Annotated in this window: 56 protein-coding genes, 1 tRNA gene, 2 pseudogenes and 1 riboswitch (1 of these 60 running past the window's edge); of the genes and pseudogenes, 39 read left to right on the forward strand and 20 right to left on the reverse strand. The window is 40.7% G+C overall.

Translation table 11 applies throughout. The annotated features are described in order from the left end of the window. The 3 genes and pseudogenes from ODU39_RS05445 to ODU39_RS05455 all read right to left on the reverse strand — a co-directional run. Window positions 1–147 (reverse strand): annotated as a pseudogene (locus ODU39_RS05445) (IS4 family transposase); the annotation flags it as partial. A gap of 65 nt (window positions 148–212) precedes the next feature. Beyond that, entirely contained in the window at window positions 213–1244 is a 1032-nt protein-coding gene (locus ODU39_RS05450) for an IS110 family transposase (RefSeq protein ID WP_398579800.1), read from the reverse strand. Between the two features lie 662 nt (window positions 1245–1906). Continuing rightward, entirely contained in the window at window positions 1907–2230 is a 324-nt protein-coding gene (locus ODU39_RS05455; RefSeq protein ID WP_136671789.1) for a hypothetical protein, read from the reverse strand. A 91-nt stretch (window positions 2231–2321) separates the two neighbouring features. Between ODU39_RS05455 and ODU39_RS05460 the strand changes: the two genes are divergently transcribed. Then, window positions 2322–2537: a YdbC family protein gene (locus ODU39_RS05460; RefSeq protein WP_004194749.1), complete on the forward strand. Its 216-nt coding sequence runs from the start codon at window positions 2322–2324 to the stop codon at window positions 2535–2537. Window positions 2538–2548: 11 nt separating this feature from the next. Here the strand turns inward: ODU39_RS05460 and ODU39_RS05465 are convergent, their stop codons facing one another. Continuing rightward, on the reverse strand, window positions 2549–3088 hold the full coding sequence (locus ODU39_RS05465; protein ID WP_398579801.1) for a biotin transporter BioY: 540 nt from the start codon (window positions 3086–3088) through the stop codon (window positions 2549–2551). Window positions 3089–3256: 168 nt separating this feature from the next. On the opposite strand from ODU39_RS05465, the gene ODU39_RS05470 reads away from it, so the two are divergent. Next, window positions 3257–3994 (forward strand): cyclase family protein, encoded by a 738-nt coding sequence (locus ODU39_RS05470; protein WP_398579802.1) that lies wholly within the window; start codon window positions 3257–3259, stop codon window positions 3992–3994. Window positions 3995–4044: 50 nt separating this feature from the next. Here the strand turns inward: ODU39_RS05470 and gorA are convergent, their stop codons facing one another. Next, window positions 4045–5394, reverse strand: a complete 1350-nt coding sequence (gene gorA / locus ODU39_RS05475; protein WP_398579803.1) for a glutathione-disulfide reductase — start codon at window positions 5392–5394, stop codon at window positions 4045–4047. 213 nt (window positions 5395–5607) lie between these two features. Here gorA and ODU39_RS05480 point away from each other — a divergent pair, with 213 nt between their 5' ends. The 4 genes from ODU39_RS05480 (at window position 5608) to ODU39_RS05495 (ending at window position 9933) form a co-directional block, all read left to right on the forward strand. Next, window positions 5608–6765 carry an efflux RND transporter periplasmic adaptor subunit gene (locus tag ODU39_RS05480; RefSeq protein WP_105256676.1) on the forward strand — a complete coding sequence of 386 codons (1158 nt, stop codon included), beginning with the start codon at window positions 5608–5610 and terminating at the stop codon, window positions 6763–6765. Continuing rightward, entirely contained in the window at window positions 6746–7441 is a 696-nt protein-coding gene (locus ODU39_RS05485) for an ABC transporter ATP-binding protein (RefSeq protein ID WP_044679028.1), read from the forward strand. The genes ODU39_RS05480 and ODU39_RS05485 overlap by 20 nt, the downstream gene beginning before the upstream one ends. Then, the gene (locus ODU39_RS05490; RefSeq protein WP_398579804.1) at window positions 7442–8689 is read left to right on the forward strand and encodes an ABC transporter permease; all 1248 of its coding nucleotides are present in this window, start codon (window positions 7442–7444) and stop codon (window positions 8687–8689) included. A 125-nt stretch (window positions 8690–8814) separates the two neighbouring features. Beyond that, window positions 8815–9933 (forward strand): LLM class flavin-dependent oxidoreductase, encoded by a 1119-nt coding sequence (locus ODU39_RS05495; protein ID WP_105256677.1) that lies wholly within the window; start codon window positions 8815–8817, stop codon window positions 9931–9933. A gap of 156 nt (window positions 9934–10089) precedes the next feature. Here the strand turns inward: ODU39_RS05495 and lysS are convergent, their stop codons facing one another. The 6 genes from lysS to ODU39_RS05525 form a co-directional block, all read right to left on the reverse strand. Then, a complete protein-coding gene (gene lysS / locus ODU39_RS05500; protein ID WP_105120806.1) occupies window positions 10090–11580 on the reverse strand; it encodes a lysine--tRNA ligase in 1491 nt (496 codons plus the stop codon). 102 nt (window positions 11581–11682) lie between these two features. Then, window positions 11683–12309, reverse strand: a complete 627-nt coding sequence (locus ODU39_RS05505; protein WP_398579805.1) for a histidine phosphatase family protein — start codon at window positions 12307–12309, stop codon at window positions 11683–11685. A gap of 2 nt (window positions 12310–12311) precedes the next feature. Next, complete coding sequence (locus ODU39_RS05510; protein WP_029180347.1) at window positions 12312–12794, reverse strand: aminoacyl-tRNA deacylase; 483 nt, start codon at window positions 12792–12794, stop codon at window positions 12312–12314. Further along, complete coding sequence (locus tag ODU39_RS05515) at window positions 12794–13636, reverse strand: DUF368 domain-containing protein (RefSeq protein WP_024410120.1); 843 nt, start codon at window positions 13634–13636, stop codon at window positions 12794–12796. Before ODU39_RS05515 ends, ODU39_RS05510 begins: the two co-directional genes overlap by 1 nt. 102 nt (window positions 13637–13738) lie before the next feature. Continuing rightward, entirely contained in the window at window positions 13739–14287 is a 549-nt protein-coding gene (thiT, locus tag ODU39_RS05520; protein ID WP_398579806.1) for an energy-coupled thiamine transporter ThiT, read from the reverse strand. 58 nt (window positions 14288–14345) lie between these two features. Then, window positions 14346–14441: riboswitch (TPP riboswitch) on the reverse strand. Window positions 14442–14464: 23 nt separating this feature from the next. Then, complete coding sequence (locus ODU39_RS05525) at window positions 14465–15319, reverse strand: glycoside hydrolase family 25 protein (RefSeq protein WP_024384638.1); 855 nt, start codon at window positions 15317–15319, stop codon at window positions 14465–14467. Window positions 15320–15488: 169 nt separating this feature from the next. Here ODU39_RS05525 and ODU39_RS05530 point away from each other — a divergent pair, with 169 nt between their 5' ends. The 8 genes from ODU39_RS05530 (at window position 15489) to tpiA (ending at window position 24405) form a co-directional block, all read left to right on the forward strand. Then, complete coding sequence (locus ODU39_RS05530) at window positions 15489–15935, forward strand: hypothetical protein (RefSeq protein WP_238140255.1); 447 nt, start codon at window positions 15489–15491, stop codon at window positions 15933–15935. Further along, window positions 15932–16297 (forward strand): DUF4430 domain-containing protein, encoded by a 366-nt coding sequence (locus ODU39_RS05535; RefSeq protein ID WP_398579807.1) that lies wholly within the window; start codon window positions 15932–15934, stop codon window positions 16295–16297. Before ODU39_RS05530 ends, ODU39_RS05535 begins: the two co-directional genes overlap by 4 nt. Window positions 16298–16433: 136 nt before the next feature. Beyond that, window positions 16434–17648 carry a cell division peptidoglycan polymerase FtsW gene (gene ftsW, locus ODU39_RS05540; protein ID WP_011922075.1) on the forward strand — a complete coding sequence of 405 codons (1215 nt, stop codon included), beginning with the start codon at window positions 16434–16436 and terminating at the stop codon, window positions 17646–17648. Window positions 17649–17668: 20 nt separating this feature from the next. Next, window positions 17669–20365, forward strand: a complete 2697-nt coding sequence (gene ppc / locus ODU39_RS05545) for a phosphoenolpyruvate carboxylase (protein WP_398579808.1) — start codon at window positions 17669–17671, stop codon at window positions 20363–20365. Between the two features lie 105 nt (window positions 20366–20470). After that, window positions 20471–20974, forward strand: a complete 504-nt coding sequence (locus tag ODU39_RS05550) for an RNA polymerase sigma factor (protein ID WP_105121858.1) — start codon at window positions 20471–20473, stop codon at window positions 20972–20974. Next, window positions 20955–21926 (forward strand): anti-sigma factor, encoded by a 972-nt coding sequence (locus ODU39_RS05555; protein WP_161941042.1) that lies wholly within the window; start codon window positions 20955–20957, stop codon window positions 21924–21926. The genes ODU39_RS05550 and ODU39_RS05555 overlap by 20 nt, the downstream gene beginning before the upstream one ends. A gap of 355 nt (window positions 21927–22281) precedes the next feature. After that, entirely contained in the window at window positions 22282–23478 is a 1197-nt protein-coding gene (gene tuf, locus ODU39_RS05560) for an elongation factor Tu (RefSeq protein WP_012775011.1), read from the forward strand. A 174-nt stretch (window positions 23479–23652) separates the two neighbouring features. After that, window positions 23653–24405: a triose-phosphate isomerase gene (tpiA, locus tag ODU39_RS05565; protein ID WP_004298713.1), complete on the forward strand. Its 753-nt coding sequence runs from the start codon at window positions 23653–23655 to the stop codon at window positions 24403–24405. 53 nt (window positions 24406–24458) lie between these two features. Here the strand turns inward: tpiA and yidA are convergent, their stop codons facing one another. Together yidA and ODU39_RS05575 are read right to left on the reverse strand one after the other, a co-directional pair. Further along, on the reverse strand, window positions 24459–25268 hold the full coding sequence (yidA, locus tag ODU39_RS05570) for a sugar-phosphatase (RefSeq protein ID WP_024377408.1): 810 nt from the start codon (window positions 25266–25268) through the stop codon (window positions 24459–24461). Beyond that, the gene (locus ODU39_RS05575) at window positions 25258–26571 is read right to left on the reverse strand and encodes an HD domain-containing protein (protein ID WP_002936179.1); all 1314 of its coding nucleotides are present in this window, start codon (window positions 26569–26571) and stop codon (window positions 25258–25260) included. The genes yidA and ODU39_RS05575 overlap by 11 nt, the downstream gene beginning before the upstream one ends. A 98-nt stretch (window positions 26572–26669) precedes the next feature. Between ODU39_RS05575 and ODU39_RS05580 the strand changes: the two genes are divergently transcribed. The 3 genes from ODU39_RS05580 to ODU39_RS05590 all read left to right on the forward strand — a co-directional run bounded on the left by ODU39_RS05580 (window position 26670) and on the right by ODU39_RS05590 (window position 30849). Further along, entirely contained in the window at window positions 26670–27557 is an 888-nt protein-coding gene (locus tag ODU39_RS05580; protein ID WP_172027479.1) for a TSUP family transporter, read from the forward strand. Between the two features lie 11 nt (window positions 27558–27568). Further along, a complete protein-coding gene (locus ODU39_RS05585) occupies window positions 27569–27955 on the forward strand; it encodes a DUF1934 domain-containing protein (RefSeq protein ID WP_398579809.1) in 387 nt (128 codons plus the stop codon). Between the two features lie 209 nt (window positions 27956–28164). Then, window positions 28165–30849 carry a cation-translocating P-type ATPase gene (locus ODU39_RS05590; RefSeq protein ID WP_398579810.1) on the forward strand — a complete coding sequence of 895 codons (2685 nt, stop codon included), beginning with the start codon at window positions 28165–28167 and terminating at the stop codon, window positions 30847–30849. Between the two features lie 32 nt (window positions 30850–30881). Here ODU39_RS05590 and ODU39_RS05595 read toward each other — a convergent pair whose 3' ends face one another. Next, the gene (locus ODU39_RS05595; RefSeq protein WP_398579811.1) at window positions 30882–31271 is read right to left on the reverse strand and encodes a hypothetical protein; all 390 of its coding nucleotides are present in this window, start codon (window positions 31269–31271) and stop codon (window positions 30882–30884) included. Window positions 31272–31404: 133 nt separating this feature from the next. Here ODU39_RS05595 and ODU39_RS05600 point away from each other — a divergent pair, with 133 nt between their 5' ends. The 6 genes from ODU39_RS05600 to ftsX all read left to right on the forward strand — a co-directional run bounded on the left by ODU39_RS05600 (window position 31405) and on the right by ftsX (window position 36535). After that, window positions 31405–31821, forward strand: a complete 417-nt coding sequence (locus ODU39_RS05600; protein WP_024411787.1) for a TM2 domain-containing protein — start codon at window positions 31405–31407, stop codon at window positions 31819–31821. Window positions 31822–31991: 170 nt separating this feature from the next. Further along, window positions 31992–32480, forward strand: coding sequence for a VanZ family protein (locus ODU39_RS05605; protein WP_398579812.1), 489 nt, complete (start codon window positions 31992–31994; stop codon window positions 32478–32480). Window positions 32481–32520: 40 nt separating this feature from the next. Beyond that, a complete protein-coding gene (gene queG, locus ODU39_RS05610; protein WP_398579813.1) occupies window positions 32521–33648 on the forward strand; it encodes a tRNA epoxyqueuosine(34) reductase QueG in 1128 nt (375 codons plus the stop codon). 34 nt (window positions 33649–33682) lie between these two features. After that, window positions 33683–34778 (forward strand): peptide chain release factor 2 gene (gene prfB, locus ODU39_RS05615; protein ID WP_105135597.1). Its coding sequence is split into 2 segments (ribosomal slippage): window positions 33683–33754 and window positions 33756–34778, totalling 1095 coding nucleotides; the frame shifts between segments, so codons are not numbered across the junction. A 142-nt stretch (window positions 34779–34920) separates the two neighbouring features. Next, on the forward strand, window positions 34921–35613 hold the full coding sequence (ftsE, locus tag ODU39_RS05620) for a cell division ATP-binding protein FtsE (RefSeq protein ID WP_002936190.1): 693 nt from the start codon (window positions 34921–34923) through the stop codon (window positions 35611–35613). Further along, complete coding sequence (gene ftsX / locus ODU39_RS05625) at window positions 35606–36535, forward strand: permease-like cell division protein FtsX (RefSeq protein WP_161940660.1); 930 nt, start codon at window positions 35606–35608, stop codon at window positions 36533–36535. The genes ftsE and ftsX overlap by 8 nt, the downstream gene beginning before the upstream one ends. A gap of 52 nt (window positions 36536–36587) precedes the next feature. On the opposite strand, the gene ODU39_RS05630 is transcribed toward ftsX, so the two are convergent. From ODU39_RS05630 to ODU39_RS05640, 3 genes are read right to left on the reverse strand one after another with little or no spacing between them, the layout of a single operon-like run. Next, a complete protein-coding gene (locus tag ODU39_RS05630) occupies window positions 36588–36740 on the reverse strand; it encodes a FeoB-associated Cys-rich membrane protein (protein WP_085461704.1) in 153 nt (50 codons plus the stop codon). Then, a complete protein-coding gene (gene feoB / locus ODU39_RS05635) occupies window positions 36740–38884 on the reverse strand; it encodes a ferrous iron transport protein B (RefSeq protein ID WP_398579814.1) in 2145 nt (714 codons plus the stop codon). Before feoB ends, ODU39_RS05630 begins: the two co-directional genes overlap by 1 nt. Then, the gene (locus tag ODU39_RS05640; protein ID WP_014735592.1) at window positions 38881–39351 is read right to left on the reverse strand and encodes a ferrous iron transport protein A; all 471 of its coding nucleotides are present in this window, start codon (window positions 39349–39351) and stop codon (window positions 38881–38883) included. Before ODU39_RS05640 ends, feoB begins: the two co-directional genes overlap by 4 nt. A gap of 947 nt (window positions 39352–40298) precedes the next feature. Between ODU39_RS05640 and ODU39_RS05645 the strand changes: the two genes are divergently transcribed. Continuing rightward, entirely contained in the window at window positions 40299–40622 is a 324-nt protein-coding gene (locus tag ODU39_RS05645; protein WP_261292161.1) for a tyrosine-type recombinase/integrase, read from the forward strand. After that, on the forward strand, window positions 40609–40821 hold the full coding sequence (locus ODU39_RS05650; RefSeq protein WP_172080339.1) for a tyrosine-type recombinase/integrase: 213 nt from the start codon (window positions 40609–40611) through the stop codon (window positions 40819–40821). Before ODU39_RS05645 ends, ODU39_RS05650 begins: the two co-directional genes overlap by 14 nt. A gap of 69 nt (window positions 40822–40890) precedes the next feature. On the opposite strand, the gene ODU39_RS05655 is transcribed toward ODU39_RS05650, so the two are convergent. After that, window positions 40891–40963 (reverse strand) — tRNA-Thr (locus ODU39_RS05655). A 176-nt stretch (window positions 40964–41139) separates the two neighbouring features. On the opposite strand from ODU39_RS05655, the pseudogene ODU39_RS05660 reads away from it, so the two are divergent. Further along, window positions 41140–41325, forward strand: a pseudogene (locus tag ODU39_RS05660) (transposase); the annotation flags it as partial. Window positions 41326–41416: 91 nt separating this feature from the next. Here ODU39_RS05660 and ODU39_RS05665 read toward each other — a convergent pair. Further along, entirely contained in the window at window positions 41417–42184 is a 768-nt protein-coding gene (locus ODU39_RS05665; RefSeq protein ID WP_105148304.1) for a DNA/RNA non-specific endonuclease, read from the reverse strand. An 851-nt stretch (window positions 42185–43035) separates the two neighbouring features. On the opposite strand from ODU39_RS05665, the gene ODU39_RS05670 reads away from it, so the two are divergent. The 6 genes from ODU39_RS05670 to ODU39_RS05695 all read left to right on the forward strand — a co-directional run bounded on the left by ODU39_RS05670 (window position 43036) and on the right by ODU39_RS05695 (window position 51799). Beyond that, a complete protein-coding gene (locus ODU39_RS05670) occupies window positions 43036–44763 on the forward strand; it encodes an ABC transporter ATP-binding protein (RefSeq protein ID WP_398579815.1) in 1728 nt (575 codons plus the stop codon). Beyond that, window positions 44763–46502, forward strand: coding sequence for an ABC transporter ATP-binding protein (locus ODU39_RS05675; RefSeq protein WP_014637634.1), 1740 nt, complete (start codon window positions 44763–44765; stop codon window positions 46500–46502). The genes ODU39_RS05670 and ODU39_RS05675 overlap by 1 nt, the downstream gene beginning before the upstream one ends. 53 nt (window positions 46503–46555) lie before the next feature. Next, a complete protein-coding gene (locus ODU39_RS05680; protein ID WP_172030235.1) occupies window positions 46556–47266 on the forward strand; it encodes an HAD-IA family hydrolase in 711 nt (236 codons plus the stop codon). Window positions 47267–47757: 491 nt separating this feature from the next. Then, a complete protein-coding gene (sly, locus tag ODU39_RS05685; RefSeq protein ID WP_079397084.1) occupies window positions 47758–49251 on the forward strand; it encodes a cholesterol-dependent cytolysin suilysin in 1494 nt (497 codons plus the stop codon). Between the two features lie 310 nt (window positions 49252–49561). Then, on the forward strand, window positions 49562–50263 hold the full coding sequence (locus ODU39_RS05690; RefSeq protein ID WP_044763506.1) for an N-acetylmannosamine-6-phosphate 2-epimerase: 702 nt from the start codon (window positions 49562–49564) through the stop codon (window positions 50261–50263). Window positions 50264–50290: 27 nt separating this feature from the next. Continuing rightward, window positions 50291–51799 carry a PTS transporter subunit EIIC gene (locus ODU39_RS05695; protein WP_398579816.1) on the forward strand — a complete coding sequence of 503 codons (1509 nt, stop codon included), beginning with the start codon at window positions 50291–50293 and terminating at the stop codon, window positions 51797–51799. A 103-nt stretch (window positions 51800–51902) separates the two neighbouring features. Here ODU39_RS05695 and ODU39_RS05700 read toward each other — a convergent pair whose 3' ends face one another. Further along, window positions 51903–52715: a MurR/RpiR family transcriptional regulator gene (locus ODU39_RS05700; protein ID WP_105150935.1), complete on the reverse strand. Its 813-nt coding sequence runs from the start codon at window positions 52713–52715 to the stop codon at window positions 51903–51905. A 99-nt stretch (window positions 52716–52814) separates the two neighbouring features. Between ODU39_RS05700 and ybeY the strand changes: the two genes are divergently transcribed. The 7 genes from ybeY to rpmG all read left to right on the forward strand — a co-directional run. After that, window positions 52815–53312, forward strand: a complete 498-nt coding sequence (gene ybeY / locus ODU39_RS05705) for an rRNA maturation RNase YbeY (protein ID WP_024393174.1) — start codon at window positions 52815–52817, stop codon at window positions 53310–53312. Beyond that, entirely contained in the window at window positions 53293–53694 is a 402-nt protein-coding gene (locus ODU39_RS05710; protein WP_274718194.1) for a diacylglycerol kinase family protein, read from the forward strand. The genes ybeY and ODU39_RS05710 overlap by 20 nt, the downstream gene beginning before the upstream one ends. A 16-nt stretch (window positions 53695–53710) precedes the next feature. Next, window positions 53711–54610 (forward strand): GTPase Era, encoded by a 900-nt coding sequence (gene era, locus ODU39_RS05715; protein WP_002935752.1) that lies wholly within the window; start codon window positions 53711–53713, stop codon window positions 54608–54610. 401 nt (window positions 54611–55011) lie between these two features. Continuing rightward, on the forward strand, window positions 55012–55839 hold the full coding sequence (mutM, locus tag ODU39_RS05720; RefSeq protein WP_398579817.1) for a DNA-formamidopyrimidine glycosylase: 828 nt from the start codon (window positions 55012–55014) through the stop codon (window positions 55837–55839). Further along, the gene (coaE, locus tag ODU39_RS05725) at window positions 55832–56434 is read left to right on the forward strand and encodes a dephospho-CoA kinase (protein ID WP_398579818.1); all 603 of its coding nucleotides are present in this window, start codon (window positions 55832–55834) and stop codon (window positions 56432–56434) included. Before mutM ends, coaE begins: the two co-directional genes overlap by 8 nt. Continuing rightward, a complete protein-coding gene (locus ODU39_RS05730) occupies window positions 56421–57626 on the forward strand; it encodes a multidrug efflux MFS transporter (protein WP_398579819.1) in 1206 nt (401 codons plus the stop codon). Before coaE ends, ODU39_RS05730 begins: the two co-directional genes overlap by 14 nt. After that, a protein-coding gene (rpmG, locus tag ODU39_RS05735) for a 50S ribosomal protein L33 (RefSeq protein WP_012775228.1) crosses the window boundary here: on the forward strand, window positions 57626–57671 show its 5' end (the start). 104 nt of this gene lie beyond the right edge of the window; 46 of the gene's 150 nt are visible here — the first part of the coding sequence; it begins with the start codon at window positions 57626–57628; the stop codon falls past the right edge of the window. The genes ODU39_RS05730 and rpmG overlap by 1 nt, the downstream gene beginning before the upstream one ends.

Raw genomic sequence — 57671 nt, forward strand, 5'->3', positions numbered from 1 at the left:
CATGGTAAGTATAGCTTGAATCATGGTTTTCATCGTTAGCTGACTTTTCCGACTAAAATCTTTTTCAGGATGAAGCACAAACTGGTTTGCGGTGGAAACGATGTCGTTAATACTATCAAGTAAATGAACTTTAATCTGATCTAGCATGACTTTTCCCCTTTTATTTTTAGTGTAACATAAAAACTAACCCACCACAAAATGTGATAGGTTAGTTAACTTAATGACATTGGGTCTGCTAGGGGACTTCCTTTTTGTTTTTTGACAGCGAAAGCGGCTTGGCATAAACATTTCTTCAAATAAGAATTACCATGCCGAATCTTGGTACTTCGTTTCTTACCAGCACTCTCATTATTACCTGGACAGAGTCCTGCCCAAGAAGCTAAATGTCCAGCAGTGGGAAACTGACTCATGTCAACTCCAACCTCAGAAATGATAACAGAAGCTGTAATGACATCAATGCCTGGGATGGAATCCAATATTTCTACATGGTTTTCATATTGTGATAGATAGACATTGATTCGCTCTTCCAACAACTCAATCTGCTTCTGATAAAAATCATAAATCTCTAAGGACTGCTTTAACATAAAGCGATGATGATCAGAGAAATAACCGTCCAAGGCTTCCATAAGCTGTGGCACTTTCTTCTTCAGGCTGGTATAAACGGATTGATGGACAATGCGAGGTGTGATAGGCGTCCTATCAACCAGTAGCTGAAGGAGATTACGACCAGATAGCCCCATAATATCTTCAATATAGGTCGTTAGCTTAATACCACCTGACTGAAGAATTTTATGGATACGATTGGTTTCTTGATTGCGACTTTCCACATAATGTTTTCGCTGTCTGGTCAACTCCCTCAATTCTTGAATGGTTTCATCGGGAACGAAACTCCGAGGAAGCAGACCAATCCGTGTTAATTTAGCAATCCAGTGAGCATCCTTCTTGTCGGTTTTCTGACCTGGGATAGCCTTCATATGGGCTGGTTGAGCCAGTATCAACTCGAAGTCATCACATAGAGCATGCCAGACAGGTCGCCAATAGATACCTGTACTTTCCATGCCAACAGCTTCCACATGAAATTGACTGAGAAAATCGTGGCAAGCACGTAGGCCTTTAGTCGTTGTATCAAATGTAGCCATCTCACGCTTTGGACGAGTTGAGGTGAGAGGTCCATGTAGGATACAGACAACAATATTGGCTTGATGGACATCAATACCTGCACAAGATTGATAGAGAACATCCATGACAATTCCCTCCTTCTAAAAATTAGAGAGCTTATCTACCGAATTTTAGTCGTATTTTTATACTCATGCCTATCGCATATTTTGGGGTGCTCGTCAGTAGAGTGGATCAGTTTTTCCCGCGATGAATAACATCATTAACTCGTCAACCACAAAGCCCTCACTAAGATTATACACCTAGTGAGGGCTTTATGTTCGTTTTCATTATTCTGTGGGTGAGGGCGGAGCCATCATGGATGTCTTTCCCGCTCCCTATTTCCAACTTCAAACACTCCACTGGATTGTTTGAACTCGCTTTGCCGTACTCTTCAGGGGTGACTTGCTCCGCAAGTGCTATCTCCAACCTTGCACAGTCACTCGACTGTACAAGCTGTCTGCAGCTATTGAAGCGAATCGCCCTATCTCCAACCTCCAAAGGTTCCCCAAACCTTTGGAGCGAGTACTAATACTCAATAAAAATCAAAAATAGCAAGTCTAAGCTACTTATAACATGTGAAACCTTAATTTATAAGTTTGAGTTGAGGATTGTGGATTTCAAGTAGCTGTTTTCTTCTAAAAAAATAACAAAATCGAAACGCTCCATATCCACTTGGAGCGGTAGGTGGCTATTTTTGATTTTAAATGAGTATAAAAGTAAACTAAAAGACTATAAAAAGGCTGAAATTTCAGCCTTTTGTTTGTTGTTGAGAAGTCTTGATGCTATCTGGAACCAAGGTAACTTTTTTGATGTCCTCGATTTTTATAATGCTGGTAACCTGACGTTTGAAATTTTTCATGATAATCCGTTGGCGATTGGTATCATATTTCACAATGTCACCTGTGAAACTACGATCACCATAGATGACATGGACTGCAGCTTTTTTATATAAAGCCAGCTCCAAGTTATTCTTGATTTCTTCCTTGCTATCTGGCTCAATAGACTTAGGAACTTTGCCATGTTCTAAAAAGACGGTGATCTGCTCGAAAATAACTTCTAAAAACCTCTTCATGGCATAATCCTTTCAAACTTGATATAATTATATTATCTAATTTTTATAAAAATGACAAGCTTTTTCGAATAGATAAGCGAGGAGGTAACAAATGGCAGAATTTACATTTGAAATTGAAGAAAAATTATTGGTCTTATCTGAAAATGATAAAGGATGGACCAAGGAGCTTAATCGAGTATCTTTTAATGGAGCACCAGCCAAGTATGACATCCGTACCTGGAGTCCTGACCATACCAAGATGGGGAAAGGGATCACTCTTAGCAATGAGGAATTTCAAGTTCTACTCGATGCGTTTGCTAATAAATAAATGAAAGAAGCCTAAGCAAAATAGGCTTCTTTTTTGATAACAGGTTGCAATAAACGATGACAAATCATGACTAGTGTAATTTTAGCTAAATCAGGAAGAACGAAAGGCAGAACAGTCCATCCGATAGTGTCAGTCCAACTGGCACCTGAAACTAGCTTAAATACAAAACAGCCGAGAAGGAAACAGATACTTGTTCCAAGTAGGCAGGCTAGAAAAATTGTAACTGGTGAGGAGTCTGATTTAGTGAGGGCAGAAGTGATAATAGTGTAGAGTAGAAACCCCCATAGAAAGCCAGAAGTCGATCCTGTGAGTGCAGCAAAGCCACCAGAAAAACCAGCAAAAACAGGTAAACCGATAGCGCCAAGAACTAGATATAAGCTGACACTTGTAATTGCCTCCTTGGGTTTGTATAGACAAGCTACTAAGCCGATAGCCAGGGTTTGTAATGTAAATGGTACAGGTCCAATAGACAGACTGATTTGTGAAAGGGTGGAAATTAAGGCTGTTCCAATAGCGATATAAACAAGTGATTTGATAGAAGTTGTTTTCATTTGTTATCCTTTTAAAATTTTATGGTTAACAAAAATTATAGTGAGATTGGATAAGAAAGTCAATGCTCTTTCATCGGCTGTAACAACTCTATAGTAAAAAACAACAAATTATATGTAAAACAACCTATACCTATGCTAGAATAATAAAAAAAGAAAGTGAGGATTTCTATGACAGAATTACTTGATATTTACCGTACTCTTAAATCTAAAACTTGGGTAGACTTGACTCACCAAATCAATGAAAATAGCCCGCATTTCCCTGCGCTACCAGCTCTCGAAAAGAAAGCCCTATTTACTCATAAGGATGGCTTCTTTGTCGAACAATTTACGGTTGTGGGGCAGTATGGAACCCATATTGATCCTCCGATTCATTTTGTAGAGGGAGCTCGTTATCTTGATGAGATTGATTTGAAAGATTTACTCCTGCCACTCTACGTTATTGATAAATCTGCTGCTGTTATAGCAAATAATGACTATGAGATAACTAAGCAGGATATTTTAGACTTTGAGGCTGAATATGGCCCGATAGCGCCAGAATCTTTTGTTGCCTTTCGTTCGGATTGGTCAAAGCGCTGGCCTAGTCAAGATGCCATTCGTAATCTAGACGAAGATGGAGTTCAACGTACACCAGGATGGAGTCATGAAGCTCTAGAATATTTGATTGAAGAACGTCAGGTGAAAGCAGTTGGTCATGAAACATTGGATACCGATTCAGGAGTATCTGCAGCCAAACACGGAGGAAGTTTACCAGAAGAATACTATCTCCTATCAAAAGATATTTATCAGTTGGAAGTATTGGCAAACTTGGATCAGGTACCACCAACAGGCGCATTGATTTCAATCGCTTTTCCTCATTGGGAGAAGGCTTCGGGTTCACCAGTGCGAGCAATTGCTATATTACCATAAGAAAAAGTCCAGACAGTGCTGACCTTCATGTCTGGACTTTTTCAATTGAGTTAACGCATAGTAACAAATTCTTCAGAACCTGTCGGATGGATGGCGACAACGGCATCAAATTCTTCTTTTGTAGCTCCCATTTTGATAGCAACTGAGAATCCTTGAATCATTTCATCGACACTATAGCCAATGCCGTGCAGACCAACGACTTTTTCATTTTCTCCTACGGTTACTAATTTAAACTTGGCCATTTGGCGGTTGTTTTCTAGGGCAGTGTACATAGAAGTAAAGGCTGAAGTATAGACTTTTACATTGTCCTGACCGTATTGGGCAATCGCTTCGTCCTCAGTTAGACCAACTGTTCCGATAGCGGGGTGAGAAAAGACGACAGTTGGGATGGTTGTGTAATCCATTTTTGCGGTTGGTTTATTGTTAAATAAACGTTCTGCCAAAAGGCGACCTGCCTTGATTGCAACGGGTGTTAATTCTTTTTCACCAGTCACATCACCGAGGGCATAGATACCTGGTACAACTGTTTCTTGGTATTCATTGACAGAAATATGTCCTGAAGAAGTAAGTTGAACACTAGTTGCTTCTAGGTTAAGTTTGTCAATATTTGGTTTACGTCCAATTGCCCAAAGGACCTTCTGAGCAATATGGCTACTACCGTCAGCAAAGTTAATCTGGATTTGTCCATCATCAGTTTTTTCAAGACTGACAGGAGTTTTCCCGGTATGGAGTGGAAGGTTGGTACGTTGCATTTCTTCCATCAAGGCATCAACAATGTAGGTATCAAAGTTACGAAGAGGGCGATTGCCACGAACAAAGAGGTCAGTTTGGACACCGAGTCCATGTAGGAGACCGGCCATTTCCACAGCGATATAACCAGCACCAATCACAGCCACAGAAGAAGGTAATTCTTCCCATGCAAAGACATTGTCAGATACAATCCCTAGCTCACTACCAGGAATAGCAGGGACTGCCGGTTTGGCGCCAGTTGCGATGACAATGTGTTTTGCACGAATCAGCTCACCATTGACTTCAACCGTTTGATTGTCCACAAAACGTGCGAAACCCTGGATAACTTCTACTCCGTTATTGTTAAAAGTATTACCGTAGGATGCGCGTGAACGCTCAATATAGGCTTCGCGATTTTTACGCAAGGTGGCAAAATCAAAGGTCACTTCTTGGCTAGTAAATCCATATTCAGGTCCATAATGCTGGATGGCTTCTGCTACCTGAGAACCGTACCACATAATTTTTTTGGGTACACAGCCAAGGTTAACACAGGTCCCTCCTAGATAGCTTCCCTCAATAACTGCTGCCTTGGCACCGTACATAGCGGCTCGGTTCATGGTAGCGATGCCTCCGCTCCCGCCTCCGATAGCGATAATATCAAACACTTTCATAAATTTCCTCCAATAAAGGTCAATAATTATATTCATTGTAACGCTTTTTTGTATGTCAATCAAAAATCTGCTACGTTACCTTACAAAAATGTAAGTGGGAAAATCGCCAAACTTTTTATAAAATAGTTAGGAAAAAACTTGCATTTGTTCTTGTATTTGTGTATTATATAGACAACACAAATAGGTATGTTTTGTAAAGAAAAGGAGTTTGTTATGTTAAAGACAAAGAAAGCAAAAATTGCTTTGTTTGGTGGTCTTGGAGTGGTCGCAGTTGCCTTAGTAGGTGGGGCTTTAATTTTTAGCAATATGCTAACATCGCCATCATCTTCGGAAGATGTAGCCATGAGTATGACCTATACTGTTGCTAAAGAAGGCTCAATTGCTTCCTCAACGCTACTTACAGGAACGATTACAGCAGCAGACGAGCAGTATGTTTACTATGATCCTTCTAAGGGAGATTTGAGTGAGGTTTTGGTTGCTCCAGGTGCTAAGGTCGAAGTAGGTACCCCTTTGATTCGCTATGATGCTACAGAATTACAGTCTGCTTTGGATACTGCTGTTCGTGGTCGTGATAAGATTGGTCGCCAAATTGCAGACTTAAGAACCAACGGTCAGACTGTTCAAACAACTGGTGATGCAGAAACAGATGCTGCAGCAACTGCTACTGCACAACGTTCAGTAGATATGCAGTTAGCAGACTTGAATGATTCATACGCAGATGCTCAAGCTGCGGTTGATAAAGCCTATACAGCCTTAACAGAAGCGACAGTAACTAGTACCGTTGCTGGTACAGTTGTTGAGGTGAATAAGGCTGTTTCTAAGAATTCTACATCGAGCCAAACAGTTGTACACATTGTAAATCAAGGTAGTTTGCAAGTAACAGGTAGTTTGACAGAATACGATTTGGCTAACATTGCAGTGGATCAAGAGGTCAAGCTGACTAGCAAGGTATATCCCGATAAGACTTGGACAGGGAAAATTACCTATATTTCAAACTATCCATCTAGTGATCAAGCTGGTGCTGCTACAACAGGAACTAGTGGTTCAGGTGCTAAATATCCATTTAAGGCAGCTTTAACTAGTAAATTAGGTGAGTTGAAGCAAGGATTTTCTGTAAATATTGAGGTTGTCAATACAAGTAAAAACATTTTAATTCCGGTGTCCGCAGTTGTGCCAGAAGAAGATAAAAACTATGTGTGGACCTTGGTTGATGGGAAAGCTAAGAAAGTAGAAGTCACTCTGGGGAACGCAGATGCTTTGAATCAGGAAGTGACCGCTGGTATAGCAGCAGGAGATAAGGTTATTACCATTCCAACTCCGAATCTCGAAGATGGCAAAGAGGTTGAAGCCAATGAAGAACCAGCTTATTAGACTAACAAGTATCAATAAATCCTACAAAAATGGTGATCAAGAACTCCAAGTTTTAAAGAATATTGATTTAGAGGTGGAAGAGGGAGAATTTCTTGCCATTATGGGGCCCTCTGGTTCAGGGAAATCAACCTTGATGAACATTATTGGGCTTTTAGATCGTTCCAGTTCAGGAAACTATTGGTTGGAAGGTGAAGAAGTCAGTCAACTTTCTGAGAAAAAATTAGCTCAGGTTCGGAATGACCAAATCGGTTTCGTTTTTCAACAATTTTTCCTTTTATCGAAACTTAACGCCCTTCAAAATGTAGAATTACCCTTGATTTATGCTGGAGTTCCATCAAGCAAACGTAAGGAACTAGCTAAACAATATCTTGAAAAAGTTGAATTGGCAGAGCGGATGACGCATTTACCATCAGAATTGTCTGGTGGTCAAAAACAACGGGTAGCTATTGCTCGTGCACTAGTCAATACCCCAGCTATTATTTTAGCAGATGAGCCTACAGGTGCCCTAGATACCAAGACAGGTGAGCAGATTATGCAACTTCTGACGGAGTTGAATAATGAAGGAAAGACCATTATCATGGTTACGCATGAGCCTGAGATTGCTGCCTACGCAAAACGAAAAATCGTTCTACGTGATGGAGTAATTACCGAAGATAGTCGAAGGGAGGGAGTTTAGATGGAAAATTGGAAATTCGCCCTCAAATCTATTATGGCTCATAAAATGAGATCGCTCCTTACTATGTTAGGTATCATCATTGGCGTGGCTGCAGTTGTCATTATTGTTGCCATGGGAACAGGGGTGGCCAAAAGCATAGAAAAGTCTCTAGCTGGTGATCAAAATAATGTTCAGGTTTACTTTACTGCCTTCTCCAGTTCAGGCACAGCTTTCGGTCCGTTTGGCACAGCGTCGACGGAAGAACCAATCTTAGAGGAAGAGCCGGATTTGACGGATTCTACTTTAAAAGGATTGCTAGAGCTTGATGGCGTATCAAACTATTACTCCAGTATCAGCAACATAGCTGAAGTCAGATCGGGCAATAAAAAAGCAGAGAATGTCACTATTACTGGTGTTAGCCAGAATTTCTTTGCTGTGAAAGAGTATGAGATTTTAGCTGGTCGTCAGTTTACAGCTAACGACTATAGTCGTTTTTCACGTATGATTATGTTAGATACGGCATTAGCAGAGAAGTTATTTGGTTCTATAGAGAGCTCTCTCAATCAGACGATTAGTGTTAATAGCAATGCTTATCTCGTAATAGGGGTCTACAAAGATCCGAAAGCAGGGACAGCTATTTATGGAATGAATTCAGGTGGAAATGCCGTAATGACTAATACGCAGTTAGCTGCTGAAACAGGCATGAAAGAAAATTCTCAAATCTTTGTCCATGTTGAAGATGTTACACGGGCAACAGAAGTTGGTCAGGCTGCTGCAGATTACTTGACTAAAGCGACTGGATTGAAAGAAGCGAGATACGAGATTTATGATATGTCAGCCATGTTGGAGGAGTTTAAATCTCAAATGTCTGGTGTTACCTTGTTTATCGGTGCTGTTGCAGGTATCTCCTTGCTAGTTGGTGGTATCGGTGTCATGAATATCATGCTGGTATCAGTAACTGAGCGGACTCGTGAAATCGGTCTTCGAAAAGCGCTTGGAGCAACTAGAGGAAATATCTTGGTTCAATTCTTGATAGAAGCGATGGTCTTGACAACTCTTGGTGGAGCAATTGGTCTCGCAATCGCTCAGACAATAGTGTTCTTGCTCAATGTGAGCAAGGCGTTGGGCGAAAGAATAGCTGCTGAAATTTCAATTCCTGTTGTATTAGGTAGTCTGGCTTTCTCAGCAGTAGTTGGTATTGTGTTTGGTGTACTACCTGCAAACAAAGCATCTAAGCTTGATCCAATTGAAGCTTTGCGCTATGAATAATCTATTGAAACGATTAGGTTTTCCTAGTCGTTTTATTTTTTGAGCAAATCAATTGACCATATCACTAACTAGAGATAAAATAAACGCATCAATTAAGAAATAGTGATTTCAAAGGAGAACACATCATGGTAGAATTAGGTATTTCAACATTTGGCGAAACAACTCCACTAGAAAAAACAGGGGAAACTTACAGCCACGACGAGCGGATTCGCCAGCTAGTCAAAGAAATCGAATTAGCTGATGCGGTGGGGCTTGATGTTTATGGGATTGGGGAGCATCACCGAGAAGATTTTGCGGTTTCTGCACCTGAGATTGTGCTGGCAGCTGGTGCCGTCAATACCAAGCATATCAAGCTAACATCAGCAGTTTCAATCCTTTCCTCCATGGACCCTGTACGACTTTATCAGCAGTACACCACCATAGATGCTTTGTCAAATGGCAGAGCGGAAATCATGGCGGGTCGTGGTTCCTTTACGGAGTCATTCCCCTTGTTTGGCTATGATCTCCGTGACTATGAAGAACTCTTCGATGAAAAGCTAGATATGCTTCTGGAAATCGACAAGGAAACCAATCTCAAGTGGGATGGACATTTTACCCAGTCAGTCGATAATAAGCCAGTCTATCCACGTCCTGTTCAGGAAGACTTTCCGATTTGGGTCGCAACTGGGGGCAATGTAGAATCCACCATCAAAATTGCTAAGAAGGGCTTGCCAATCGTTTATGCTGTCATTGGTGCAGGGACCCATCGCTTTAAACCTTTAGTCGATGCTTATCGCAAGGTTGCCCGCAACTCAGGTCATAATCCAAAGAAAACGAAAGTTGCAGCACATTCTTGGGGTTGGATTGCAGACGACCATGACAAGGCTGTGGAAGAATACTATCATCCAACTAAAGTAATTACGGACAATATCGCTAAAGATCGCCCACATTGGAGCGAGATGACCAAGGCGCAATATTTCTATTCCTTGACAGATGAAGGGGCAACCATCGTCGGAGATCCAAAACGAGTTGCTGAAAAAATTATCAAGACTATTGGAACACTTGACTTGGACCGTTTCTTCCTCCATCTCCCAATCGGATCTATGCCACATGAAGATGTCCTCCGTGCCATCGAACTCTACGGAACAGAAGTTGCGCCAATTGTTCGAGAATATTTTGCAAAAAAGAAGAGAATCAGTCCCAAGACTGATGAGATAGTTGATAGGATGAGCTATACTATAGTCGATCCTAAATATTTTTCATAATCTCCTGAAAATCCTGACCAAGTGGTTGGGATTTTTTGCATGCAAAAACACTCTTGGAATTTCCAAGAGTGTTTTAAGTAACAGTGTTAAACAGTTTGTAGTTTTTATTTCATCATCGGGAGTGATAAGGTCTGGTAGACTTTTTCAGCTAATCTCCTATTTCATAGTCGGAAATAGGAGTACATCCCGAATAGTAGTGGTGTCTGTCAAGAGCATGCAGAGGCGGTCGATACCGATTCCGAGGCCGCCTGTTGGTGGCATACCGTATTCGAGGGCTTCGATGTAGTCGTAGTCAACGCCTGTCGCTTCGTCGTCACCGAGTTCTTTAGCCTTAGCTTGGGCTTCGAAACGTTCCAATTGGTCGATTGGGTCGTTCAATTCTGTAAAGGCGTTTCCGTATTCCTTGGTCATGATGAAGAGCTCGAAGCGGTCTGTGAAGCGTGGGTCTTCATCGTTTTTCTTAGCCAGTGGAGATACGGCTACTGGGTGACCATAGACAAAGGTTGGTTGGATAAGAGTTGCTTCAACGTATTCTTCAAAGAAGCTGTTGATGATTTGACCAACTTCTGTATGGTGTTTTTCCACAGGGACCTTGTGCTCAGCTGCAAGGGCTTTTGCTTCCTCGAAGCTCATCTCTTGCCAGAAGTCCACGCCAGTTTGTTCCTTAATAGCATCAACCATGTGGATACGCTTGAATGGCTCATGGATAGCAATTTCAGTGCCCTGATAAGTCACAGGACCATCACCGACAACAGCCTTGGCAGTGTGCTGGATAATACCTTCGGTCAAGTCCATGATGTCTTGATAGTCTGCATAAGCTTGGTAAACCTCAATGGAAGTGAACTCAGGGTTGTGGGTCGCATCCATACCTTCGTTGCGGAAGATACGGCCGATTTCATAAACGCGTTCCATACCGCCGACAATCAGGCGTTTGAGGTGGAGTTCTGTCGCGATACGAAGCACCATGTCAATGTTTTGGGCATTGTGGTGGGTAATGAATGGACGAGCTGCAGCACCACCAGCTTCGTTGTGAAGAACTGGTGTTTCCACTTCCAAGAAACCAAGTCCATCAAGGTAACGGCGGATTTCTGAGATAATTCTTGAGCGGGTCACAAAGCGATCAAAGCTCTCGCGGTTGGTAATCAAGTCCAAATAACGTTTGCGGTAGCGGGTCTCGATGTCTGTCAAACCGTGGAATTTTTCTGGCAATGGGCGGAGCGCTTTAGAAAGGTGAGTCAACTTGCGAGCATGGATAGACAACTCACCAACGTTTGTCTTGAAGACATCTCCCTCGACACCGATAAAGTCACCAAGGTCTGCTTTTTTGAAGATTTCATAATTTTCTTCGCCAACATCATCCTTACGAACGTAGATTTGAATCTGGCCTTCGCGGTCTTGAATGTGAGCAAAACCTGCCTTACCCTTACCACGCTTGGTCATAATACGACCTGCAATGATTGCTGTTTGCCCTAATTCTTCCAAGTCTTCTTTTGATTTGTCTTCGTACTGAGCCTTCAATTCAGCTGAATTTGCAGAACGCTCAAAACGTTTTCCAAATGGGTCAATGCCCTGTTCGGCAAGAGCCGTCATTTTCTCACGACGGACAATCTGTTGGTCATTTAATTCTTCAAAATGTTCAGTTGACATAAAAATTTTATTCCTCCAAAGTCTGTTATTTCTATTTTATCATAGAAGAGAGAAAAAATCAGTATAAATTGCTAATAGGATAGGAAAAAACAGCAGAAAATTCTACTGTTTTGCTTTATAGCTGGTATCATTCCAAGCTAATTCTGTAAAGTTTTCGAAATCGCTTGTTTCTAAAATAGTAACCGATGCATTATCCAAACCACCTCGGTGACGCAGTTGGGCTGGTGGAAAACCAAGCAGGCGATGGATAGAAGCGGTTAGAAAGGCACCATGACTGACGATGAGGACTGTTTCCAGGTTTTCTTCTTGAAGAGCCTGGATAAAATTGACCATTCTCTGTGTGACCTGATGGACAGATTCGGCATCAAAGACATCGTGTTTAAATCGTGCTAGATTATGTTTGAGTGCCCAGGCTTGTTTGGGGTAGATGGCACGAAAAATTGCCATCTTGCTTCCTTCTAGCGTTCCAAAATTCCATTCACGTAGTTGTGGCGTGGTTAGAACGGTTTGGCAATGGTGATTGGCTTTGGCAATTTCTACGGCAGTGCTATGTGCGCGCTGCAAATCACTAGAATAAATAGCATCAAAGGGGATTTCAGCAAGGTATTTGCCTAGTTTTTCTAAATCCTGATAAGATTCGGGCAAGAGAGCTGAATCTCCAGAATAGCCTTGAAAGCGTCCCTCTAAATTCCATTCGGTCTTACCGTGACGGACAAAGTAAATTTTCAAGTCTAGTCCCTCCCTTCAATCAAATCGGCAAAGTCAGCTTTTACAAAATCAGCTAAAACCTGGCTATCAATTTTAATCGACCGACCAATTTCACCAGCAGAGACAATCAAGTGACCGAGTTCAAGGGCAGATTGATCAATGTAGATTGGGAAATTATGCTTCTGACGAATGCCCACAGGATTGTTGGCACCGTGGACGTAGCCAGTTGTCTTTTCCAAGTCCTTTTGCGGAATCATGCTCACTTTTTTATTGCCAGAGATCTTGGCTAATTTTTTCTCAGACAGGTGTTCTGTGATTGGGACAATGCCGATAATTGGTCCAGTTTTATCTCCAGTTAATGCCAGTGTTTTGTAAATTTCGTGTTCTTCAATTCCTGGTGGAAGTTGACCTTCGAAAGCATTTAAAACAAGGCTATCATGATCGATCTTAGCCTTGTCTAATATTTGGTCCACCAAGGTTTTCTTTATTTTAACCTTTTTTGCCATTATTTATATTTTTCCTCAAGTTTACTCATCCAAAGCCCTAACCATGCACCTAGTATAAATAGGACAATAGCAGCAATCCATGTAACAAAGTTCGCTCCGGCATAGGAAATTGACTCTTTATTACTTGCTTGTGGAATCAGAATCAAAAGAGTGGATGATGAGACGATACCAATAATAAAGTGATAAACACGTGAATGGTATACTTTCAGAGCGTGGTCCATTGCTTTTGAAAAGGCCACCATTGCAAGAACGCCACCGATTGCGATTGGTAGGAAGGTACCGAATAGATCAAGTGATTTGAAACCATTTAGCATTGGCGTGTAAATGCCCAAAATCAATAGTAAGTTTGAAGGGCTGAGTCCAGGAACAAGTACCCCTAAAGCAATCAAGGCACCTGCCAAGACAAAACTTGCAAAGTTTGCTGGAAGCGTTCCTACAAGATCGCTTAAATTGTAAAGTAGGAGACCAGAAATGATGAATGTCCCAATCAACCAAGCCAAATCAATGCTATCTCGTTTGCTCTTTTGAGTTGATTCTTTAAGCAGGCTAGGAATAGTTCCCACGATTGCTCCCGCAAAGGCCCACAAAACTGGGACTTGGAAATGTTGCAATAAATATTCAACAGGGAAAGAGAAGAGTGCGATTCCCAAAATTCCACCGATTCCTACAGGAACAAAATAAAGAAAGTTTTCCTTGAAATCTTTTCGAATATTTGCTAAAAATCCAATTAGTCGCTCATAAATTCCGAGGATAGCAGCGAGTACTCCCCCAGAGACACCAGGTAAGATAAAGCCGAGTGCGATAATCATACCTTTAATAATTCTTGAAATCCAAGAAGCCATAATTTCCTCCAAAATGTATTATAACGCTCCTATTATAGCATAAAGCAAGTAAAAATAATTAAAAAGACTGCCTGTTAGATAAAATCCAGCAGGCAGTTTTGGTTAAAGATTGTAAAAACCTGGTCTTGCTCTATAGAGTAAAATGAGCAGAATAGAGGCAATTGCAGTGGAAGGAAGAATATAGCTGATATTGTAGGTAAAGGAATAGAACCAGACAGGCATACCATCTGGAGCGTAGTCTGCGTAGAAAATAATTCCTGATAAGAAGGTGGCTATCAATCGGATGCTTCCTCCTAGAAAACTAGCCAGAGTAATGATGAGAGTAGCATTTTTTAGATTTTTTTGTTTGGATAGGGTGGGGGCCACTAAACCTGCTAAACCAATTCCGGCGTAAGAAAGTGCATAGTCAAGAAAAACTTGAAAAACGTTTAGGAAGTAGCCACCGTAGAAAAGTTGAATGGTTCCGACAATACCACCAGTAAGAACCCCAACCCCTAGTCCGTGGCGTAGAGCAAGTAGTAAGATTGGAAGCATGACTAAAGACACGGATCCACCTTGGGGCATTGTAAAGAGCGGGATTTTGTCAAAGACGAGGGCAATTGCAGAAAAGATAGCGACTTCGGCTAGGATGGATAATTTTGATGCGGACATAAAAAGACTCCTTTGTAGATGGTCAACAAAGGAGTGTTTATAGCAGATTATAGTATCATTCTATAAGGCACACAATTCCTACGCTAGTTTTAACTAGATCAGGTTCGAGGATTTCGCAGTTGCGATCTCAGCCGAAGCACTCCTTTGTGTATATGTAATTAGTAAAATAGTATCATTTTATTCGGGTGTTGTAAATAGTTTCTGATAAACTTCGTTAGGATCTTTGAGTGTAGTAATGAGGTTTAAATCCAAATGGTGTTCAAATCCGTTGACATACCCACGTGATGTGTATTGGTGGAGATCGTAATCCAAATCAGTATTTGGAGCGGCATTGTAGTAGCCAGAATCATCACCATATGTAGGAATCCAGACTGCATCGAATTTATCCACATTGATGCTGTGGTCTTCCATGAAATAGGTTCCAACGTAAATTCCAATGTTTTTAGCACCGAGAGTTTCTAACTCTTTTCGAAAAGCCTCCACTCCAGCATTCATATCATCCATGGTATATTCTTCAACGTCTAACCAATAGAAGGTCGGCTTGTATTTATTGGCGGCTTTATAAAAGCTTCGAGCTTCCTCCTGCATGCTCTCAATACTATTTCCTGTGACATAGGCATAGACAGCAACAGGGATATTTCTTGCTTGGAATTCTTTAATATGGGTATCAAAGGATTTATCTAACCCGTTTTTATCAGTCGCTGTATTTTCGTTTTTAGTGTGTGATCCACTTTGAATACGAACGATTGCGCCAGAAATGTTTTTGCTAAGGGTATCGTAGTCGATTTCAGACGGTCTCTGCCAAGCAGAAACGTCGACGATAGGTTTCATTTCGAGCGCATTTGCAATGTAATAACTTGAGCTAGAATTTGTTGTTTTAGAACTTGTACTGGTGTTTGATTGTGTGACTGCGGGTTCGTTAGCTACCTCCGTCTTATTTACAGTATTTCCAGTCACCCCAGTGATGAAAATAAGAGCAAAGAAGGATAGGAAAAAACCAACAACAATCATCGGATTTAGTTTCTTTCTCATCTCCTCAATTCTACCGTAAAATCATGAAAAAATCAAAAAAATACGATTCAAGAAATAGTAAAAGATTATCTGAACTTGACATAATAAAGGGAATAAGGTAGGCTAAATTGGTATGCATGACAAAAGTGAAAAAGTAAGACGTGTTAGTCAGCTAGTTGTTCTGTCCTCTTTGACGATTGTTTTAAGGGTGGTTTTTGGTCCATTTCCCAATATAAAGCCTCTTACGGCTATTTTCCTCATTGTTCTGTCCTATTTCAGTTTGCTGGAGAGCTGGACATTGATGATACTAGCGATGGTAGGGAGTGGCTTGCTTTTTGGATTTGGAACAGTTGTTTTGTGGCAAGTTCTTAGTTTTGCTTTCATCCAATTTATATGGTGGTTGGCAATTGGTCCTTCTATCAAAAAAGAGAGCATTCCCTTGTGGCTACAGAGTCTTCTGGCGGGGATTCTTGTCTTTTTGTATGGGCTAACGATAAGTTTTTTATCTGCTACACAGTTTGGGATTTCCCCTATCGTCTTCTGGCTTAATGGTCTAGTCTTTGATAGTTTACACGCTGCTTCAACAGTTTTGTTTTATCCAATTATTGATTATATTTTTAGGAGATTTTATAAATGAAAAAAATTAGTCTTATGTTGACGGTTGTCTTCTCGCTCTTCTTGGCTGCTTGTACAAACACTACTGAGAAACAGAGCAACTCGGCTATCGAAGTCACTTTGCAGATTACAACCAAGGACAAAGAGAATCGTCAGGAAGTTACTGCGGAAGAAGGTGATAGTGTCATGGATGTGCTTAAAGAACATCATGACATTGTAGAAGACAATGGTTTGATAACAGAAATTGATGGTGTTAGCCAAGATGCGAGTACCAATACATACTGGATGTATAAAGTTAATGGCCAAATGGCTGATAAAGGGGCGAAAGACCTTACAGTTGCGAATGGGGATGAAATTGAATTTTATCTTGGAACATTTGAATAGATATGAAAGGCTTCGGCCTTTTTCTTGTTGACAAAAGTTAGTTCCGAATGTTTGCAGAGCAACTTAGAAAGTGATAAGTATTTTTATACAAAGTATGCTATAATAAGAGCTATACTCGAAGAAGGTTGGATAAGCAATGAAGATTGACAAACGCCAGTTGTTGAATTACTCCATACTGATTCCCTATCTCATCTTATCGGTGATTGGGTTGGTCATGGTCTATTCGACAACCAGTGCTACGCAAATTATTAATGGTGGAAATCCATTTAGAACAGTGATTAACCAGGCAGGATTCTGGATTGTCAGCTTGGTAGCAATCTATACGATTTATCGTATGAAATTAAGTTTTTTACGCAAGAAAGCCGTTATCTATTCGGTTATTTTGGTAGAAGTATTTCTGTTAGCTATTTCTCGGTTGTTTCCTCCGATTAACGGGGCTCATGGCTGGATTCCTCTACCGATCGCAGGAACCTTGCAACCGGCAGAATATTTGAAATTAATTATCATTTGGTATCTGGCACATGAGTTTGCAAAACAACAGGCGGATATTCGGACTTATGACTATGTATCGTTGATTAAAGGAAGTTGGATTCCGAAAGAGTTTACAGATTGGCGGGTGGTCAGTCTGCTCCTCCTTGGTCTAGTTGCGACACTGCCAGACTTGGGGAATGCGACGATTATTGTGCTGATTATGGTTGTGATGATTAGTGTGAGTGGGATTGCCTATCGCTGGTTTTCAACAGCGGTTTTGGGAATTGTGGCCGCCTCAACAGTTATTCTAGGAACGATTCGTATTTTGGGTGTAGAAACGGTGGAAAAAATTCCGCTCTTTGGTTATATTGCTCGTCGTTTTGCAGCCTATTTTGATCCATTTGGTAATGCCACCAACTCAGGTCTTCAATTGACTCATTCTTACTATGCGATGAGTAACGGTGGATGGCTTGGACGTGGCTTGGGAAATTCGATTGAGAAAAAGGGGTATCTACCAGAGGCCCACACCGACTTTGCGTTTTCGATTGTCATTGAAGAACTCGGTTTTGTCGGAGCTAGTTTAATTCTAGCCTTATTGTTCTTTTTGATTATTCGAATTATTATTGTAGGCGTCCGTGCTCGTAGTCCATTTAATGCGATGATGGCACTTGGAATGGCAGGTATGCTTCTGATTCAAACATTTGTCAATATCGGAGGAATTTCAGGAATTATTCCTGCAACGGGGGTAACTTTCCCCTTCTTGTCACAGGGGGGATCGAGTCTTTTGATTATTTCCATCGGGATAGGGTTTGTTCTGAATATTGATGCTAGTGAAAAACGTCGATTAATTGAAGAAGAAATAGAGCGTACGCTAATTTAGAGATAGGAAAGAGGTAGGAGATGGCTATTCAAAAATTAGAAAACTATAACAACAAGGAAGCAATCCGTGAAGAAGTAACGATTCTAACATCTATTTTGGAAGAAGTAGCAGCCCAAATGATGCCTGCAGAGACTTTTGCTAAAATTGTAGAATTATCTCAATTGTCTCGTCAGGATGATTATCAGGCATTGATTGCTATTATCAGTCAGTTGAATAATGATGAACTAGCAGTTATTTCTCGATACTTTGCTGTTTTGCCACTTTTGATTAATATATCAGAAGATGTTGACTTGGCCTATGAAATCAATCACCAAAACAATATTGATCAAGATTATCTTGGTAAGATTTCAACAACAATTGATATGGTTTCCAAACAAGAAAATGCAACTGAAATCCTTGAAAAGTTGAATGTTGTTCCAGTCTTGACAGCCCATCCTACTCAGGTTCAACGTCAGTCTATGCTTGATTTAACCAAGCATATTCATGAGTTGCTTCGTCGTTATCGCGATGTAAAATTGGGCTTGCTCAATAAAAACAAATGGGAAGATGAGCTCCGTTGTTACATTGAAATTATCATGCAGACGGATATGATTCGTGAGAAGAAGTTGAAAGTAACCAACGAAATCACAAACGTTATGGAGTATTACAATTCTTCCTTTATTAAGGCTGTCACTAAGTTGCAGCGGGAATACAAACGTTTGGCTGCTGAGAAAGGAATCGCCTTAAATAACCCTCGTCCAATTACAATGGGTATGTGGATTGGGGGAGACCGTGATGGAAATCCATTTGTTACTGCAGAGACCTTGAAGCTGTCAGCCTTGACTCAGTGTGAAGTCATTATGAATTATTACGATGAGCAACTCTATAAACTCTATCGGAATTTTTCGCTCTCAACTTCCATTGTGAATGTATCTACAGCGGTTAAGATGCTGGCGGATTTATCTGAAGATAGTTCTGTCTATCGTGAAAATGAGCCCTATCGTCGTGCTTTTCACTATATTCAGATGAAACTTGCAAATACAAGAGATTATCTAGTTCACAATAAGCCGTCAGATGTTCGCTATAGTAATGTAGCCGAGTTTAAAGCTGATTTATTAGCCATCAAACAATCTTTGATTGAAAATAAATCTATGGCGCTATTGAAAGGTGATTTTACAGAATTACTTGAAGCGGTTGAAGCGTTTGGTTTCTACCTAGCTAGTATCGATATGCGCCAAGACTCTTCTATTCATGAAGCAAGTGTTGCGGAACTATTGGCTTCTGCCCGTATCGTAGAAGACTACTCCAGTTTATCTGAGGAAGCTAAATGCCATGTTCTTTTGAAACAGTTGGAAACTGATCCACGCATTCTTTCTGCAACGCACATGCCAAAGTCAGAACAATTAGAAAAAGAATTGGCTATCTTTGCTGCTGCGCGTGAATTGAAAGATAAGCTAGGTGAGGAAATCATCAAGCAACACATTATTTCACACTCGGAGAGTGTTTCTGATTTGCTGGAATTAGCTGTCCTATTAAAAGAAGTTGGTCTAGTAGATGTCGATAAGGCCCGTGTTCAGATTGTTCCACTTTTTGAGACAATCGAGGACTTAGATAATGCACCTGATACCATGCGTCAATATCTGCAATTAGATTTAGCGAAACGTTGGATTGCAGGCAATAAATACTACCAAGAAATCATGCTTGGCTACTCAGATTCCAACAAGGATGGTGGCTACCTATCCTCCGGCTGGACACTCTACAAAGCACAGAATGAATTGACGCAAATTGGTCAAGACTACGGAGTAAACATCACCTTCTTCCACGGTCGTGGAGGTACTGTTGGTCGTGGTGGTGGTCCTTCCTACGATGCGATTACATCTCAGCCATTTGGTTCCATCAAGGACCGGCTTCGTTTGACAGAACAAGGCGAAGTGATAGGCAATAAATACGGTAACAAAGACGCAGCCTACTATAATTTAGAAATGCTGGTATCTGCAACGCTTGACCGTATGGTCACACAAATGATTACCGATCCAAATGAAATCGATGGCTATCGCGAAACCATGGATGAAATTGTATCAGATAGCTATCGTATTTATAGAGATCTTGTGTTCAACAATCCACATTTTTATGATTATTTCTTTGCCGCTAGTCCAATTCGTGAAGTATCAAGTCTGAACATTGGCTCACGTCCAGCGGCTCGAAAAACCATCACAGAAATCGGTGGTTTGCGTGCGATTCCATGGGTATTCTCCTGGTCACAAAACCGTGTCATGTTGCCAGGTTGGTATGGAGTTGGTTCAAGTTTCAAACGCTTTATTGATAAGCACCCTGATAATTTGTCTAAGTTACAAAAAATGTACGAATCTTGGCCATTCTTCCGCTCACTTCTATCAAACGTGGATATGGTATTGTCTAAATCCAATATGAATATCGCATTTGAATATGCTAAAATGTGTGAAAGCGAAGAGGTACGAAATATCTTCCATGTCATTTTAGATGAATGGCAGTTGACCAAAGAAATCATTTTATCAATCGAGCAAAATGATGAGCTTTTAGCAGAACTACCGTTTCTAAAAGCTAGTCTTGATTATCGCATGCCTTATTTCAATGTGCTCAACTATATTCAGATTGAATTAATTCATCGTCTTCGTCGTGGAGAATTGAGCAAAGAACAAGAGAATCTCATTCATATTACCATCAATGGTGTGGCGACAGGTTTGCGCAACTCAGGTTAATACCACTACAAAACAACTTCTTCGGAGGTTGTTTTTTTATGTATAATAATATCAGAAAGGTGTAACCAATCGTCAATTCATTCGTTTTATCAGTGAAAGGAGGAGATGAGTATCAAACTGGATCAATATGAAAAAGAAATTATTGGTATTGCTGAGGAGATTTCCTACTATCTGCAAAAATCAGGAGCCAGCCCAGCTGACAGTCAGGATATTGCCCAAGATGTTCTAGTCAAATTGCTTGAATCTGATATTGTCCTTCCTTTCGAAAAACTAAGAGCTTGGCTTTACCGTTCTGCAGTCCGGGCTTACATTGACAAATACAGGAGAGACAAGCGCTACCATGAAATTTTACAAAAGGAGTTTTTTAGACCTGAAAATTTTTTGATCTATGACCAAGAGGGGCATGATGAGCTCTATCAAGCGGTGGAAGGTTTGCCCAGTAAGTACCAGCAGGTGATTGACCTCTATTATTTCCAAGATATGAGTATCAAGGAGATTGCGCATATTTTAGGTGCTGGTCAAAGTTGGGTGAAAATCAGCCTTTACCGAGGACGCAAACAGTTAAGGAAAGCATTAGAAGAGAGAGGAGATGAATATGAAGACTTTTGAAGAGGTAACGAAAAGGAGTAAGCGGAAGAATTTATGGAAGACAATAGGGCTATCATCGCTCATCGGCTTCATCTTAATGCTTATTGGCATTCAAACAGTAAAAATCCTCGTCGGTGCACGAGAAGGGCGTGAGAATTGGAAACAAATTATTTTAATGGAAATCTCTTATCCAAATATAAAACATGACGGTATTAAAATCCAAAGCACGAGTTATGTATCTGGGAAACTTTACTGCAATTTATATAAGGATCTAGCTGGTGTTCCTATGGCTTTTGGTCAGCACGAAATTTACTATGACCTGTTTGATCGTCACTATGATTTTGCTCAGCATATACCTGGGAATACCTTCAAATATCTATATGATTTCACAACCAATACCAAGGTACCTGTTTTTTACAATAGAAAAAAGTCCGTTTGGAGTGTTCAAGACATTGCCAATGAATTGCATTATCTTAAAGACATGAGTGGGCAGCTAGTAGAAGTGGCTATTTCCTTTGATAAGAAGTACAGTTTGGCAGAAATCAAGCAAATGATTCCTAGCAATCTCAAGAAAAATTGGTATTGGATAGGGACAGAAGGGAAGCAGAGTACCCATTACTATCGTCCAGAGCAGCTTTTGGGATTAGATCCAGAGGATATTCAACTGGTCTTTTCGGATATGCCTGGAGACTATATGTCAGGTATGGACTATATGAAAGAGTTCTTAGAATCGGGAGATCAGAAACGAGCGCAGTATTTGGACATACCTGTGGATGACTTGCAAGCCTTTGTTGATAAGTTTGGTAACACCGACTTTACCAAACAAGAAGAGATTGATCAGTTGGAGTTCGCAGGCATTATCTTAACAGGGAAAGCAGAAGACTTTGCTCAATTGGAAGGCAAGGACTGGATTTATTCTTCTAGTATTGGAGCGTCCATTCCTATTCAGCCTTATTATCAACTGCATCATTAAGTGAAAATAGTCAATATATTTTCAATACTTATAGCAAGAGTCTTGCCAGGGAGTCGTAGGATGACTGAACGGAGAAAGGTCTGTTGCAGTAGTCTCGTATTTGTGGCACCTTGTAGCTATGGTAACATCAATATCCCTATGGAAGTGAGGTATTTTTAGTTGAGTAATAGGTTAAAATGGGATGATAAAAAAGGTTATGAGCGAAGCTAATAGCCCTTGCAGAAAATGGATAAAATAAAAAACGATAGAAAATGCTTGCAATTCTGCTACAATTTGATAGAATAGTAAGGTAAAGTTAGACTGTATTGCCTACTGTCTATCTATAAAATATATTTTATTGGAGGCTTTTACCAAAATGGCAAAAGAAAAATACGATCGTAGTAAACCACACGTTAACATTGGTACAATTGGACACGTTGACCACGGTAAAACTACTTTGACAGCAGCTATCACAACTGTATTGGCACGTCGCTTGCCTTCATCAGTTAACCAACCTAAAGACTATGCGTCTATCGATGCTGCTCCAGAAGAGCGCGAGCGCGGTATCACTATCAACACTGCACACGTTGAGTACGAAACTGAAAAACGTCACTATGCTCACATCGACGCTCCAGGACACGCGGACTACGTTAAAAACATGATCACTGGTGCTGCTCAGATGGACGGTGCGATCCTTGTAGTAGCTTCAACTGACGGTCCAATGCCACAAACTCGTGAGCACATCCTTCTTTCACGTCAGGTTGGTGTTAAACACCTTATCGTCTTCATGAACAAAGTTGACTTGGTTGACGATGAAGAATTGCTTGAGTTGGTTGAAATGGAAATCCGTGACCTTCTTTCAGAATACGATTTCCCAGGTGATGATCTTCCAGTTATCCAAGGTTCAGCTCTTAAAGCTCTTGAAGGTGACTCTAAGTACGAAGACATCGTTATGGAATTGATGAACACAGTTGATGAGTACATTCCAGAACCAGAACGCGACACTGACAAACCATTGTTGCTTCCAGTCGAGGACGTATTCTCAATCACTGGTCGTGGTACTGTAGCTTCAGGACGTATCGACCGTGGTACTGTTCGTGTCAACGACGAAATCGAAATCGTTGGTCTTCAAGAAGAAAAATCTAAAGCAGTTGTTACTGGTGTTGAAATGTTCCGTAAACAACTTGACGAAGGTCTTGCCGGCGATAACGTTGGTGTGCTTCTTCGTGGTGTACAACGTGATGAAATCGAACGTGGTCAAGTTATCTCTAAACCAGGTTCTATCAACCCACACACTAAATTCAAAGGTGAAGTTTACATCCTTACTAAAGAAGAAGGTGGACGTCACACTCCATTCTTCGACAACTACCGTCCACAGTTCTACTTCCGTACAACTGACGTAACTGGTTCAATCAAATTGCCAGAAGGTACTGAAATGGTAATGCCTGGTGATAACGTTACTATCGACGTTGAATTGATCCACCCAATCGCCGTTGAACAAGGTACTACTTTCTCTATCCGTGAAGGTGGACGTACTGTTGGTTCAGGTATGGTTACAGAAATCGAAGCTTAATTCGATTGAGTTCCCAGAAATAACAATTATAGTCAGACAACTTAATTGTAACTCTCTACTTTCGGGTAGAGAGTTTTTCTGTAAGTATTCATAAAATGCACAGAAATTCTTTAATCTTAGCTAAGTTTATGCTATAATGTACCTTGTACAATAAATATAGAAGAGGTAAGTGAAATGTCACGTAAACCAATCATTGCCGGTAACTGGAAAATGAACAAAAATCCTCAAGAAGCACAAGCTTTCGTTGAGGCAATTGCAGGAAAATTGCCTGCAGGCGACAAAATTGAAGCAGCTATCGCAGCTCCAGCTGTAGATTTGAACGCCCTCTTGTGGTTCGCTAAAGATTCTGAATTGAAAGTTGCTGCTCAAAACTGCTACTTTGAAGATGCTGGTGCCTTCACTGGCGAAACATCTCCAAAAGTATTGGCTGAAATGGGTGTTAACTATGTTGTTATCGGTCACTCAGAGCGTCGTGATTACTTCCACGAAACTGATGAAGATATTAATAAAAAAGCTCATGCAATCTTCCGTAACGGTTTGACTCCAATCATCTGTTGTGGTGAGTCACTTGAAACTTACGAAGCTGGTAAAGCAGTAGAATTTGTAGGTGCACAAGTTTCTGCAGCTTTGAAAGACTTGACTGCTGAACAAGTAGCATCACTTGTTATTGCTTATGAGCCAATCTGGGCAATCGGTACTGGTAAATCAGCTACTAAAGATGATGCACAAAACATGTGTAAAGCTGTTCGTGACGTTGTTGCTGCTGATTTCGGTCAAGAAGTTGCAGACAAGGTTCGCGTTCAATACGGTGGTTCTGTAAACCCATCAAACGTTGCTGAATACATGGCATGTCCAGACGTTGACGGTGCGCTTGTTGGTGGTGCATCACTTGAAGCAGAAAGCTTCTTGGCTTTGTTGAACTTCTAATAGCAAAAAGCATCGGATTTTGAATCCGATGCTTTTTTTGCTATTTTAAGAGGCTATTTCAGTACCCATTCTCTCAGAGCGTGGGCTACACCGCTCTCATCATTTGACTTCGTAATGTATTTGGCGATTTTCTTCAGTTCAGGATTTCCGTTTTCCATGACAACAGGATTACCAACAACTTCCAACATTGGACGGTCATTTTCTTGGTCACCGATGGCCATAGTTTGATCCATTGTTAGTCCAAGCTTCTCAGCCAGATGAATGATAGCTTGTCCCTTGTTAACAGTTTTAGGGGTGATTTCCAAATAAAATGGTGCTGATTTTGCTACGTTGTACTTTTCAGTCAAGCTGGTCGGTAGAAGTGGAATAGCAGCATCAAGAATTTCTGGCTCATCAACCATCATTGTTTTGATGATTTCCTTGTCAGCCATTTCTTCCGGAGTGCGATAGAAAATGGGTGCACTTACTAGTGTTGATTCGTAAATGGTGTATTTACCGATGTTACGGTTGGCAGTATAGATACCTTCCTTGGTGCTGGCATGCATTGGGAGCTTGAGTTTACGGGCAGCAGATTCGATGTCGAGATAATCCTCATAAGTCAAGGTATCTTTGACAATATCCTCACCAGTTGCTGCATCTTGGACTAAGCCACCGTTAAAAGTGATGACGTAGTCACCTGCTTCTGTAAGATTGAGTTCTTCTAAAATTGCTTGAACACCGGAAATGGGGCGACCAGTAGCAATAACAATTTTAACGCCTGCTTTTTTTGCTTCTTGGATTGCTGAATGTACTTCAGCTGTAATTTGGTGTTGACTATTTAGTAGTGTACCATCAATATCGATGGCGACAAGTTTAATGCTCATTTGATTCTCCAATTATAAAATGATCGTTATGTATATGGCTGTTAAAATCAGCTATTTGAGGTGCGAAAATCCCTGTTTCTTCTAACATTTCTTTTGGGAAATAGAAACGGCTATCGCCGTGGATTGTGCCTGATAGGGAGTGAACAATTGGTGATAGAGAGGATAGTTCTACCAAGGTTTCATCTTTGCGATAAATCTCAATTTGAGTCCGTTTCTTTTCTGCATTCGGACGGTAAATGTCATACGGCAAATCGAAGTTGTGGTGAATAGCAGTATAGTATTCTGGGTCAAAACCGACATCTGCGACCAGGCTACGCAGGCGGTCCAAAGCTTCCTCTTCTTCGGCCTTGAAAGTGATGGATTTGAGCACTTTCCTATTGATATAGCGCTGGGCTAAGTCAGATAAAATACGATCTGGTCCATCTATCCATGATTGAAAGTAAGTATTCATAACTCCATCATCCAGACTGAGGTAGTCGGTTAGACGGATACGATGCTCAAAAAAAGGTAATAGCCGAGGTGAAGTTCGTGCAAAAAACTCCTGTTCACTAGTATATAGTAGTTTGGCACGATTGAGTAAATTCTGCAATAGGACTTCCATAGAGCGGCTTGCTGGATGAAAATAGACTTGCATGTACATCTGGTAGCGGCTGAGAACGTAGTCTTCTACTGCATGCATACCAGATTCTTTAAAGGCAATTCCATTTTCTGTCGGGCGAATGACACGTAATATCCTAGTTAGGTCAAATTCACCATAGTTCGCTCCTGTGAAGTAGGAATCTCGTAATAGATAATCCATTCGGTCAACATCAATCTGGCTCGAAATGAGTTGAACGACCTGTTTATTTGGATAGGTGTGTTTGATAACACTAGCAACCTTGTCTGGAAACTCAGGCGAAACTTGTTTCAACAGAGCATTGATTTCCGTTTCTGGACTAGTAATAATAGCACAGGTCATTTCCTCATGGTCTGTATCAAATAGACGCTCGAAGGTATGAGAATAGGCTCCGTGTCCGACATCATGGAGTAGCGCAGCAACCATGGTCAGTAGGGACTCATTTGTATCCCAGATTTGTGGATACTTGTCTTCAAATTTTTGAGTAATCCGTCTGGCGATTTCGTAGGCGCCAAGGCAGTGCGAAAAGCGGCTATGCTCGCCACCATGGAAGGTATAGGAAGTAGTCCCTAGTTGCTTGATGCGGCGTAGTCGCTGAAATTCTTTTGTATTGATAAGTTTATAAATCAGCTCATGATCAACATGTACATAGTTATGAACTGGATCGCGAAATACTTTTTCTATCATAGTTTTATTATAACAAAAAAGGGAGATAAATTCCTGATTTTTCTAAAATACAAGGATATTGCTATGTATCCAAAGGAATCTTTTGGTATAATGGAGAAATGAATAATCAAATTATCTTATTAACTATTCAGGTCTTTATTGTAGCCCTGATTCTTTGGATGCTTTACATAATTCTATCCTATGCTAAAAAGCACGATATTTCTCTAAAAGAGAAATTTTGGACAGGATTTGGTATCGGTTATGTTACTGATTTGCTAGATACCTTGGGGATTGGAACCTTTGCAACGACAACCACTATGTTTAAACTGACAAAGTTGGTGGAAGACGATCGTAAAATTCCTGCGACCATGACAACGGCGCACATCATACCAGTCTTAGTAGAGGCGCTATTGTTTATTACGATAGTTGAGGTTGACATGGTCACTCTGATTGCTATGGCAGCAGCGGCATTTACAGGTGCCTTTGTTGGTGCCAAGGTAACTCAAAAATGGGATACAAAGAAAGTTCAACGAATTCTTGGGATTTTGCTAATTATTGCAGCCTGTTTCATGGTCTATCGCATGATTACTAACCCTGGCGCAGATCTTACCAATGAAGTAAAGGGCTTAACTGGTTGGAAACTGGCTGTTGGTATTGCCTTTGATTTTATGGTGGGAATGCTGATGAGTATGGGGCTGGGTAACTATGCTCCTGAGTTAATCTTCTTCTCATTGATGGGAATTAGTCCAGCGGTTGCTCTTCCGGTCATGATGTTGAATGCTGCTATGATTATGACAGCTGGTGCCAAGCAGTTTATCCAATCAGGACGAGTAAACTGGCCAGGAGTTCCAGGAATCATTGTCGGTGGGGTGCTGGGTGTTTTGACAGCCGCTTTCTTCTTATCAAATTTAGATATTAATAATTTAAAAATTTTGGTTGTCTTCATTGCAGCGTATACAGGCTTTACTCTACTTCGTTCTTCCTTTGTTGCTAGGATTAAAAAATAGTAGGAGGACCTATGGATATTCATTTACGAAATGAAATTGATTTGGATGGGCAGATTGAGGTAGTGGATCAGCAATTTCAAGTGGAGGTCAAGGAAAAAGACGGCAATCTCTATCTCATTTATAGTAACGATGAATCTGAAAAAGTTGTCATAAAATGTGACGAAGAAGAGTTAGTGATGACACGCTTTTCCACTCCGAAGTCTATTATGCGATTCATTTCTGGTAAAGAAGCTATTGTGACTATTCCTACACCGTTAGGAATCCAGCATTTTGTGACCGATACAAAACGTTACCAATTAAACCGTTCGGATCAAAGTGTCCAGTTGCAATATGAATTAAAGGGATTGGAGAACCAGCAAGTTTTTGCTTCCTATGATTTGGAAATCTCGTGGAAATAATCTCTTATTTCCAGAAAAATATTCTTGAATTTCTCGGGATTTTTGATATAATAGTTAACAAATCGAGGGAGTAGCTAGCGGAAATTTCCGTGATATTGTCGTCAATCCGACTTGTTTCCGGCAATATATTAAATAGCGAGACTTGTTTTAATAAAACAGGTCTCTTTTTTATTTATTAGGTGAAAAAGAGACTGAGAAGGAGAAAGAAATTGTCAAAAGAACAAAAACGCGATTTGTTTTATACACAGAGCGAAGAGCAAGTATTGTCAAGCATGGGGTCTTCTTTGGACGGTTTGTCTAGTGATGAGGCAAGCAAACGTCTAGCAGACTACGGTCGTAACGAATTGGATGAGGGTGAAAAACGCACACTCTTAGCTAAATTCTTGGATCAGTTTAAGGACTTGATGATTATTATCTTGATTGCAGCAGCAATCTTGACGGTGATTACAGAAGGTTCACACGGTTTGACAGATGCCATTATCATCTTGGCCGTGGTTATCTTGAACGCTGCCTTTGGTGTTTATCAAGAAGGGCAAGCTGAGGCAGCCATTGAGGCGCTAAAAAACATGTCAAGCCCAGTTGCGCGTGCGCTTCGTGACAATCATGTAGTCGAGGTTGATTCTAAAGACTTGGTACCAGGTGACATCGTCTTGCTTGAAGCAGGTGATGTTGTTCCTGCCGATATGCGTTTGTTGGAAGCTAACTCCCTCAAAATCGAAGAGGCAGCTCTTACAGGTGAGTCTGTACCAGTTGATAAAGATTTGTCAGCAGTTTTGGCTGAGGATGCACCAATCGGTGACCGTGTCAACATGGCTTACCAAAACTCAAACGTTACTTACGGACGTGGTCTTGGTGTGGTTACAAATACAGGTATGTACACTGAAGTTGGTCATATTGCTGGTATGCTTGCCAATGCTGATGAGACTGATACACCATTGAAACAAAACTTGCACCAGTTATCAAAAGTCTTGACATATGCAGTTCTTGTAATTGCTGCGGTAACGATGGCTGTTTCGGTATTTGTACGTGGAGAAGGTATCTTACCTGCTCTTATGACTTCTGTAGCTCTTGCGGTTGCGGCCATTCCTGAAGGTTTGCCAGCTATTGTTACAGTGGTTCTTTCGCTTGGTACACAGGTCTTGGCTAAGCGTAACTCGATCATCCGTAAGTTGCCAGCTGTTGAAACACTTGGTTCAACTGAAATCATCGCATCAGATAAGACTGGTACTTTGACTATGAACCAGATGACTGTTGAAAAAGTTTATACAAACGGTCAATTGGTGGATGCTAAAGAAGCTTTGGATGCAAGCAATACAACGCTTCGTGTTATGAACTTTGCCAACGATACAAAAGTTGACCCAACTGGTAAATTGATTGGTGACCCAACTGAAACGGCACTTGTTCAATTTGGTTTGGATCAAAACTTTGACGTTCGTGAAGTCTTGGTATCTGAGCCTCGTGTGGCTGAATTGCCATTTGATTCAACACGTAAATTGATGTCAACCGTTCACCAACAAGCTGCTGGAAACTTCTTCGTAGCTGTTAAAGGTGCTCCAGACCAATTGCTCAAACGTGTAACGCAAATTGAAGAAAACGGTACAATCCGTCCGATTACCGATGCGGATAAACAAGCTATTCTTGCAACTAACAAAGAGTTGGCTAAACAAGCCCTTCGTGTCTTGATGATGGCATACAAGTATGTGGATGCTATTCCTGAATTGGAATCTGACGTTGTTGAAAACGACCTTGTCTTCTCAGGTTTGGTTGGTATGATTGACCCTGAGCGTCCTGAAGCGGCGGAAGCTGTTCGTGTCGCTAAGGAAGCTGGTATCCGTCCAATCATGATTACAGGTGACCACCAAGATACAGCTGAGGCGATTGCAAAACGTCTTGGCATCATCGATCCAAATGATACAGAAGACCATGTGTTTACAGGTGCAGAGCTCAACGAATTGACAGATGAAGAGTTCCAGAAAGTCTTCAAGCAATATTCTGTATATGCTCGTGTATCTCCAGAACACAAGGTTCGTATTGTAAAAGCTTGGCAAAATGATGGTAAGGTTGTTGCCATGACTGGTGACGGTGTTAACGATGCGCCATCACTTAAGACTGCCGACATTGGTATCGGTATGGGGATTACAGGTACGGAAGTATCTAAAGGTGCCTCTGATATGGTCCTTGCAGATGACAACTTTGCGACTATTATCGTTGCGGTGGAAGAAGGACGTAAGGTCTTCTCAAACATCCAAAAAACGATCCAGTATCTCTTGTCAGCCAATACAGCTGAGGTATTGTGTATCTTCCTTGCTACCCTCTTTGGTTGGGACGTATTGGAGCCAGTTCATCTTCTTTGGATTAACTTGGTAACAGATACACTTCCAGCGATCGCCCTTGGTGTTGAACCTGCTGAACCAGGTGTTATGCAGCACAAACCTCGTGGTCGTAACTCAAGCTTCTTCTCAGGTGGTGTCTTGAGCTCTATTGTCTATCAGGGTATTCTACAAACAGCATTGGTACTTGGTGTCTATGGTTTTGCACTGCTTTACCCAGAACACAGCACTTATGAAGAAATTCATGCAGATGCTCTTACGATGGCATATGTTACTCTTGGATTGATTCAGTTGGTACATGCCTTCAACGTTAAGTCTGTTTACCAATCTATCTTTACCGTTGGTCCATTCAAGAACAAACTCTTTAACTGGTCTATCGTAGCTGCCTTCTTGCTCTTGATGGCAACTGTTGTGATTCCAGGATTCAACACCTTCTTCAAGGTTTCAATCTTGACTCCGACTCAGTGGATGGTAACAGTAATTGGTTCAGGTCTCATGGTTTGCGTTGTAGAAATTGTTAAATTTGTACAACGTAAGTTGGGCTTAGATGAAAAAGCTATCTAATTTTTATTAAGAAAAAAAGGAAAAGCTCAGATTTAGTGGTCTGAGCTTTTTTCTGTACTGATAATGTATTTTGGGAAGATTTCTTGTCCCAATAAAGTGATGGCTAGTGCTAGTATGAGAAGGATGGTTTTGACAAGAGTTGGTAAGTTAAACAGTAAGGCGATTGGTACGATAGCCAAGCTGAAATAGTAGAGAGTGAAGTACCTACTACTTTCCACTATTTGGACCCTATCGCCGTCTTTAACTTGAATGCTTGATTTTTTATCCCCTCGAACGCTTAGTGTAACAGATGATTGTGTAATTGGTAAGCTTAGAATTTTTCCTTGAGTAACTGTCCCAGCAATTTTTCCATCTACCAGGAGTGGAAGTTTTTGGGAGGATAGTTGTTTGATAGGTTTTGGATAATGAATAGTAACTCTCATATGAACCTCCTTGTAATCTAGTTTCATTATAGCAAAAAAAGAAAATATGTAAACGTTTTCTGACACTGTTTTCCCCTGTAGGCTTGCTTGAAGAATAAGAAACTGCTATAATTTTGAAGAGGTAGGAGTTTATATGAATTATCTTCAGAATTATATTTTAAGTAAAAGCAGTTATTTGCCATCTGATAAGTTATTCATTCTGCAAAAAGAACTAGAAGATTTAGATGATGAGGCTTTAAACGTTCTTATGATGGTTGAGATGCGTCACCCTCTTGTCGCTCTTATTTTGGCTATTTTCTTCGGTGAGTTTGGTGTCGACCGTTTTTATGTCGGGAATAAAGAATTGGGATTTGCCAAGCTGATTGCTTTTGCAGTATCTTTTGTTACGCTATTTATCTTGATTGGGTTCTTGTTATTTTTGGGACTTTATTTGTGGAAGTTTATTGATTGCTTCTTAATCATGCGAGCATGTAAGGAGGCGAACTTTGAGCGTTTGATGCTACAAATCCATCAATATAAGGCTTTTCAGCATAGCAATCAGACATTTTAAGTAAGATATTTTTTTGAATAAGGGGAGGCTTGGTATTGTCTTCCTTTTCTGTTTTTTAGCAGGATGTAAAGTACTTGTAATATGGAACGAGCTTTGTCACAGAAGTGACATTTTATGGAACAGCATTTATGATATAATGAGAAAATATGCTAGTTGAGAGGAGAATTTCTATGCAGACAAAGAAAATGAGTATGTTTTTATTTTTTGCCTATCTCCTTTTACTTACTTGGATGATTGTCTTTAAGATGGACTTGAGCATCTTATATGGACGCTATGGTTATGCTAGTATAAACTTAATTCCGTTTGCAGGAACAGCAGTCTATGATGGAGCGCTGGATTTTCCAGAAATTCTATTTAATATTGTAAGTTTTATTCCCTTTGGTATTTATATGGAAATGCTATTTCGCAAGGCATCGTGGGTGGCTAATCTATGTTTGATTATGTTAGTGAGTCTCTGTTTTGAGGTTCTGCAATATTTTCTTTTACTTGGAGTTGCAGATATAACCGATTTACTGGCTAACGGCTTAGGGGGAGCAATCGGTATTAATGTCATGTATGTCTTGACCAGTATTTGGCGGGAGAAGGCCTATGTTCGTATGAATATTTTTTGTTTTGCGCTAACGTTTTTTGTTATATTAATAACTTATTTAGCTATGTAGGTCTTGCTAAATATATCCAAAGTTTGCTAAAATGAATATAATGAATATTAAGGAAGAGATTATTAAATTATCTCAGGAAATCGGAATTTCGAAGATTGGTTTTACAACGGCTGATGATTTTGCTTATTTGGAGAAATCACTTCGTGCTAGTCAGGAAGAGGGGCGTTCGTCAGGATTTGAACATAAGAACATTGAAGAACGTATCCGTCCCAAACTGTCGTTAGAATCTGCCAAAACCATCATTTCTATCGCGGTAGCTTATCCTCGACATTTGCCTGTCAAACCGCAGAAGACCCAATACAAACGTGGAAAGATTACCCCTAGTTCATGGGGGCTTGATTACCACTATATCTTGCAAGATAGGATGGAGCGGTTGGCACGGGGAATTGAGAAACTGACGGATAGTTTGGAATACAAGGCTATGGTAGATACAGGAGCTTTGGTGGATACAGCGGTCGCTCGTCGTGCAGGAATTGGCTTTATCGGGAAGAATGGGCTAGTCATTTCTAAGGAATTTGGTTCCTATATGTTTCTAGGAGAATTAGTGACCAACCTGGACATCGAACCGGATCAACCAGTAGATTATGACTGTGGCGATTGCAATCGTTGTGTTGCAGCCTGTCCAACGTCTTGTCTATTAGGTGACACGACTATGAATGCTCGTCGTTGTCTGTCCTTTCAGACACAGGATAAGGGTATGATGGACTTGGAGTTTCGTAAGAAAATCAAGACGGTCATCTATGGTTGTGATATTTGCCAGATTTGTTGTCCTTACAACAAGGGAATTTCCAGTCCACCTGTGGTGGAGATCGACCCTGATTTGGCAGAGCCTGAGCTGATTCCATTCTTGGACTTGTCAAATGGGCAGTTCAAGGAAAAATTTGGCATGATTGCTGGTTCTTGGCGGGGGAAAAATATTCTCCAGCGCAATGCCATCATAGCCTTGGCTAATAGTAATGATCGCTCTGCTATTCCCAAACTCCTAGAAATCATCGATAAAAAACAAAATCCGGTCCACATGGCAACGGCTATCTGGGCCTTGGGGCAATTGGTTAAACAACCCAATGATGAGATGGTAGACTTTATTGCAGGCATTTCATCAGACAATGATGATGTTATAGCGGAGCAAGCGGCCTTTCTCAACATGGTCAAGGATTTACAAATGTGATATAATAAAGATTATGAATAAAAATGAGGTGTATATGGATACAGCAGAAATTCGCCAAAAGATTGAAGAACTTGGCAAAAAATTAACTTCCTTTAGGGGGTCTCTTTGACTTAGAAGGTCTGGAAGAAGAGATTGCCATTCTTGAGAACAAGATGACGGAGCCAGATTTCTGGAATGATAATTTGGCAGCCCAGAAGACGTCTCAGGAGTTGAATGAATTAAAAAATACTTATGGAAATTTCCATCAGATGTTGGATTTATATGATGAATCCGAAATTTTGCTAGATTTTCTAGCAGAAGACGAGTCTGTTCGGGATGAACTGGTTGAGAAGTTGGCAGAATTGGACAAAGCCATGACTGCTTACGAGATGACCCTATTGTTGTCAGAACCCTACGACCACAATAATGCGATTTTGGAAATCCATCCAGGTTCGGGTGGTACCGAGGCACAAGACTGGGGAGAAATGCTTCTGCGGATGTATCAGCGTTATGGAAATGCCAAAGGTTTTACAGTTGAAACATTGGATTATCAAGCTGGCGATGAGGCAGGTATTAAGTCCGTAACCCTAAGCTTTACTGGGCCAAACGCCTATGGCTTGCTTAAGTCAGAAATGGGTGTTCATCGTTTGGTGCGCATCTCACCTTTTGACTCAGCTAAGCGTCGTCATACTTCCTTTACATCTGTAGAGGTAATGCCTGAGTTGGACGATACCATTGAAATTGAAATCAGAGATGATGAAGTGAAGATGGATACCTTCCGGTCAGGCGGTGCTGGTGGACAGAACGTCAACAAGGTCTCAACAGGTGTTCGCTTGACGCACATTCCGACAGGGATTGTGACTCAGTCCACAGTTGACCGTACTCAGTATGGAAACCGAGACCGTGCAATGAAACTCTTGCAGGCTAAATTGTATCAATTGGAGCAGGAGAAGAAAGCGGCAGAAGTAGACTCACTCAAGGGAGACAAGAAAGAAATCACTTGGGGAAGTCAGATTCGTTCTTATGTCTTTACACCTTATACAATGGTAAAAGACCATCGTACTGGTTATGAGGTGGCTCAAGTCGATAAGGTTATGGACGGTGACTTGGACGGCTTTATAGATGCTTATTTAAAATGGCGAATTAGCTAAGAACCTGTATTTACAAGTGAGGTGCTTGTATATAAGAGATAGTTTTTCGCTCATCAAGGAAGTTTTTTGAGAGAATACGGACTGTATTTTGAAAAAAACGTTCTCAAATCTAAAGAAAGGACTGTCTAAGACAGGAAATCCTATGGGAATAATAGAAATGAAAGACGTTTCCAAGAAATATGGAAACGGAACGACTGCCCTTCGCGGAGTATCAGTCAATGTTGAAGCGGGAGAATTTGCCTACATTGTAGGTCCTTCTGGTGCAGGTAAGTCAACCTTTATCAAACTCTTGTATCGGGAGGAAAAGCTCGATAAGGGGAGTTTAAAGGTTGGTAAGTTTGACCTTGCAAAAATTAAAAAGAGAGATGTTCCTCTTCTACGTCGTAGTGTAGGAGTGGTTTTCCAAGACTACAAACTCTTACCTAAAAAGACTGTCTTTGAAAATATTGCTTATGCGATGGAAGTTATCGGTGAGAAACCACGGAATATCAAGAAACGCGTAATGGAAGTTTTAGATTTGGTTGGTTTGAAGCACAAGATTCGTTCTTTCCCAAATGAACTTTCAGGTGGTGAGCAACAGCGGATTGCTATTGCCCGTGCCATTGTAAATAATCCTAAAGTATTGATTGCTGATGAACCAACTGGTAACTTGGACCCTGAAAACTCTTGGGAAATCATGAATCTATTGGAGCGAATTAACTTACAGGGGACAACGATTTTGATGGCGACACACAATAGTCAGATTGTGAATACACTTCGTCATCGTGTTATTGCGATTGAAGATGGTCGTGTAGTACGTGATGAAGCGGAAGGAGAATATGGATACGATGAGTAATCGATTTTTTAGACACTTTATTGAGTCATTGAAGAGTTTGAAGCGAAATGGTTGGATGACGATTGCAGCCATTTCATCTGTAGCCATTACCCTTACCTTGGTTGGTCTATTTGCTTCAGTTATTTTGAACACGGCAAAGCTCGCTTCGGATTTGGAACAGAATGTACGCATCAATGTGTATTTGAGAGCGAACTCAACCGATCAAGCTGAGACGATTGTGAACGAAGCAGGAGAGACGGTAGCTAATCCAGATTATAAAAAGGTGTATAATCAGATTACAGCCTTAGAAAATGTACAATCTGTCACTTATTCAAGTAAGGATGAACAGTTGCAGAAATTAACAGCTACCTTGGGAGATACTTGGAACCTATTCCAAGGAGATGCCAATCCACTTTACGATGCTTATATCATTGATACGACTGAACCGCAGTATGTAAAAACTGTTGCAGCAGAGATTGCTAAAATTGATGGTGTTACAGAGGTACGCGATGGGGAAGTTGAAACGGAACGTATTTTTAAATTAGCTAATCTAGTTCGTACATGGGGATTAGCAGCGACTGGTTTATTGCTCTTTACAGCGGTCTTCTTGATTTCCAATACTATTCGAATTACCATTATTTCTCGTAGCCGTGAAATTCAGATTATGCGTCTGGTTGGTGCTAAAAACAGTTATATTCGTGGACCATTCCTCTGGGAAGGTGCCTGGGTAGGTCTCCTCGGAGCTATTTTGCCTTCTGCTTTAGTCTATTCTCTTTATAAGATGATTTATACTTCGGTAAATGCTAGTCTTGCTAGTCAAGATTTGTCTCTGATTAGTATGAATGTCTTTGTTCCAGGAATGATTGGCGCACTTTTTGTAATTGGTATTATTATTGGTTCCTTGGGGTCAGTCATTTCCATGAACCGCTACTTAAAAATTTAATAGACAAGCTACATGTAAAAAGGTCTGCACAATAATGAGGCAGACCTTTTTGTTATGGATGTCTATGGTGAGAAGATTCGTTCATCTCTTGCTTAATAGTACAGTCGCAGGAACAATCTCCGCAGGATCCTTTTCCTTTGATGAGACTGCGAATAGCAAGAGAAAATAAGATGACGATGATGAGAAAGAGGATAAGTGTGGGCATTAATATTCTCCTTTTTCTAATGTTTTTAGCGTGACGATTGGAAGAGTGTTGGCTGGTTTTTTCACTAGGCTGTAGATGGCTGTGATAATTAGAAAGATAGCGATAAATGTCCAGACGGTCGGTAATTGTCCGTAGATAAGTACAAGACCAATCTGATAGATAACCAAACTACTTGCATAGGCTAAACCTGTTTGGAAACCGATAGCAATCCATGTCCACTTAGCTTCTCCCATTTCACGGTGAATGGCACCAATAGCCGCAAAACAAGGGGCACAGAGGAGATTGAAGACTAGGAAGGAATAGGCTGATAATGCTGTATAGTCTTGTTGTAAAAGCCCCCAGAGTTCGGGATTTTCTTCGGTTGTTTCTCCTAATTTATAGAGGATACCAAAGGTGGCAATGGCGGTTTCCTTGGCTAAGAGACCTGTAATGGCTGCAACAGTTGCTCGCCAATTTCCGAAACCAAGTGGGGCAAAGAGGAGAGAAAAACTGCGTCCAATGGAGGCTAAGATACTCTCATCTGTTTCTACCATTTGTAAGGACCAATTATAGGAACTGCTGAACCAAATAATGATGTTGGTCACAAATATAATGGTACCAGCTCGTTTGATAAAACTAAGTGCCTTATCGAATGCATACCGGAGAACCGTACTGAGTTTCGGTAAGTGATAAGATGGTAATTCCATGATAAAGGGGCTTGCGACTCCACCGAGCTGCTTGGTCTTTTTTAGTGCCATTCCGGATAGGACGATGGCGGCCATACCGACAAAATAGGCGCTTGGAGCAATCCAAGGATTGTCAGGAAAGAAAGCACCGGCTACCAGCGAAATGATAGGAAGTTTAGCAGAACAGGGCATGAAGGTTGCTGTCATAATGGTGATTTTTCGGTCCTGTTCATTTTCAATAGTCCGACTTGCCATGACTCCAGGAACGCCACAGCCTGTGGAAATCAACATGGGAATAAAGGATTTGCCTGATAGACCAAAACGTCTAAAAATCCTATCCATGACAAAGGCGACTCGGCTCATATAGCCGATGTCTTCCAAGATTCCCAAGCAGACGAAGAGGACGAAAATTTGTGGTACAAAACCGAGAATGGCTCCGCATCCTGCAATAATGCCATCAAGGACCAGAGATTGTAGCCAGCCAGCGATTTCAAATCGATCTAGATTTTCCTGAATAAGGCCTGGAACAAGCTCTCCGAAGAGGACATCATTTACCCAGTCCGTCCCCATTGTGCCAACCGTTTGAATAGACAGGAAGTAGGTCAGCCACATGACTGCCGCAAAGATAGGGAGGGCAAGAAAACGATTGGTAACAAGTTGGTCTATGTTATCAGACAGGTTAAAAGCCTTATCGCTGTCTTTTGTGACCAGTTCTGTGATTTTCTCGATAAATTGGTAGCGTTGATTGACGATAATGGCTTCCATATCGTCTGCGTAAATTTTTTCCAAAATGGCAATGATTTCGGTCAAATCAAGCATGTCTTGTGCATTGAGTTGCAATTGATCTAGAACGACTTGATCTTGTTCGAGTAGCTTAATGGCGTAGAAGCGTTTTTGATGATTTGGGATGGAATCCGATAATAGGTCAATAACTTGGGCGAGACCGGCTTCAAATTGCTTATCATACTGAGGATAGATTGGCTCGGCTTGCTGATTGGTAATTTTTTCTACTTCATGGAGGAGCTGGGATATACCTAGCTTTTTTAGTGCACTGATAGGCTGTACAGGAACTCCCAGTTGATAGGAGAGCTGGTCGCTGTTTATTGAGCGACCTTGACTTTTCAGGGCATCTGTCATATTGAGGGCGATAACAGTAGGAAGGCCCATTTCTAATAACTGCAAGGTCAGATAGAGATTTCGCTCCAAGTTTGTTGCATCAAGTACGTTGAGGATAGCAGCTGGTTGGTCCGCTATCAAATAATCTCTGGCAACCCGTTCTTCTGATGTGTAGGGAGATAGTGAGTAGATACCTGGTAAATCTTGAATTAGTAAATGTTTTCGCTTTTTGATTGTTCCAGATTTTCTTTCAACGGTGACTCCAGGCCAGTTACCAACACGTTGGTTGGTTCCTGTTAGGAGGTTGAAAAGAGTTGTTTTTCCGCTATTTGGGTTTCCTGCAAGGGCGATGTGTTTTGTCATTTCCTCACCTCGCTTGTGATTTGAACACCAATCATTTGCGCTTCGGATTTGCGTAGTGTCAGCTCATATCCTCTCAAGGTAATTTCGATTGGATCGCCCAAGGGAGCGACTTTTTTGAGAAATAGCTGCGTGTTCTTTGTAAGTCCCATATCCATGAGGCGACGACGGAGTGCACCTGTTGCATAGATGTCCATGACCTTAGCTGAGCTACCAATAGGTGCCTCAGATAGATTGATTATTTCCGTAGCTGACTTTTCTATTAAAACCAGAGATTCAATAATTTCTCTATCTAGGGCTAGACGGCTTGCCTTGACTTGGAAAATAGCATTGGTCTTGGTTTTTGAAATGATGCGAATCTCTTCTCCGACTTTTAAACCCAAGTGCGCTAAGTGTTTACGAATATCATCTTGCGTTAGACAATCTTTGACTAAATAAGATTGTCCAACTTGAAGGTTTTGCAGTTTCATATCGTTTCCTTTGTGATTTTTATAACAATAGTATAGCACAATTCCTTAAAAGTGTCAGATAATTTTTAGGAACGACTTATTTTCTCTTTATTTTGGTAAATTCTCAAAGTAAGTTCTAGTTTCAGACATTCTAGAAGTTAGTCTGAGAAAAGTAAAAGTGTATGGCAAATTGAAAGAACTATATTTATTCTAATTTCTTGACTTATTTATAAAATATCCTACAATATGACTGTCAGGAGTTTAGCTCCATAAAGTTTACATTTAGGACTTGGTCCTATATCGTGATGAGACTGGGCTCAAGTTCAGCGCCACTTCTCAGAGTTCGTGTCAACCTCTCAGCGCAGTGGTTGATTGGCTTTAACAGTCACTACTCTGAATGTTGGAGTTGTGCGGGTGTGGGAGTGAAACAGTCCAGTGGACTATTTTAGCCCGAGCCTACATATGTTTTTGACTAGTCGAATTCTTTCTCATTTCCTTTTATTTTTAAAAAACAAAAAATCCCAACACTCTCCGTCGTAAAATTTGAGTGTAGGGTGACAAGTATAGTAAAAAACTGCTTTTCAGTAGGTCTCTTTCCTACACCCATTTTAACAAAATAAAAAGGGTAAATCAATGGCATATTTTGAATGCTGTAGCAATTAGGCACAAATTCACAAAAAATCAAATCTCAGCCAGGTTACTTGGAAAAAACACGAGTATACAGAAAAGAAAATAAAATTATATTTCGAAAATACGAAACTATGCGAAATAACCAACAGTATGTAGCAACAAGTACTGAATCAGTTTGCCAGTACTCACACACAGGAAACAGTTGAAAAGTTCCATTATCAAGCAAAGGCAACCGTGAAGATGGCGGTACATGAGGCATTATTGAGCGGAATTTCTGCGATTTTACTACCATACGTTCATCAGTAGAGTCCGAACCAAAAGAAGCAAAATTTCTTGAAATCAACGAATATACAAGTCTTATCGAATGTGTCGGACAGAATATTCGATACCACTCCTACGTCATTATCTACCTAATAGCAGGTACAGACATACACTTTGCTGAAGCATTGGGGCTGACATGGAATGACATCAGCTTTGAAAACAAGATTATAGATGTCAACAAGATATATAACTACAATACCATCTCTGACTTTGCTCCGACTAAGAATACCAGTTCAGTGCGTAAAATACCTATCTATGATCATACTGTCAAGTTGATGAAAGACTATAAAGAAAAGTACTGGATTGAGAATAATCAGAATAGAGTCTTTGCTTCTGATTAAGAAGATTGTCGGTCAAAATGTTCATATACATTCATTGAGATCTACCTACGTATCTTACCTGATTACGCAAGGAGTAGAGCTCATCTCTATCTCTCAATTACTTGGACATGAAAATTTAAACATTAAACTCAAGGTCTATGCCCATCAGCTTGAATCATTAAAAGAGAAGAGTAATGACAAGGTCAGAAAAATCTTCTAAAAATTTGGGGCAAATTGGAGAAGACATAATAAAAACCCCTGTGTATCAAGGGTTTTTAACGTTATTCTATGCTAGTTGCCGGGATTGAACCGGCGACCTCATCCTTACCATGGATGCGCTCTACCGACTGAGCTAAACCAGCAGTACTTGACTAGTATATCATATCTCAAAAAAATGTCAATGGATTTTTTAAAATAAAAAGAAAAAGAGAGTGCAGTAAATTCCCAAAGTAAGTTCTAGTCTAACACCAAAACTGGAAATTAGACTGAGATGAAAAAATCAGATAGAATTTACTATTGGACAAGTCAGTATCTGACAATTTATGCCAAACGCAAGGTGGATGTCGAACCCGTATTTGGTAGGATGAAGGGTGTTTTTGGCGTGCATAGAGTCCATGTCAGAGGATAAAAGGTGGTTGAAACAGAGATAGGATACCTCCTAATGAGTATGAATTTAACGAAATTGGCTAAAAAATTAGCCCAAGATAGTAACAACAAAAAGAAAAACACAGACAGTTCGGCTGGATTTCATCAAAATCAGCTCAATCTATCTGTGTTTTCATTTACTGGCTAGTTTTGCCAGCCTCTTATATTTTTTACCTAATAGTAGGAGACATGCCTGTCTCATAGTTAATTTCCGCTAAAGGTGATACATTTTCTAGTGTAACGGTAGTAATACCGTAATTGTCTACTACTTCTTTTTCGCCGCCTAAACTAATCTGTAACGCCTGCCCTTCTGAGTCAATACCAACATACTGCAAAATCACTTGACGAGGGACTAGTTCATTGTCTTGATATACCGGAGTTACTTTATAATCTAACCAATAGTTTGGGTGTAAAGCTAACCAGCTATCCAGTCTATTCTCGTAATAAAGCATTCCTTCTGGATTACTATCATTAGCTCCCGATAGGGCTCCTGTGTTAAGGTAGGCTGTCATGGTCACCAGGTTTCTAGCTTCGTTATTCAAACCGCTAAACTGATAACCAACTAAATGCCCCCTATTCATTAACCAAGTTTTTTTCCCGTTATATGGTACTTTGTAATTAAACCAACCAACAGGATTGTATGTTAAAGTTTCTCGTGTCAGCGTAGGTTCGTCTTGGTCTCTGAGCTGGATATGTGCATAGGTAGGTCGGTTGAGACTATCTAGCTCTCCAAGCGAAAGTTGTCTATTTTGTCCATCAAATGGCAATGTACCAGGGATATTACTAACATCCGTGCGAAGTTCGATATGTGAAGTACTCGGGAATTTCTTAATCCTCTTCCCGGTACTAGCTTGGCTAGGGATAGCGGAGAAAGCGGTTACAAAAATTAGCAAAGCAATTGCTAATTTTTTCCAAATGCAACGATATTGTGTAGACATATTAATATCTCCTTTGTTTTATTTTTCGATTTAATTGTATCACTAAAATAAAATCAATCAACTATAGTAATAAAAAGTCATGATAAAAAAATAATTCTCAATTTTTTTAATTTTTTTGCGAATTAAAACAGACGAAGAAGTTAGACTGCAGAGAAGCTGCAGGGGGTGATGAGGAAATTGGAGTCGTTGTCCCCAATTCGCTCCAAAAGTAAAAAAGAATGTATTAATGAGTTGTAAAAATAAATTTAAAATGCGATTAAATCGGCTATTTTACATTTCTACCAATACAAGTATTTTTAAAATATCCCAGAAACCAGCATAAATAAGGAACGGCCTATTCAGGCTGTTTTTTAAAAAAATCCCTTGACATGAATGTTTATTATGGTAGAATAAGGCTTAGAAATATGAAAGGAGTAAAACAAATGAACAAGCAACTTGTCATTCAGCAAGCTATTTTTTATCATACACTCCTTTCTAAGCAGGAAAACAAAGCTCATTGATGAACTTTTGTCGTTTTTCGTGGGCTATATTTTGAAACATTGAGACAATCAAGCACTGTGGCCATGGTGTGATAAAAATTGTCGACTATGTTCAAGAGCTGGTCTATTTTTGTGGACTTACGCAAGCCTAGGTGGAGTGAGATGCTTCCCTGGGCTTTTTTGTGCGCTTAGAAAGGTAATACTCTTCGAAAATCAAAATTATCCGTTGTCAACTTGCCTTGATGAACTCCAGTTCTATCTTCGACTTCGTTTCCTAGGCTACTTTTGATTTTCATTGAGTATAACGTCTATCAATTGTTGCTTATTGAATAAAGTGGCAAATGATAGGTTATAGATTTGTAAAGGAGATATATGTTTCGATTAATTTTTGACTACATCAAGCGTCATAAGTGGCTCTATCTATTGGTTGCTGTGACCTTGATTATTTATGACGCCACACTTTTGCTACCAACGCAAATCATTCAGCGGATGGTTGACATACTGACCAAGAATGAATTAACACAGACCATATTGGTTCAGGAGATGACCTTATTGTTATTGGTAACAGTGCTGAACTATGCAACAGCCTTCATTTGGCATCTGAAATTATTTCAGGCCTCTGTCAATTTCAAGTTTGATATGCAGCAACGTGCATTTAAAAAATTAGTGACCATGCGGACTCCATTTTATGAAAAATTCCGCTCAGGAGATGTCATGACTCGTTTTTCAACGGATGTGGATGGCCTGATGGAGATGGTGGGTTACGGTCTTATGATTGTCGTCTATGCAGGCGGTATGTTGGCTTTTATCATTCCCACGATGTTCTTTATTGATTGGAAAATTTCGCTAGTAGCTTTACTACCGATGCTGTTCATGACACTATGTATATTTTTTATCGGGAGAAAACAAGATAAGGCGATTGATGCCAATAGGGAAGCTGTAGCCCAGCTCAATAATGAAGTTTTGGAGGTCATCGAAGGCATTCGAGTGACTAGGGCTTATAGTAAAAAAGCAACTCAAAAGGCTCAATTTCAAGCTCGTACCAAGCAATTGGCCCAGGGTGGGGATCGCATCACTTCCTTGCAATCATTGTATAATCCATTAGCCACAGTCTGTTTGGGATTATCTACTATTTTCGTGCTTCTCATGGGGGCACAAGCCGTGAAAGCAGGGCAACTGACCTTGGGACAAGTAATTGCCCTTCAATTGTATGTCGGTTCGCTTTTAGAGCCGTTTTGGACACTAGCAGATTTCATCCTTGTTTATCAGACTGGTAAGACATCTTTTGAAAAACTGCAAGAGCTGATTGAGACGGGTGATGATTTGGAGGTTGATGGTTCTAAGGAAATTGCAGAGCTGTCTAGTATTTCCTTCAAAAATTATAGCTTTAGTTATCCACAGGCGGAAAGAGCCAGCCTACAGGACATCAATTGGACACTGAAAGCAGGGCAAACTGTAGGTATCGTTGGGAAGACTGGTTCGGGAAAAACGACCTTGGTTCGCCAATTCTTACGCCAGTATCCGATTGGTCAGGGAAATTTTTTCATCAATCATCAATCTGTTTTAGACTTTAAACGTTCTAGTATAGAGGAAAAAATTGGCTATGTTCCACAAGAACACATTTTGTTTTCAAGATCTGTTGGAGAAAATATTGCCCTTGGGAAAGTAGCTAGTAGCTCTGAGGAGATTGAACAAGCCATTTCCACAGCAGCTTTTAGTCAAGATTTAAAACGGATGAGTGACGGATTGGATACCATGATTGGTGAGCGGGGTGTGTCCATTTCTGGCGGTCAGAAGCAACGGATTTCCATTGCCCGTGCTTTCCTGCGAGAGCCAGACTTGCTAATTCTAGATGATTCTTTGTCGGCAGTGGATGCTCGGACAGAACGCCAGATTATCCAAAATATTCAAAAAGAGCGTGCGGGCAAAACCAATGTCATCGTGACCCATCGTCTATCTGCTGTCAATCATGCAGACTGGGTACTAGTCTTGGATGAGGGGCGTATCGTTGAGGAAGGGCGTCCAGCTAATTTGCTCGCCCAAAGAGGTTGGTACTATGAACAATACCAACGACAACAAAGCCAGGAAGGAGGAGAGTAATGACTATTTTAGGTTTTTTATTAAAACAAATCGGTCGTGTTAAGTGGCTATTTATAGTAGCTGTCGGCTTCTATCTATTGGCTTCGACCATGGTTCGATTGGCTCCTTTGCTGATTCAGCAGGCGATTGATGGACCGATTACGGATTTAAGCAAGGGTTTGCCCTTTGATGAAGCTGTTTTCTTAAACCAGTCAGTTCAATACATGGGAATGATTATTCTGGGAGCTATTGGCTTCTACCTATCTATGCGTTTACTCATGCATTGCGCCAATCGTATTGCTGAAAATCTACGTAATCAAGCCTACGATGTTATGCAACGGTTGCCTATTTCTTATTTTGATGATAAGCCCGCTGGAAAAATTGCAACTAGAATTGTCAATGATACAGAAACCCTGCGGACACAATTTTATGGGACCTTAGTTAATGCCTTTAACAATATTGTTCGTTTGCTCTTTACATACGGTGTCCTATTTTACATGAATAGGAGTCTCGGTTGGCTGATGTTACTCTTAATACCACTCTATATCGGCATTCAATTTGCTTACAAGAAAATGACAGACAAGCCAATGAAGGATTTTTATGATGCAAGGAGTGACGTCAATACGCAGGTGAATGAGACCATGAATGGTGCAAGTTTGATTCAACTTTTTGGACAAGAAGAGCGCATCATGAGAGAATTTGAAGTGACTGCTGATAAGATGCGTCGGGCAGATAATAAGATTATCTGGGCCCAGTCTCTTGCCACGTGGAATCTGAGTGGTTTTCTGCAAAATTTAGTCATTGCTGCGATTTTAACGGTAGTCGGCTATCAGTTTCTTGCAGGACAGGATGGAGTTACAGCTGGGAAACTCTTTGTTTATGTCAACTATATCGAAGGAGTCTTCATTGCTTTGGGAGCGCTGGTTCAACAGTTCCCAAATATGCTTCGCTCTTTTGAAACAGGTAAGCGTCTAATGGCCCTTCTAGAAGAAGAGGTGGAGGACGACTGTGATCGTATTTTGGAAGTTGAACAAGGGCAAGTCGTGTTTGAACACGTGAACTTTAGCTATGAAGAAAACAGACCAGTTTTGAAAGATATTACCATTCGGGCAGAAAAAGGAGAAACAGTTGCTCTGGTTGGGCATACTGGGTCTGGTAAGTCTTCTATTATGAACCTCCTCTATCGTTTCTATGATCCACAGGAGGGACGTGTACTGATTGATGGGAAAAATATCCGTGATTATTCTCGTGAAAGCCTGCGCAGTCACATGGGGATTGTTTTGCAAGATCCCTATCTCTTTACAGGGACGATTGCCAGCAATGTTTCCATGAATGAAGAGGAAGCAGATAGAACAAGAATCATGCAGGCGCTAGAAAAAGTTGGTGCAGGGCCTATGCTATCTCGCTTAGAGAAAGGGATTGATGAACCAGTTGTTGAGAAGGGGGCGGCCTTTTCAAGTGGGGAACGTCAGTTGATTGCCTTTGCGCGGACACTCTACTCTGACCCTAAAATTCTGATATTGGATGAAGCAACTTCTCATATTGATACGGAGACGGAAGAAATTATCCAACATGCTATGGAAGTGGTGAAAGAAGGTCGGACAACCTTTATTATTGCTCACCGACTTTCTACCATTCAAAATGCAGACCAGATTCTTGTCTTAGATCAAGGTCGAATTATTGAACATGGAAAACATGAAGAATTGGTTGCACGTGGTGGAGTATATGCTCAAATGCATGAGATTCAAGCAAAGGTGTAATAAGCAGTTAAAAATTCCAAGCTTTGGCTGGAATTTTTTGCTATAATTGACTCATGAAAGCCTTAATTTTTGATGTAGATGATACGCTTTATGACCAGATTCAACCGTTTGAACGTGCTTTGGAAAGACATATTGAAGTAGCAAGAGAGCAAATTGAACCACTCTACCTTTGCTTTCGCAGATATGCGGATGAAGTATTTAAAGCGACAGCAACTGGAAAGATGAGTCTGAAAGACAGTCATATTTATCGGATGAAACATGCTTTGGCAGATTTTGGGTATCAGGTGTCTGATGCAACAGCCTTAGCTATTCAAATAGATTATGATTATTTTCAAGGGCAGATAGAGCTCAGTCCAGTGTTTCCAGAAATATTTTCGTGGTGTCAGGCGCAAGGAATTACAATGGGGATTATTACGAATGGACCTTATAAACATCAGTTGAGAAAGATACGCACGATGGGGTTAGTTAATTGGTTTGAGCTAGAACATGTCCTTATTTCTGGACAAGTTGGTATCACAAAGCCAAATCCTGCTATTTTTCAACTAATGGAAGAACGTTTGGGGATGTCAGGCGAAGATATTTGTTATCTAGGGGATTCGTTTGAAAATGACATCATCGGGGCAAAAACAGCTGGTTGGCAAGCGGTCTGGTTTAATCACAGAAAACGGTCAGAGCCAGAAAGTTCCTTTCGGGCAGATTATATGATTGACGAATGGTCCAACCTGGATTCCCTTATCAAAAACATCATAAAGCCGATTGGATAAATAAAATGGAATAACTCTCTCAACAAGTTTTTAATAGGATTAGAAGCTAGTCGGGGGAGTTTTTGTGTTCAAAAAGAGGAGGTATAGACAATATGTAAAGACCCCCAGTTGAGAATTCGTGGATTTACCTGTACACTAGAATAAAAAAAAATCAACTTCTAACAGGAATTACCACACTCAATTGGAGGTCTTTACATATTGTCTATAATATCTAGCTGTTGTTGCAAATATTTATAAGTGATAATGTGTATGAAAAACTGACAGAAATTCAGAAAAACAGAAAATGAATAGGTTATTTACAGAAACGTTCCGGAAATTGTTGGAAAAACAACAAATAGAGGGCGCAATCTGTTTTTTGTCTGTTTTCCATCTCAAGAAGTCTTGACAACTTATCTAAAAAGGTGCAGAATGAATTTGCAAACGTTTGTTTTTTTAATACCATTTTTTATGTCTATTCATTTCATTAGTGAAAACATGAAAGGATAAAATTTATGAGAAAAAGTTCGCACTTGATTTTAAGCTCAATAGTCAGTTTGGCACTCGTAGGGGTCACACCATTGAGTGTTCTTGCAGATTCCAAACAAGATATTAATCAGTATTTTCAAAGCTTGACTTACGAGCCACAAGAGATTCTTACAAATGAGGGAGAATACATTGATAATCCGCCAGCAACAACTGGTATGTTAGAAAACGGACGTTTTGTGGTACTTCGCAGAGAAAAGAAGAATATTACGAACAATAGTGCAGATATTGCTGTTATTGATGCTAAGGCTGCAAATATTTATCCAGGTGCTTTATTGCGTGCTGACCAAAATCTTCTGGATAATAATCCAACGCTTATCAGTATTGCGCGGGGAGATCTGACGCTTAGTTTGAATTTACCTGGTTTGGCCAATGGGGATAGCCACACTGTTGTAAATTCTCCAACAAGAAGTACTGTTCGAACAGGGGTGAATAACCTTCTGTCTAAATGGAATAATACGTATGCTGGAGAGTATGGCAATACCCAAGCAGAGCTTCAATATGATGAAACAATGGCATACAGTATGTCACAATTAAAAACGAAGTTCGGAACCTCTTTTGAAAAAATTGCAGTACCATTAGATATCAATTTTGATGCCGTGAATTCGGGTGAAAAACAGGTTCAGATCATTAACTTTAAACAAATTTATTATACAGTTAGTGTTGATGAACCAGAATCTCCAAGCAAGCTTTTTGCAGAAGGGACAACTGTAGAAGATTTGCAACGAAATGGGATAACAGATGAGGTACCTCCTGTTTATGTTTCCAGCGTTTCTTATGGACGCTCTATGTTCATCAAGTTAGAAACTAGCAGTAGGAGTACCCAAGTTCAAGCCGCATTTAAAGCAGCCATCAAAGGCGTTGATATTAGTGGCAATGCTGAGTATCAAGACATTCTGAAAAATACTTCATTCTCTGCTTATATTTTTGGTGGGGATGCAGGTAGCGCAGCTACTGTTGTGAGCGGAAATATTGAAACACTGAAGAAGATTATTGAAGAAGGTGCAAGATACGGAAAACTCAATCCAGGTGTTCCGATTTCGTATTCAACCAACTTTGTCAAAGACAATAGACCTGCTCAGATTTTGAGCAATTCAGAGTACATAGAAACAACTTCAACCGTCCATAATAGTAGTGCATTGACATTGGACCATTCAGGTGCTTATGTTGCGAAATACAACATTACTTGGGAAGAAGTATCTTACAATGAAGCTGGAGAAGAAGTTTGGGAACCAAAAGCTTGGGATAAGAATGGTGTAAATCTGACCTCACACTGGAGTGAAACCATTCAAATTCCAGGAAATGCTCGCAATCTTCATGTCAATATTCAAGAATGTACAGGATTAGCATGGGAGTGGTGGAGAACAGTTTATGACAAAGATTTACCACTTGTTGGTCAACGTAAAATAACCATCTGGGGAACAACGTTATACCCACAGTATGCGGATGAGGTGATAGAGTAATCTGGCAATGTATTATACTCTCTTAGCCACAGAGGCTAGGAGCTAAACACTATTCGTCAGAAACTTATCACAAGAAAATGGTATTAAAATAAGGATTCTATTCAAATTTTGGGTAGAATCTTTTATATTTTCCTAAAAACTACTTTTAGGTATGAGAACTCGTTCTGAAACTATTTTCAGGATTTTTTGTATTTCTACAAAAATCGAAATTACATTCTAAATAAAAAGAGGTTATTGAAAAAATAATAATATACTATATAATAAATAATGTAAGCGCTATCTCTAGTATAGAGCAGAAAGGAATGACACAATGGGTACTATTAGTAAGACAGATTTAAAGCAACAAATTAAGGACGGTATTATCATTTCCTGTCAGGCTTTACCAGGCGAACCCCTGTATAGGGAAGAAGGCGGTATTATGCCTTTACTAGTCAAGGCTGCCCAAGAAGCAGGGGCTGTCGGTATTCGGGCCAATAGTGTACGGGATATTAAGGAGATAAAAGAAGTAACTACTTTGCCAATTATCGGAATTATCAAGCGAGACTATCCTCCACAAGAGCCCTTTATTACGGCTACGATGCGAGAAGTAGACGAGTTAGCAGCTCTAGATATTGAGGTCATTGCTCTTGATTGTACCAAGCGTGAGCGTTATGACGGACTCGATGTTGTTGATTTCATTAAGCAAATCAAGGAAAAATACCCCGAACAACTTTTTATGGCAGATATTTCAACCTTTGAGGAAGGATTAACTGCTTATGAAGCAGGCATCGATTTTGTTGGGACAACACTTTCGGGGTATACATCCTATAGTAGGCAGGAGGAGGGACCGGATATTGAATTGGTTGACCGCTTGTGCCGAGCAGGTATCGATGTGATAGCGGAAGGAAAAATACACTATCCTGACCAAGTAAAAATTATTCATGATTTAGGTGTGGCAGGAATTGTTGTAGGCGGTGCGATCACACGTCCAAAGGAAATCGCAGAGCGGTTTATTAGTGCTTTACATAAATAATAAATAGGTTATAGAAAGGAATGGAGTATGAATTTTAAGAAGTTTTCTCAGCTAGGGCAGGCCTTTATGCTGCCGATTTCAATTTTGCCTGTTGCTGGTCTCTTACTGGGAATTGGAGGCGCCCTATCAAATAGTAATGCTGTAGCACAATTTCCTGTATTGGATCAAGCGTGGTTGCAAGCTGTATTCACTATCATGAGTACGGCAGGTAGTGCGGTATTTGCGAATTTAGCGTTGATTTTTGCAATTGGTGTTGCTGTAGGTTTGGCAGATGCTGATAAGGGGACTGCTGGCCTATCTGCTGGGGTTGCATACTTGGTTTATACGGCTACTATTAGTGGATTTTTAACTCTTTTTGCAGATAAGGGAGCAAGCATTGATACTGGAGTTTTGGGCGCTTTAGCGATTGGTATCACCGTTGCAACTTTACACAATAAATACCGAAAAATTGAATTACCAGCCTTTCTTGGTTTCTTCGGAGGCTCGCGCTTTATTCCAATTATTTCATCATTTGCAGCAATTGCGATTGGCTCTATTTTTTATATAATTTGGCCACCGATTCAGAATTTGTTAGTTGATTTTGGTAAGGCAATAGCAGAGATGGGAAGTTTTGGAACCTTCTTATATGGTTTTGGATTACGTTTGACAGGTGCGTTTGGCGTACACCATACCATCTATCCAATGTTTTGGTATACTTCATTAGGTGGAAGTGAAGTGGTAGCAGGTGAGACAATCCAAGGTGCGCAAAATATTTTCTTTGCTCAATTAGCAGATGCGAATCACACAGGCTTATTTACTTATGGAACTCGATTTTTTGCTGGTCGATTTGCAACGATGATTTTTGGTCTACCAGCATCTTGTTTAGCTATGTATCACGCAATTCCTAAGGAAAATCGTAAGAAGGTTGGCAGTTTTTATTCAAGTAGTGCATTAACTTCCCTATTGACAGGAATTACTGAACCAATCGAGTTTTCTTTCTTGTTTGTTGCTCCATGGCTATATGTTGTTCATGCATTTTTAGATGGACTATCATTCTTAGTTGCGGATCTCTTGCAAATTCGTATTGGGAACTCATTTTCTGGAGGGCTTATTGATTACTTGATTTTTGGTGTTTTCCAAGGAAATGACAAAACCAATTGGCTTTATGTGATTCCTGTTGGTCTGCTTTGGGCAGCAGTTTATTATCTAGTTTTCAAATTTTTAGTAACCAAATTTCACGTGCTGGTTCCTGGTATGGAAAGTAGTGATCAAGCATCGCATTCTGAAAAAGTTTTATCAAACGGTTCTAGTCTTCGTGATAATGCAATTGCTATCATCGATGCTCTTGGTGGAGCAGATAATATTGAGAATGTGACTGCTTGTGCGACTCGATTAAGAGTATCGCTCAGAAATAGTGGTCTTGTGGATAAGGGAGTTATTCAGTCGATAGGTGCAACGGCTGTTTTGGATGTAAAAGGAGGAATACAGGCTATTTTCGGAGGTAAGGCTATTCTGTACAGCCAAGAAATCAATCAAATTCTTGGTCTTGAAGAATAGAGTTAGATTTAAGCGAATTAAAAGCATTCAAACTGTACCTATCGGGTATTTTTGAATGCTTTTTGTCTTATTAAGAGTGTTGTGTAATAGAAAGATGGATAAATTATTCTCTAATAGTTTGCTTGAAAATATTCTCTTTTTTCTCCTTGTCAATAGCTAAAAAATAGGCGTAGATAATATCTAGCATGATGAGCAGGGGAATTTGGGGTGAGATACGATTGCCGTAATTGAGGTGGCGGACAGAGGCGACTGGAATGATTTGGTCGAAAGTTGGATGGGGAAAACTCTTGGTTGTTAACAGGGCGGTAGGAATCCCCTTTTGAGCAGCCAGGTGGAGATGCTCCATGACCTCTTCTGTCTGACCAGACAGAGAAAGACCGATAACCAGGCAACTAGGGTCTAAAATAGTAGTTGTCCAAATAAGATTGTTTTTATCAGTAATTGCATCACAGACTACACCCAGTCGCATAAAGCGGGATTTGATTTCCATTGCAACCAAACCAGAACTGCCGATTCCGTAAAAATAGACACGCTTGCTACTGTCAATCAGTTTGGCAATCTCTTCCAATTTTTCTTCATCAACGAGTTTATTGGTAGCAGTTAGGATTTCCTCATAGTCTACCAAGACTTTTTTTGTTAAGCTCCGCTGTAATTTTTCAAAATGTTTATTCAAGTATTGTTGGTTATTCTGAAAGGCAAAGACAAATTCTCGATAACCGGAAAATCCACATTTTTTGGCAAAACGGGTAAGAGCAGATGGAGAAATGTGGAGTTGCTGTATAGTGTTTTCTTGGCTAAGATCGGCGCTAGATGGATCTAACTGAGTAAAATAACTGGCAATCTGCTTTTCAAGTCTAGTCATCTGATCCAGATGAGACTCAATGATGGCAGTGATGTGTTTCGGTGTTTGTAACATTTTCCATTCCTCTGATAGCTTCTGAGGACATTATACCACTAACCCCCCCTCATTGATAGGTTTTATGATATAATGGAAACGTAAAAGGAATGTAAGATTATGTATATTGAAATGATTGATGAAACAGGGCAGGTTTCTGCTCAAATGCAGGAGCAGATTACGGAATTGCTCCAGTTTGCTGCCGAAAAAATTGGCAAGCAGAATAAGGAAATGGCTGTGACCTTTGTGGACAATAAGCGTGTCCATGAGGTTAACTTGGAGTACCGAGGAATTGACCGTCCGACAGACGTTGTCAGCCTAGAATATAAGCCAGAGTCGGAGATTGTTTTTGATGAGGAAGACTTACTGGACAATCCGGAATTGGCTGAAATGATGGAAGATTTCGATGCCTACATTGGTGAATTGTATATTTCTATCGAAAAGGCGCGTGAGCAAGCTGAAGATTATGGTCATAGCTACGAGCGCGAAATGGGCTTTTTAGCTGTACACGGTTTTCTGCATATCAATGGCTATGATCATTATACGCCAGAAGAAGAAGCAGAAATGTTTGGTTTACAAGAAGAAATTTTGACGGCCTATGGACTTACAAGAGAATAATTCAAAAAATCGCTGGAAAAACCGAGAATTGATTGCAAGTCTAGAATTTGCAGTAACGGGTTTGTTGACGGCTTTCAAGGAAGAACGCAATATGAAGAAGCACCTTGCTTCTGCTGTCCTTGTTGTGCTTGCGGGACTTATTTTCCAAGTATCTGTGACAGAATGGCTCTTCCTCTTGCTTAGCATTAGTCTGGTTATCGCTTTTGAAATTGTGAATTCGGCTATTGAGAATGTGGTGGATTTGGCCTCAGACTATCATTTTTCTATGTTGGCAAAGAATGCAAAAGATATGGCAGCAGGGGCAGTCTTGTTTGTGTCAGGATTTGCCTTGTTGACAGGATTGATTATCTTTGTTCCGAAAATTTGGAACTTTATTTTTTAGAATATAAGGAGAATACATGACATTTAAGTCAGGTTTTGTGGCGATTTTAGGTCGTCCAAACGTTGGGAAATCAACCTTTCTCAACTATGTAATGGGGCAAAAAATTGCCATCATGAGCGATAAGGCTCAAACAACCCGTAACAAGATTATGGGGATTTATACAACAGAAGAAGAGCAGATTGTCTTCATTGACACACCAGGAATCCACAAGCCTAAGACGGCCTTGGGTGACTTTATGGTGGAATCTGCCTATAGCACCCTTCGTGAAGTGGACACGGTCCTCTTTATGGTGCCAGCCGATGAAAAACGAGGCAAGGGTGACGACATGATTATGGAACGCCTTAAACAGGCCAAGGTTCCAGTCATTTTAGTGGTTAACAAGATTGACAAGGTTCATCCAGACCAGCTTTTGGAACAGATTGATGATTTCCGTCAACAGATGGACTTCAAGGAAATTGTGCCAATTTCTGCTACCCAAGGGAACAATGTCAACCGTCTCATGGAAATTCTCAAGGAAAATCTGGATGAAGGTTTCCAGTATTTCCCAGCGGACCAAATCACTGACCACCCAGAACGTTTCTTGGTATCTGAGATGATTCGGGAGAAGGTTCTACACCTGACTCGTGAGGAAATTCCGCACTCTGTTGCCGTTGTTATCGAGTCCATGAAACGTGATGAATTTACCGACAAGGTCCATATCCGGGCGACAATTATGGTAGAGCGGGATAGCCAGAAAGGTATCATCATCGGCAAGCAAGGAGCCATGCTCAAGAAAATCGGATCCATGGCCCGTCGTGATATTGAATTGATGTTGGGCGACAAAGTCTTCCTCGAAACCTGGGTCAAAGTCAAGAAAAACTGGCGTGACAAAAAACTCGACCTCGCCGACTTTGGCTATAATGAGAAAGAGTATTAACAATGTCCGGGGGACGTTTTTAACCCGAGCCAAGAAATTGGAGAGCGAGGCAGCCTGGGGATAGGCTGTCTAAGTCAATCACTTAGAAATAGTTAGCAGAAAAGCCGAAAGGCTTTTACTGCGTTATGGAGAAATCTTTTTAGTAAACAAGAAAGGAAGGCCGGTTAGGTGTTGTAATTGAACTCGCCTAGGCCTCTTTGAAAATCACAACCGTGACCTTAGGTGTCGAAGCACCGTCGGTCAGGTTTCTATTTGCTTTGTAATTTTGTTAGAAAGGACGAGTGTTAGCGTACTTGAACCCGAGCTAAAAGCTCGGAAAATAGATAGAGCTCCTTGTGTGCAAGTCACACAGAGTTGCTCTCCTAATTTTCAGTCGCTTTTTACGCTCTTGGTATCGTAAATTGCCCGAATTGCCTGAGGTTGAGACGGTTCGTCGTGGTTTGAATCGGTTGGTCAAGGGAAAGGTCATCAAGAAGGTCGAGGTGACCTATGCCCCTATGATTAAGACTGGAGTGGATGCCTTCTGTCAGGATTTGATTGGTCAGGAGATTTTAGATGTGAGACGTCGCGGCAAGTATCTCTTGATTTACTTGACAGACCATGTCCTCATTTCCCACTTACGGATGGAAGGTAAGTATAATTTCTTTCCTGACCAGGTGCCTGCCAACAAACATTTCCATGCCTTTTTTACTTTCACAGAAGGCTCGACTCTAGTTTATCAAGATGTCCGCAAGTTTGGCACAATGGAACTGCTAGGAAAGGCAGATGTGGATGCCTACTTTATCAGTCGGAAAATCGGTCCTGAGCCGACGGAGGAAGATTTTGACTTGGAAGCCTTTGCTGCTAAGTTGGCCAAGTCGAAAAAGCCTATAAAAGCTCATCTTTTGGACCAGTCTTTGGTGGCTGGTTTGGGCAATATCTATGTAGATGAGGTTCTGTTTAGATCACAAGTTCATCCTGCTCAAGCAAGTAATCAGCTATCGGCTGAGCAGGTGGCAGACCTTCGCCAAGCTACCATAGAAGTTCTGCAACTGGGTATAGAAAAAGGAGGCTCAACCATTCGGACCTACAAAAATGCCTTGGGCTTGGATGGGACTATGCAGGATTATTTACAAGTTTATGGAAAGACAGGACAGGCCTGTCCCCGTTGCCAGACAGAGATTGTCAAAATCCAGCTGGGCGGCCGTGGGACACATTTCTGTCCTCAGTGTCAGGTGAAACATGGCTAAAATTATTGGTTTAACAGGCGGTATCGCTTCAGGAAAATCAACGGTTACAGCTTTTTTGCGAGAACAGGGCTATCCAGTCATCGATGCGGATGCGGTCGTGCATGAGTTGCAGGCTAAAGGCGGTAAACTCTACCAGGTTTTGCTTGCCGAGTTTGGGGAAGCTATCCTGTCAGCTGATGGCAGTCTAGATAGGGCTAAGCTGGGACAGGCTGTCTTTGCGGATAGCAATCTGCGGGCTCGTTTATCTGTCTTGCAGGACAAGATTATCAGGCAGGAGCTGTTAGACAGAAGGGATGCTCTCAAGCAGACTGAGGATGTAATTTTCATGGATATTCCTTTGCTTTACGAGGCTGATTATAGCGGGGAAGTAAATGAAGTCTGGCTAGTTTATATCGATAGAGCGCAGCAGTTGGAACGGCTTATGAAACGCAACGGCTTAGCTGTTCAAGATGCAGAAAATCGTTTGGCTGCTCAGCTTTCTTTAGAGAAAAAACGGTCGCAAGCCCAGGTGGTGATTGACAATAGCGGAGCGGTTGAGGCGACCTTAGCACAGGTTGCGCAACTTTTGGAGGAATTAAAGGATGGACGACGGTAGTAGTTATTGGAAGCAGAATTTGAAGGTGGCTTGGTTGGGGAATTTCCTAACAGGGACGAGTTTTACCTTGGTTATGCCCTTTATCTCGGTTTTTGTGGAAGAGTTGGGGGTGGGTCCTGGACAGGTAGAATATTATGCGGGACTTGCGGTATCTGTTAATGCCCTTGCGGCAGCCTTGATGGCACCTATTTGGGGGAGTTTGGCAGACCGTTACGGTCGCAAGCCCATGATGGTGCGGGCTGCTTTTGCGATGATTTTTACTATGGGTGGTATGGCCTTTGTACCAAATGTTTTTTGGTTGCTTGCCTTACGTGTCCTAAATGGGGTATTTACAGGGTACATTCCCAATGCGACTGCCTTGATTGCCAGTCAGGTTCCAAAGGATAAGACGGGGTATGCTCTGGGTACATTGTCAACAGGTGCGGTAGCGGGTAATTTGATTGGTCCGACCTTGGGTGGTATCTTAGCAGAGATGTTTGGCGTACATACGGTATTTTTGCTGGTGGGACTTCTTTATTCTATCGTTGTGTTACTGACCGTTTTCTATATTCGAGAGGATTTTGTTCCAATCAAAAAAGGCGAAGAGATGTCGGTTAAAGAGGTATTTGAGCAGGTGAAAGATCGGCAGATGCTGGTTGGGCTTTTTGTGACTTCTATGATTATTATTGCAGCTGCTCAGGCTGTTGTTCCTATATTGACCCTCTACGTGCGGCATTTGGGACAGACAGATAATCTGTTATTTGTTGCTGGTTTTATCATTTCCTTGCCTGGTATGGCATCGCTAGTGACATCAGGTTATTTAGGGAAAATTGGTGATCGTATTGGCAACCATCGACTTCTATTGATTGCTTTGACTTACAGTCTGTTGATTAATGTTTTCTGTGTTTTTGCAGAAAATCCTTTCCAGCTCGGTTTGTTGCGATTCATGTATGGTTTTGGGACAGGAGCATTGTTGCCTTCGGTTAATTCTCTTTTGACCAAGTTGACTCCAAAAGAAGGGATTTCAAGGATATTTTCCTACAACCAACTCTTTAATAATCTAGGTTCTGTTGTTGGTCCCATGATGGGGTCTGCGGTGGCTGCTCACATGGGTTATGACTGGGTTTTCTATCTGTCGAGCGGACTTGTCCTCTTTAACCTTATCTGGTCTTTGACCAATTTTAGAAACTATTTGAAAGTAAGGGATGTTTAGTGAGAGTTAAAATCAATTTACAATGTTCAGAATGTGGTAGTAAGA

Origin of the sequence: Streptococcus sp. 2021WUSS126 (genome assembly GCF_044427255.1) — a bacterium.
In the GTDB taxonomy this organism is placed as follows: domain Bacteria; phylum Bacillota; class Bacilli; order Lactobacillales; family Streptococcaceae; genus Streptococcus; species Streptococcus hashimotonensis.

Excerpts from the sequence above, each read along its gene's own strand:
- ODU39_RS05450 (WP_398579800.1), bottom strand. The coding sequence starts at position 1,244 with ATGGATGTTCTCTATCAATCTTGTGCAGGTATTGATGTCCATCAAGCC.
- ODU39_RS05455 (WP_136671789.1), bottom strand. The coding sequence starts at position 2,230 with ATGAAGAGGTTTTTAGAAGTTATTTTCGAGCAGATCACCGTCTTTTTA.
- ODU39_RS05460 (WP_004194749.1), top strand. The coding sequence starts at position 2,322 with ATGGCAGAATTTACATTTGAAATTGAAGAAAAATTATTGGTCTTATCT.
- ODU39_RS05465 (WP_398579801.1), bottom strand. The coding sequence starts at position 3,088 with ATGAAAACAACTTCTATCAAATCACTTGTTTATATCGCTATTGGAACA.
- ODU39_RS05470 (WP_398579802.1), top strand. The coding sequence starts at position 3,257 with ATGACAGAATTACTTGATATTTACCGTACTCTTAAATCTAAAACTTGG.
- gorA (WP_398579803.1), bottom strand. The coding sequence starts at position 5,394 with ATGAAAGTGTTTGATATTATCGCTATCGGAGGCGGGAGCGGAGGCATC.
- ODU39_RS05480 (WP_105256676.1), top strand. The coding sequence starts at position 5,608 with ATGTTAAAGACAAAGAAAGCAAAAATTGCTTTGTTTGGTGGTCTTGGA.
- ODU39_RS05485 (WP_044679028.1), top strand. The coding sequence starts at position 6,746 with ATGAAGAACCAGCTTATTAGACTAACAAGTATCAATAAATCCTACAAA.
- ODU39_RS05490 (WP_398579804.1), top strand. The coding sequence starts at position 7,442 with ATGGAAAATTGGAAATTCGCCCTCAAATCTATTATGGCTCATAAAATG.
- ODU39_RS05495 (WP_105256677.1), top strand. The coding sequence starts at position 8,815 with ATGGTAGAATTAGGTATTTCAACATTTGGCGAAACAACTCCACTAGAA.
- lysS (WP_105120806.1), bottom strand. The coding sequence starts at position 11,580 with ATGTCAACTGAACATTTTGAAGAATTAAATGACCAACAGATTGTCCGT.
- ODU39_RS05510 (WP_029180347.1), bottom strand. The coding sequence starts at position 12,794 with ATGGCAAAAAAGGTTAAAATAAAGAAAACCTTGGTGGACCAAATATTA.
- ODU39_RS05515 (WP_024410120.1), bottom strand. The coding sequence starts at position 13,636 with ATGGCTTCTTGGATTTCAAGAATTATTAAAGGTATGATTATCGCACTC.
- thiT (WP_398579806.1), bottom strand. The coding sequence starts at position 14,287 with ATGTCCGCATCAAAATTATCCATCCTAGCCGAAGTCGCTATCTTTTCT.
- ODU39_RS05525 (WP_024384638.1), bottom strand. The coding sequence starts at position 15,319 with ATGAGAAAGAAACTAAATCCGATGATTGTTGTTGGTTTTTTCCTATCC.
- ODU39_RS05535 (WP_398579807.1), top strand. The coding sequence starts at position 15,932 with ATGAAAAAAATTAGTCTTATGTTGACGGTTGTCTTCTCGCTCTTCTTG.
- ftsW (WP_011922075.1), top strand. The coding sequence starts at position 16,434 with ATGAAGATTGACAAACGCCAGTTGTTGAATTACTCCATACTGATTCCC.
- ppc (WP_398579808.1), top strand. The coding sequence starts at position 17,669 with ATGGCTATTCAAAAATTAGAAAACTATAACAACAAGGAAGCAATCCGT.
- ODU39_RS05550 (WP_105121858.1), top strand. The coding sequence starts at position 20,471 with ATGAGTATCAAACTGGATCAATATGAAAAAGAAATTATTGGTATTGCT.
- ODU39_RS05555 (WP_161941042.1), top strand. The coding sequence starts at position 20,955 with ATGAATATGAAGACTTTTGAAGAGGTAACGAAAAGGAGTAAGCGGAAG.
- tuf (WP_012775011.1), top strand. The coding sequence starts at position 22,282 with ATGGCAAAAGAAAAATACGATCGTAGTAAACCACACGTTAACATTGGT.
- tpiA (WP_004298713.1), top strand. The coding sequence starts at position 23,653 with ATGTCACGTAAACCAATCATTGCCGGTAACTGGAAAATGAACAAAAAT.
- yidA (WP_024377408.1), bottom strand. The coding sequence starts at position 25,268 with ATGAGCATTAAACTTGTCGCCATCGATATTGATGGTACACTACTAAAT.
- ODU39_RS05575 (WP_002936179.1), bottom strand. The coding sequence starts at position 26,571 with ATGATAGAAAAAGTATTTCGCGATCCAGTTCATAACTATGTACATGTT.
- ODU39_RS05580 (WP_172027479.1), top strand. The coding sequence starts at position 26,670 with ATGAATAATCAAATTATCTTATTAACTATTCAGGTCTTTATTGTAGCC.
- ODU39_RS05585 (WP_398579809.1), top strand. The coding sequence starts at position 27,569 with ATGGATATTCATTTACGAAATGAAATTGATTTGGATGGGCAGATTGAG.
- ODU39_RS05595 (WP_398579811.1), bottom strand. The coding sequence starts at position 31,271 with ATGAGAGTTACTATTCATTATCCAAAACCTATCAAACAACTATCCTCC.
- ODU39_RS05600 (WP_024411787.1), top strand. The coding sequence starts at position 31,405 with ATGAATTATCTTCAGAATTATATTTTAAGTAAAAGCAGTTATTTGCCA.
- ODU39_RS05605 (WP_398579812.1), top strand. The coding sequence starts at position 31,992 with ATGCAGACAAAGAAAATGAGTATGTTTTTATTTTTTGCCTATCTCCTT.
- queG (WP_398579813.1), top strand. The coding sequence starts at position 32,521 with ATGAATATTAAGGAAGAGATTATTAAATTATCTCAGGAAATCGGAATT.
- ftsE (WP_002936190.1), top strand. The coding sequence starts at position 34,921 with ATGGGAATAATAGAAATGAAAGACGTTTCCAAGAAATATGGAAACGGA.
- ftsX (WP_161940660.1), top strand. The coding sequence starts at position 35,606 with ATGAGTAATCGATTTTTTAGACACTTTATTGAGTCATTGAAGAGTTTG.
- ODU39_RS05630 (WP_085461704.1), bottom strand. The coding sequence starts at position 36,740 with ATGCCCACACTTATCCTCTTTCTCATCATCGTCATCTTATTTTCTCTT.
- feoB (WP_398579814.1), bottom strand. The coding sequence starts at position 38,884 with ATGACAAAACACATCGCCCTTGCAGGAAACCCAAATAGCGGAAAAACA.
- ODU39_RS05640 (WP_014735592.1), bottom strand. The coding sequence starts at position 39,351 with ATGAAACTGCAAAACCTTCAAGTTGGACAATCTTATTTAGTCAAAGAT.
- ODU39_RS05665 (WP_105148304.1), bottom strand. The coding sequence starts at position 42,184 with ATGTCTACACAATATCGTTGCATTTGGAAAAAATTAGCAATTGCTTTG.
- ODU39_RS05670 (WP_398579815.1), top strand. The coding sequence starts at position 43,036 with ATGTTTCGATTAATTTTTGACTACATCAAGCGTCATAAGTGGCTCTAT.
- ODU39_RS05675 (WP_014637634.1), top strand. The coding sequence starts at position 44,763 with ATGACTATTTTAGGTTTTTTATTAAAACAAATCGGTCGTGTTAAGTGG.
- ODU39_RS05680 (WP_172030235.1), top strand. The coding sequence starts at position 46,556 with ATGAAAGCCTTAATTTTTGATGTAGATGATACGCTTTATGACCAGATT.
- sly (WP_079397084.1), top strand. The coding sequence starts at position 47,758 with ATGAGAAAAAGTTCGCACTTGATTTTAAGCTCAATAGTCAGTTTGGCA.
- ODU39_RS05690 (WP_044763506.1), top strand. The coding sequence starts at position 49,562 with ATGGGTACTATTAGTAAGACAGATTTAAAGCAACAAATTAAGGACGGT.
- ODU39_RS05695 (WP_398579816.1), top strand. The coding sequence starts at position 50,291 with ATGAATTTTAAGAAGTTTTCTCAGCTAGGGCAGGCCTTTATGCTGCCG.
- ODU39_RS05700 (WP_105150935.1), bottom strand. The coding sequence starts at position 52,715 with ATGTTACAAACACCGAAACACATCACTGCCATCATTGAGTCTCATCTG.
- ybeY (WP_024393174.1), top strand. The coding sequence starts at position 52,815 with ATGTATATTGAAATGATTGATGAAACAGGGCAGGTTTCTGCTCAAATG.
- ODU39_RS05710 (WP_274718194.1), top strand. The coding sequence starts at position 53,293 with ATGGACTTACAAGAGAATAATTCAAAAAATCGCTGGAAAAACCGAGAA.
- era (WP_002935752.1), top strand. The coding sequence starts at position 53,711 with ATGACATTTAAGTCAGGTTTTGTGGCGATTTTAGGTCGTCCAAACGTT.
- coaE (WP_398579818.1), top strand. The coding sequence starts at position 55,832 with ATGGCTAAAATTATTGGTTTAACAGGCGGTATCGCTTCAGGAAAATCA.
- ODU39_RS05730 (WP_398579819.1), top strand. The coding sequence starts at position 56,421 with ATGGACGACGGTAGTAGTTATTGGAAGCAGAATTTGAAGGTGGCTTGG.